The sequence below is a fragment of the Gordonia tangerina genome (assembly GCF_021556435.1).
In the GTDB taxonomy this organism is placed as follows: Bacteria; Actinomycetota; Actinomycetes; order Mycobacteriales; family Mycobacteriaceae; genus Gordonia; species Gordonia tangerina.
This window is the reverse complement of sequence record NZ_JAKGCU010000011.1, coordinates 1-56751: the sequence shown is the minus strand read 5'-3', so window position 1 is coordinate 56751 and position 56751 is coordinate 1. Positions and strand designations below refer to the sequence as shown.

Below are 56751 nucleotides of genomic sequence, written 5' to 3'. Positions count from 1 at the left end.
CCAACTACACCTGGTGAACCTGGGCGACAGCTTCTCCGCCGCGGCCGGCGTGCAACCCCTGGTCGCCGACTCCCCGGTGATGTGCCTGCGATCCTCGCGCAACTTCGCGCACGTGCTCGCCGCCGACGCGGGCTACCGACTGACCGACGTCAGCTGTAGCGGCGCCGACACGGCGGATTTCGAGTCGGCCCAATACGACGGTGTGCCACCGCAACTGGATGCGCTCACCGACGACGCCGACATCGTTACCGTGATGATCGGCGGCAACGACAGCGACCTCTACAGCACCGCGATCCGCGAGTGCGCCGACCTCGCCGCCCGCGATCTGTCCGGATCACCGTGCGCGGACACCCGAGGCTCCGAGTACGTCGACATCGTCGAGAACCAGACCGCGCCGGCCCTACTCGAAGCGTTGCAAGCGGTACGCGACAGAGCGCCGAGCGCCGAGATCCTGGCGGTTGGGTATCCGTGGATCCTGCCGCCCGCCGACGGCTGCTATCCCGCGATGCCGGTCGCGACCAGCGATCTCACGTATCTGCGTGAGCTGCAATCGGTTCTGAACGCCGCTCTACAGCGTGCAGCCGAGCAGACCGGAGCGCGGTTCGTCGACATGGCGCCGGCGTCGGAAGGCCACGACGCGTGCGCGCCGGTGGGGCAGCGGTGGATCGAACCGCGCAACGGTGCGTCGGGGGCGGCGCCGGTCCACCCGAATGCGGCCGGGCAGCAGGCCATCGCCGACGCAGTGGCTACGGCGCTGGAGTAGTCGTATGCAGCCGCGGTCTCAGGGGGTGGGGCCGACAATAATTGTCGGCGGCCACCCCTGCTGCCGCAGCTGTATTCGGCGTCGGTAGTCCACAGGTCGGGTGCGGGTCCACAGAACCACACACCGCTATGCGCGGAACCCGATTACGGCCGGTTTCGTCGGCATGCTCGACCTCATGATGGAGATCGATGATCACTACGGCGTAGTGTCCTGGTCCGAATTGCATTCGCGTGCTGTGACTCTCGCACACCTGCGGCGTGCGATGAGGGAGGAGAACCTGCGCAGGCTGCGACGTGGCTGGTATGCGACGCCGACTGCGGATGCGATGGTGGTCGAGGCGGTGACTGCCGGGGGAGTGTTGAGTTGTCTGTCGGCGCTGAAGCTCCATGGTGTCTGGGTGCCCACGCACCCCAAGAAGGTCCACGTCCGGGCTCGGGAGTCAGCGCACCGACAAGGGCGCAGTGGCCGGTTCTGCCTGGGCTACGGGTCGCCCGAACCGGAGGTGTCCGCCGTCGACGACATCCGAACCGCTTTTCGCCACGCACTCAAATGCCTCGACGACGAAGGCATCGTCGTGGTGTGCGACTCCATCCTCAACAAGGCCCTGCTCGAACGCTGCGACCTGGAATCGCTCATGGCGTCGGCCCCGCGGCGGATTCGCCGACTACTTGACCGGTGCGATGGCAAGGCGGAATCCGGCACGGAGACGATGGTGCGGCTGCGGTTGCAGCTCAAAGGCGTGACGGTGCGCTCACAAGTGCAGATCGCGGGGGTCGGTCGTGTCGATCTGCTGATCGGCACCCGACTCATCATCGAGATCGACAGCGAGGAATTCCACGACCGCAGCGCCGAACAGCGCGAGAGGGACCGCCGACGCGACGAGGAGGCGACCCGAAAGGGCTACATCACCGTGCGGTTGAGTTATCAGCGCGTGGTCGAGGAGTGGGCGGAAGCAGAAAGGACCATCCTCGATCTGGTTCGCCGACGTGAGCACCGCAAGAAGCTACCGACCGGTCGGCGCCGACGTCGTCGGGCGTCTCCACCTGCAGGCTGAGCAGGTTGCCGCGACAACTATCGTCGCCGACGTCCTATGTCGCCGCAGGCGGATACGGCCGCAGCAACCGTCACCGACATCACACTCTCCCTGAGAACCGGCTGAACGATTTTGGCCCTCACGAGGCCATTTGGAACACTGGTCCCCGTGACCCGATCCGCTGAAGTAGCCGCGAACTCTGCCGCGCTGTTCCGACGCGCCACCCAGGTCATCCCCGGCGGGGTCAACTCCCCGGTCCGGGCGTTCTCCGCCGTCGGTGGCGATCCGCGCTTCATCGCCTCGGCGCAGGGTTGCCGACTCACCGACGTCGACGGCAACGAGTACATCGACCTCGTGTGCTCCTGGGGTCCGATGATCCTCGGCCACGCGCACCCCGCCGTCGTGTCCGCCGTGCAGCAGGCTGCGGCCGGCGGACTCTCCTTCGGTGCGCCCACCTCGTCGGAGATCGAACTCGCCGAGGAGATCATCGACCGGGTCGACCCCGTCGAGCAGGTCCGGCTCGTCAACTCCGGGACCGAGGCCACCATGTCGGCCATCCGGCTCGCCCGCGGCTACACCGGGCGCAGCAAGGTCATCAAGTTCGCCGGCTGCTACCACGGCCACGTCGACGCCCTGCTCGCCGACGCCGGGTCCGGCGTGGCCACCCTCGGCCTGCCCACCTCGCCGGGCGTGACGGGAGCCTCCGCCCACGACACACTCGTGCTGCCGTACAACGACCTCAAGGCCGTCGCGAAGGCGTTCGAGGAATTCGGCGACGACATCGCCGCGGTCATCACCGAGGCCGCCGCCGGCAACATGGGCGCGGTCGCCCCGCACGACGGGTTCAACGCCGGCCTGCGCGAACTCACCCGACGCCACGGCGCGTTGCTGATCATGGACGAGGTGATGACCGGCTTCCGCGTCAGCCCGTCCGGTTGGTACGGACTCGAAGGGGTAGGCGGCGACCTCTACACCTTCGGCAAGGTGATGAGCGGCGGGCTGCCCGCCGCTGCGTTCGGCGGACGTGCCGACGTGATGGAACGACTCGCACCGACCGGTCCGGTCTATCAGGCGGGCACACTGTCGGGGAATCCGGTGGCCGTCGCCGCCGGTCTGGCCACTCTGCGCACCGCCGACGCCGACACCTACCGCGCACTCGACGACAACGCCGACCGCCTCGCCACGCTGCTGACCGACGCCCTCGACGCCGCCGGTGTGGCCCACCGGGTGCAGCGCGCGGGCAGCATGCTCAGCGTCTTCTTCACCGACTCTGGCGACCCGATCGTCGACTACCCGGGCGTCAAGGCCACTGAGACCTGGCGTTTTGCTCCGTTCTTCCATGCACTGCTCGAACGTGGTGTCTACCCGCCGCCGAGTGCGTTCGAGGCCTGGTTTGTGTCCGCGGCGTTGGACGACGATGCTTTCTCACGTATCGCCGATGCACTGCCGGCAGCCGCGCAGGCCGCTGCCGCAGCGGTCCAGAGCTGACCCGGGGGAGACACGATGACCAACACGATCGTCCACATGATGCGCCATGGGGAAGTGCACAACCCCGAAGGCATTCTCTACGGCCGGCTGCCCGGCTTCCGACTGTCCGACACCGGACGCGCCCAGGCCAACAAGGTGGCCGGCGCTCTCGCCGACCACGACGTGACTGCCGTCTTCGCCTCGCCGTTGCAGCGGGCGCAGGAGACGGCCACCCCGATCGCCGGCGCGCACGGACTCGAGATCATCACCAACGACGAACTGATCGAGGCCGACAACGTCTTCGAAGGACTGAAGGTGTCCGTCGGCGACGGCGCGCTGAGCAAACCGCGGCACTGGCCCAAGATGCGTGATCCGTTCACCCCGTCGTGGGGCGAGCCCTACATCCAACTGGCCCATCGCATGCTGGCCGCAGCCAACAAGGCCCGCGACGCCGCTCGTGGCCACGAAGCCGTCTGCGTCAGCCACCAACTGCCCGTCTACACACTGCGCCGCTTCCTGGAAGGGCAGCGGCTGTGGCACGACCCTCGCCGGCGGCAGTGTTCGCTGGCGTCCCTGACCAGCCTGATCTACGAGGGCGATGCGCTCGTCGACATCATCTACTCCGAGCCCGTGGGGGCCTCGGACCCGTTGGCCACCGGGGCGTGACCGGCCCGGTGGGATAGGACGAACGTGCGAAAGTTTTCCTTGCTGCTGGCGGCGCTGGCAGTCGTGATCGGTGTGGTCAGCGGCTGCGGTACCGGCGACGACGCGGTCGCGCAGGGAGACACCTTCGAGTTCATCTCGCCCGGCGGCCAGGTGGTCATCACCTACCCGCCGGAGCAGCGTAAACCGGTCGCAGAGGTATCAGGACCTGACCTGATCACCGATGAACCGCTCGCGCTCGGGGACGAGCGCTTCGCCGACAAGGTCGTCGTCATCAACGTGTGGGGCTCGTGGTGCGGCCCGTGTCGCGGCGAGGCCGACGACCTCGAGACCGTCTACGAGAACACCAAAGACCTCGGTGTCGAATTCCTCGGCATCGACTTGCGTGACGACCGGCAGAATGCCAAGGATTTCGTCGCCGACCGCAACGTCGGCTTCCCGTCCATCTACGACTTCGACGGCATCACCCTGGCCGCGCTGACCACCCCGACCTCGGTGGTCCCCACCACCGTCGTACTCGACCGGGAGCACCGGCCGGCCGCGGTGTTCCTCAAGGCCATCACCGCCGAAGAACTCGAGGCGACTGTGCGCCGGGTCGCCGCCGAAGCCCCCGCAGCGACCCCACCGGCCGACACGCCCGCGTCGTCGGCACCGGGCGCGCCATGATCGCGCTCGCCCCGCAGGCCGCCATCGGCGAGACCTTCGCCACCACCGTCTCGTCGGGCCCGCTGCTGCTGGCCCTGGCCGCCTGCGTCGTCGCCGGGCTGGTCTCCTTTGCCTCCCCATGTGTGGTGCCGCTGGTGCCCGGCTACCTGTCGTATCTGGCCGGGCTCGTCGGCGCCGAGGCGCCCGCGGTGACCGTCGGCGAATCCGCCAAAAGCGGCCGGTCGCGGGTGGCACTCGCCGCGGCGTTGTTCGTCCTCGGCTTCACCGTCATCTTCGTTGCCGCCACCGCCACCGTGCTCGGCATCACCAGTACCTTCATCGTCAATCGTGAACTGCTGCAACGCATCGGCGGGGTGGTGACCATCCTGATGGGCCTGGTGTTCATCGGCCTGGTGCCCGCGATGCAACACGAGTTCCGATTCGCGCCGCGACGGATGTCCAACATCGTCGGCGCCCCACTGCTCGGCGCCGTCTTCGCGCTCGGCTGGACCCCGTGCCTGGGTCCGACGCTGGCCGCGGTCATCGCCACCGCCAGCGGCACCGAAGGGGCCACCGCCGCCAAAGGTGTGGCGCTGATCGTCGCCTACTGCGCCGGACTCGGCATCCCGTTCGTCATCCTCGCGTTCTCGTCGGCGTGGGCGCTGCGCAGCCTCGGCTGGCTGCGCAACCACGCCCGCGCCATCCAGGTCTTCGGCGGCATCATGCTGATCGCCGTCGGCATCGCCCTGGTGACCGGCGCGTGGGACCAGTTCATCGTTTGGGTGCGCGATGCCTTCATCACCGACACGGAGCTGCCCGTATGACCGAGGTGACCACCGACCGCCGCGACACCGCCGACGTCCCGCCGCCGCGCCGTCCGCACTGGTTCCGCCGCCGTGTGTTGTGGCCGGCACGCAACATGTGGCGCTCGCTGACCTCGATGCGCACTGCGCTGATCCTGCTGTTCCTCCTGGCCTTGGCGGCCATCCCCGGTGCGTTGCTGCCGCAACGGTCGCTCAACGAACAGAAGACGCTCACCTACATCGCCGACCACGGGTGGGTCGGCGAGACGATGGACCGGCTGCAGCTGTTCGACGTCTTCTCCAGCGCTTGGTTCACCGCGATCTATGTACTGCTGTTCGTGTCCCTGGTGGGCTGCCTGACGCCGCGGATGATCGAACACTTCCACAATCTGCGGGCCAAGCCGGTGGCCGCGCCACGCAACCTCAAGCGACTGCCGCGGCACGTCACGATCGAGGTCGACGGGGAACCCGAGGAAATCGCCGAGCGGGTGTCGCGGAATCTGCGCGGGTGGCGACGGGTGATCTCGATACGCCCCTCCGCAAGCTCCGGGGCTACTCGATCAGCGGGGGAGCGCTCGTCGGCAGGTTCCGGGGTCACTCGATCAGCGGGGGATACGGGGGGCGGGGCCGCGGGACAATCCGTCGTCGAGGTCTCCGCCGAGAAGGGCTATCTGCGCGAGTTCGGCAACCTGGTGTTCCATTTCGCGCTGCTCGCGCTGCTGGTGTCCATCGCGCTGGGCAAACTGTACGGCTACGAGGGCACCCGCAGCCTGGTCGCCGACGGTGAGCAGGGCCTGTGCAACACGTCGACCGCCGTGTACGACTCGTTCCGGGCCGGCAACCTGGTCGACGGCACCGACCTGCAGCCGTTCTGTATCCGCGTCGACAGCTTCGATGCGACGTTCCTGCCGAACGGTCAACCCGACATGTACAGCTCCGAGGTCCGCTACACCGAGGGGACACCCAGCACCGACGCCTCGACCTGGCCGACCGCCCGCATCCGAGTCAACGAGCCGCTGCGTGTCGCCGGTGACCGTGTGTACGTACTCGGCAACGGCTTCGCCCCGACGTTCACCGTCACCTTCCCGAACGGCGAACAGCGCACCCAGACGGTGCCGTTCGTTCCCGACGAACTTCAGACGATGATGTCGTCGGGAGCCATCCGCTTCGACACCCCGGCCGGGCTGTACCCGAACCCCGACGAACGACGCAACCATCAGATCGCGGTCGAGGGTCTGTTCGCGCCGACCGCCAACTTCCACGGCACCCTACTGACCTCGGCATCGCCGGAGCCGAACGACCCGTACGTGGCCATCCGCATCTACGAGGGTGACACCGGCCTGGACACCGGCCTGCCGCAGAACGCGTACTCCCTGGACCAGTCGCTCATCGATCAGGGACGCCTGCAGCAGCGCGCCCAGGTCAACCTCGGTCAGGGCGATTCGCACACGCTGGCCGACGGCACCGTGGTGCGCTTCGACGGCTATCAACGATGGGTGTCGATGCAGGTGTCGCACGACCCGGCCCAGATCTGGGTGCTGGCGTCGTCGATCGTGATGCTCGGCGGACTGCTGGTGTCGTTGCTCATCCGGCGGCGCCGCATCTGGGTGCGTCTGGTGCCGGTGACCACGTCGGATTCCGGCGAGGAGACCAAACGACGTACGGTAGTAGAGATCGCCGGCCTGGCACGCACCGATCAGGCGGGCTGGGGCGAGGGATTCGATGAGCAGGCGCGCCGCCTGGTGATCGACCCCGACGACCCGGGAGCCGCACGCGCCGCACGGCGTTTGTAGCGGTCGGCCACCAGCGCAGTCAGCAACGAGAGGACGGTGCCATGAACACGGGCTCCATTCAGGTCGACGAGACGCTCGCGCGTTACTCCGACCTTCTGTTCGGCACCGCCATCACGGTGTACGTGCTGGCCATGTTCCTGTTTCTGGCCGCGCTCGCCGGGGCGCGGGCACGCAAACTCGCCCCGGCCGCCGAAATGGTGACCGCCGGCGGCGCGACAGTCGCGGTCGACGACCGCGCCCCCGGCCGCATCGACGGTCCCGCGCCGCGTCGCAGCAAGGGCTCGCGGCTGGCGGCGATGGCCTACCCGGTCGTCTTCGTCGGGCTGATCGCGCACATCGCCTCGATCGTGCTGCGCGGTGTCGCCACCGACCGGGCGCCGTGGGGCAACATGTACGAGTTCATCTCGCTGACGTGTGCCGCGTGCGTGGTCGCCGGGCTGGTGGTGCTGCGCAAGCCGGAGCATCGTCCATTGCTGTCGTTCGTGCTGCTGCCGGTGTCGTTGCTGATGTTCATCGGCGGGCGTTGGCTCTACACGCAGGCTGCGCCGGTGGTGCCGGCACTCAAGTCGTACTGGCTGGCCGTGCACGTCTCGATCATCTCGATCTCGTCGGGTGTGCTGTTGGTCTCGGGCGTCGCGAGCATCCTCTACCTGGTCAAGATGCGCTGGGGGGCCAATGCGTCCGACGCCGACGACTCCGCGGATCCGCTGACCGGCAAGGGATTCGTGGCCGGCGTGCGCCGCATCGTGGCGCACATCCCCAACGCCGATGCGCTCGACCGGCTGGCCTACAAGTGCGTCGTCTTCGGGTTCCCGCTGTTCGGGCTCGGCGTGATCTGCGGCGCCATCTGGGCCGAGGCGGCCTGGGGCCGGTTCTGGGGCTGGGACCCCAAGGAGACGGTGTCGTTCATCGCATGGGTGATCTACGCGGCCTACCTGCACGCCCGGGCCACGGCCGGGTGGCGCAACAACGCGGCGGCCTGGATCAACATCGCCGGTTTCGTCGCGCTGCTGTTCAACCTGTTCATCATCAATCTGGTGGTGTCCGGGCTGCACTCGTATGCCGGACTCTGATCACGCCGGACTCAAACCGCGGCGGACTCTGATCACTGTGGATTCTGTCCGGTCGGACTCGGCGCTTCTCCGGGCGGCGGCAAGGTGTCGCCCTGCGCCTGCGCCTGGGCCTTGACCACCTTGAGCAGATCGATCAGCACGTCGATGGTGTCGGGGCAGATCCGCCCCACATCGATACCCGACAGATGGGTGCCGGTGGTCGCCAGCATCTCGACATAGTCGCGCTGCTGACGCACCCGCTCGAGGTCTTCGTCGGGATTGGCCAAAAAATAGGTGACGCTGACCTCGAACGCACGGGCGATGGCTTCCACCGTCCGGAACGACGGCGTGCGCGCCTTACCGGTCCGCAACTGCGAGATGTAGGCGTCCGAGAGCGAGTAGCCGAGCTCATTGGCGCGCTCGGCGATCTTCTTCCCGGTGTAGGGCGCGCCGTTCTCGTCGCGCGAATGCTCGAACAGATAGCCCAGCTTCTCGGCGAAACTGGCATCGTCCTCATGCGCCGGCGTTCGGCGCGCATCACCGGCAGTCACCCTCGTGTATCCCCCGCGTCAACGTCGATCGTTGTGCCTTCACCACCGGTACGGTTGACCGCTCCCGCTGTCGTCCGAACTACGTAGTGAAACGAGATTACCCTACCTCGGGGTAGGGTACGTGGCCGTAACTTCGGCGCCTGGTCAGGCGTCGTCGCCATCGGACCCGTTGGTGCCACGGGTCCGACGATCGAGGTCACGAAGGAAATCAGGGTCGTCGTCGGGGCCGACGGGACCCGACGGTTTGGCCGGTCGACGAGGTGCGTGTTCGTCGCGCTCGTCCGACTCTCCGAGTTGGGGGCCGAAGGCACGCCACAACAGGAAAGCAATAGCTGCAATGCCGATCAAGGCAAACAGAAACGTCATGGCAACCTCCCGTAAACCAGCGTACGTGAGGTTGCGACGGAGCGGGGCAGAGCCTGCTCAGTGGGTGCGGCGGTTCAGCAGTTCGACGACGTCGGACTCACGGAACCGACGGTGTCCGCCGGGCGTGCGGATGGACCCGAGCAGACCGGAACTGGCCCAGCGGGCGACGGTCTTCGGGTTCACGTTGAACATGGCTGCCACCTGACCGGGCGTCAGGGTGTGCTGACTCGCGAGGCCGGGGGTGATGAGGCCGGGGACTCCGGCTGCGTCGGTGATCGTCACGATGTTCCTCTCTCCGCCTGCAACGATGGCGATCTGGGATCACCTCATGGATACACGCCGGAGTGCCGGGTGTTCGAACAGTCAGGAAACGGTAAAGAGAGTGCAAAACCGGCATTCCCGGCCGCATCTGTCGTCCGAGGGGGCGCCCGGATGGCTGGATAACCCCAGTACCCTGGTGTGCAGAGATCGGAAAGAAGGCGTATTCGTGACAGATCAGAACGCATCCGGGTCCGCCCCGGCACCCAACACCCCGGCGGCCGACACCCAGGGGGCTGACACCCACGCATCGGCCGGCAGTGTCGCGCTGGCGGTGGCGATGTACACCGTGGCCCGCCTGGCGCTGGTCGTCGTGGTTGCGGCGCTCATCCTCGGGATCGGTGCCCTCGTCGGGGTCGAGGTGCCGTTGCTGGTGGCTGCCGTGTTCGGCGTGCTCATCGCACTGCCGTTGGGGCTGGTCCTGTTCAAGAAGCTGCGATTGCGGGTCAACAGTCAGATCGCCGCCGTCGACAATGCGCGCCGAGCCCGGCACGACGACCTGCAGTCGCGGCTGCGCGGCACGTCGGACTGACCCTGTGCAGCCGACCAGGATCGTCGACCACCGTCGCAACCGGACATGGTCGGAGAACGCGGTTCGCCTGATCGAGGCCGACGGCCGTCGCAGTGCCGACACCCATCTGCACCGGCTTGCGCTACCCGACTGGTCACGATGGACCGACGACGCCGGCCGTGACACCGGCATCGAGCTCTACTTGAAGGACGAGAGCACCCATCCCACCGGTTCGCTCAAGCACCGGCTGGCGCGATCGTTGTTTCTCTATGCGATCTGCAACGGGTGGGTCACCGAGGGCACCACGGTGATCGAGGCGTCGTCGGGTTCGACGGCGGTCAGTGAGGCCTACTTCGCCAAGCTCATCGGGGTTCCGTTCATCGCGGTGATGGCCTCGAGTACCTCGCCGGCCAAGACCGCGCTGATCGAGCGGGAAGGCGGACGCTGCCACTTCGTCGACCGGCCCGGCGACGTCTACGCCGAGGCGTTGCGGCTCGAGGCGGAACTCGGCGGTCACTTCATCGACCAGTTCACGATGGCCGAGCGCGCCACCGACTGGCGCGGCAATAACAACATCGCCGAGTCGATCTTCGCCCAGATGGCCGAAGAGGATCATCCGATCCCGACCTGGATCGTGGTGGGTGCCGGCACCGGCGGGACGTCGGCGACGCTGGGCCGTTACGTACGGTATCGGCGCCACCCCACCTGGCTGGCGGTGGTGGACCCGCAGAACTCGGTGTTCCTACCGGCCTACGACACCGGCGACGGTGCCCTGCGCTCGGAGCTCGGCTCCCGGATCGAGGGGATCGGGCGGCCGCGGGTGGAGCCGTCGTTCGTCTCCCAGGTGATCGACCGGATGATCGGCGTTCCCGACAACGCATCCATCGCCACCGCCCGACTGTTCAGCGACCGACTCGGCCGTCGCGTCGGCGGCTCCACCGGCACCAACCTGTGGGGTGCGCTGCAGATCGTCGCCGAGATGGCCGCGCAGCGTCAGCCGGGCAGCGTGGTCACCCTGCTGTGTGATTCGGGCGATCGGTACGCCAACACCTACTTCGACGACGACTGGCTGAGCCGGCAGGGATTCGACCTGACCGAGCCGACGGCCGTCCTCGACGAATTCCTGGCCTCCGGCCACTGGACCGGCGCCACCGCCTGACCGGCGGGTGCACACTCAACGGAGAACAGCGCACACTCAACGGAAAACAGCGCCCACTCAACGGCAGCTTCGTCGAGTGGGTGCCGTTTCTCGTCGAGTGGGTGCCGTTTCCTGTTCACTGGGCGCCGTTTTCCGTCGAGCGGGCACTCGATCCGACTAAGGGCACCCTCACCGTCGTCCGATACCATGACCCGCGTGAGCTCTCTCGCGGATGAACCCCTGGTCAAGGCCGTCGATCTGGTGCGCGAGTACCAGATGGGCGATCAGCGGGTACGGGCCCTCGATGGGCTCGACCTGACCCTCGACGGCGGCCAGTTCGCGTCGATCGTCGGCCCGTCGGGTGCCGGGAAGAGCACGCTGTTGCATGTGCTCGGCGCACTCGACACCCCAACCTCGGGCACCATCACGGTCGACGGCACCGACCTCGGCTCGCTCGACGACGACGACGCGTCGGCCTTTCGCCGCCATCGCGTCGGCTTCGTGTTCCAGTTCTTCAACCTGGTGCCGACGATGTCGGCGTGGGAGAACGTTGCGTTGCCGCGCCTGCTCGACAGTCAGTCGCTACGCAAGGCCAAACCGCGTGCCGTCGAGTTGCTCGAACGCGTCGGCTTGGGGGCGCGCGTCAATCACCGTCCGTCGGAACTGTCCGGCGGGCAGATGCAGCGCGTCGCCATCGCCCGATCGTTGATCATGGACCCGACCATCCTGCTGGCCGACGAACCCACCGGCAACCTGGACTCCAAGACCGGTGACTCGGTGCTCGAACTGCTCTCCGAGGTGGCCCACGACACCCCGAACCGGCTGGTGGTGATGGTGACCCACGACGCGCACGCCGCCGACGTCGCTGACACCACCATAACGGTGCGGGACGGGAAGATCGCGTGAGTCGATCGTCGACCCGCACGCTGCGTCCGGTGCGGTCGGTGGCGTCCGGGCTGTCGCGGATCCGGGTGCTCAACCTGCGCGAGATCCGCACCCATCGACTGCGGATGGTGACCTCCCTGCTCGTGGTGGTCGTCGCGTCGGCGCTGCTGATCTCGGTACTCGGGCTGTACGGCTCGCTGACCGAATCGGTGCGCCAGGTCAACGCGGCCATCAGCGGTTCCGCTCAGGTGGAGGTCGCGGCCATCGCCGACTCCGGCATCGACGACGAACTCCCTGCCGAGATCCGCCGCGACGTCCCGGACGCGAAATCGGTGGTACCGCTGATCCGCGACTCGGTGGTGATCGACGACCGCAACATCGCCTTGCTCGGGTCGGATTTCCGCGTCACCGCGCTGTCCGGTGATCTGCAACAAGCCGTCTCTCAACAACAATCGCAGGGCATCGACGAGGGCGAGCTCGACAACGGGATCGTCGCCGGGTCGGCCACCGGACTCACCGAAGGCCAGCGCCTGTCCATCAATGGTGCTGATGTACAGGTCATCTCGGTGATCGGCGGCGATCAGGCCGACGTCCTCAACCGCGGCAACTTCATCTTCGCCTACCTCGGGCTCGCGCAGCGGCTGGCGGCCCAGGAGGGCAAGGTCGACTCCATCCTGATCGTGGCGCAACCGGGCGCCGACATCGCCACCGTGAAGTCGTCGGTGGCCGACGTCGTGGACGGTCGGGCCGTGGTGGTGGACCCCGACTTCCGCGCCGCGCAGGCCGAGACGGCGAGTTCGGTGACACGTGATGCGACGCTGCTGGTCTCGCTGATCTCGTTGGTGATCGCCGGCTTCCTGGTGTTCAACACGATGAACATGGCGGTCGCCTCGCGTCGGCAGTCGTTGGCGATGATGCGTGCGCTGGGTGCGCGCCGCGGTCACCTCGTCGGTGACCTGCTGGGTGAGTCGGCGTTGTTCGGTCTGGTCGGTGGTGCGCTGGGCGTGCCGGTTGGCGTTCTCGCCGGACGTTGGGCAATCGGTCGGATCCCGGAGGCCAACACCGATCAGATGGCGACGGCGGTGAGCTATCACCTGCCGTGGTACGCGCCGGTGATCGCCATCCTCGCGTGCATATTCGCCTGTGTCGCAGCGACGACGCTGGCGGCCCGATCGGTGTTCGCGGTGTCCCCGGTGGAAGCGATGGTCGCCGGCGAGGTCGCCGACGGCACCGGCAAGAACGGTCGCGGCGTGTGGATCTCCGGGATCGCCGGTGTGGTGCTGCTGGTGGCGTCGTGGTTCGTGGCCGTCGGCGTTCCCGGTCGCCCGGCCATCCTGGCCGGTGCGGTGTTCGCCGTCGGCGGGCTCTTGCTGTGCTACGCGCTCACCGTGCCGTTGGTGGCGCTGGTGGTGGGACTGTCGCGCCGCTTCGGTGGTCCCGGTCAGCTTGCCGCCGTCAACACCGAACGTGCGCCGCGTCGGGCCTGGGCGACGCTGATGACGGTGGCGGTCGCCGTGGCGGTCGGGATGGGCACCTCGGGTGCACTCGACAACCTGGTCAGCTCGATCTCCGGCTCGCTCGACGGCTTGGCCGACCCGGACTTCTACGTGTCCTCGGCCGACAGTGGTGGCCTGCCGGTGGGTCCCGCATTGCCGGCCGAGATCGCCCCGGCGGTGGCGCAAGTCCCCGGGGTGACGCAGGTGGTCGGCGCGCAGTGGGCGTCGATCAACGTCGACGAGGCCAAGATCTACGTGCAGGGACTGGAACCGAACTCGTTGGCGCCCTTCGTGAAGAAGGCCGATCCCGAAGCCCTGCAGCAGGTACTCGCCGGGAACGGCATGCTGATGTCCACCGTACTGGCCCGCACCCTCGACGTGGCCGAGGGCGACACGCTGCGGATGGCCACCCCGACCGGCTATCGCGATGTGGTGGTGCGTGATCTGGTCAACTACATCTCCATGGGTTCGGGTACGGCCGCGATGAGCAACGAACAGCTGTCGGAGTGGTTCGACCGTCCGGGCGACACCTACCTCCAGGTGTCCACCGACCCGGCGGTCGACCAGGACCGGATTCGCGCCGACCTCGAGGCGGTCGCCGCCGAGTACCCGTTGCCGGGCAACCGGATCGCCGATGTGCATTCCGGGACCGAGGCGCTCGAATCCGCGCAGGCCGAGGCCGAGCAGGCCGGCGCCTTCACCGTCGCCATCCAATGGATCGTCGCGCTCGCCGCCGCCGTGGCGCTGCTGAACACCCTGCTGCTGTCGGTGATCGAACGTCGCCGTGAACTCGGCGTGCTGCGCGCGATGGGTGCCTCGCGGAAGTTCGTGTCCCGGATGGTGGTTGCCGAGGCCGCCGGCGTCGCGCTCATCGGATCGCTGACCGGCGTCATACTCGGTGGGGCTCTGCACTTCTTGTCCGACAAGATCCTGTCGGCCACCACCTCGATCGACATCGCGTACTCACCGCGCCCGTCGACGTTGATCTTCGTCGCGGTCGCCTGTGGCTTGTGCATCGTGGGCGCACTGGTCCCGGCAATGCGGGCCTCCCGGATGAACATCAGCGAATCCATCCTCGACGAATAGCCCCGCCCACCTCGCGGTGGCGGCGTTCTGTCGGTGGTCGTCGGACAGGTCCGAGCCGCCCCAGTGTTGGCGCCGCTTGTCGGTGGTCGAGTGGGTTCGGCCGGTTGCTGGGGTGGTCGCCGTCTGTCGGTGGTCGGACAGGTCCGAGCCGCCCCTGTGTTGGCGCCGTTTGTCGGTGGTCGGACAGGTCCGAGTCGCCCCGGTGTTGGTGCCGTTTTGTCGGTGGTCGAGTAGGTCCGAGCCGCTAGGCGAGGGCCGTATCGAGACCACTCCCGCCCAACCACTCAGCCCCGCACCACATCCAGTCCGGCATGCGCCAGGAAACGCTCGAACAGCACGTCGCAATCGTCGGCAGCGGCGTCGGTTCGCGCCGCGATCGACGCGGCCAGCGCCTCGAGATCCACCCCGTCCTCCGACATATCCGATCGCGTCCCGGAGAAGCCGTCGCGCCAAGCGACAAAGCACTCCGGGTCGATCTCGGGGTGGAACTGCACACCCAGATGCGGTCCGCTCACGAACGCCTGCACGCCCGCCTCGTTGCGGGCGATGACCTCCACGTCGTCGGGCACGGTGATCGTGTCGTAGTGGTATTGCATCCACGGCCCTTCGGCCACCAACTCGGGCCGCGTCGAGGTCACGGGAACGAAACCGTGTTCGGGTCGGCTGCTCACGGCGACCGTGCCACCCAACGCGCTGGCCAGGATCTGCCCGCCGAAACAGATGCCGTAGATCGGTACGCCAGCGCCGATGGCCGTACGCAGGTACTCGCGCTCCCGGCCGATCCACGACAGCGATTCGTCGTGCACCGAATCGGTGGAGCCCGTCACCACCACCAGATCCACCTCGCCCGGCGCGGGCAACGGCTCGTCCTCGTCGGCGGCCACGATGTCCACGGCGATGCCGCGACGCTCCATCGCCGGCAACAGCGACCCGACGATGGCCCGCCGGTACTCCGGCAGCACATTGTGTACCAGCGTCAATGCTCGCAATCCCATCTCGCGGAGCCTACCGGCCCACGGTCGCCGCGGCCCGACAACCATGCCGGCGCCGAAACCGGAGGAACCGTTGCCCCCGCTGGTGCGTCCAAATGACCGACGACACGTTTCGTCGCTCATGTTCTCGCCGGCTTGGTAAGGAGCCCCCGATGCCACTCCCGTCCCCCGATGTACTCCGCGTGATGCCCGCCGAGATCGCCGCGGGCGTCGGCACCTGGCGGGCCGAGGCGAGGCGTATCTCGACGCTCGAACTGATTGCCCGACAGGATGATGCGGTGCCACCCGTTGCGCAGGGGCGGACCATGCGGGCGCTGCTCGACGCCGACGATGCCCTCCGGAGCACGGCCGAGTCGCTTTGCGGGCGACTCCAGGAGATGAGCGTCGTGCTCGCCGGGTTGGCGGCCGCGGTGACCGACACTGACGATACGTCGGCCAGCCGTCTGCGGATCGAGCGTTGATGCGGCCGACGATCCCAGAGCTCCGTCAGTGGCGACCCGCGGCGATTTCCGCAGCCGGCGCCGCAGCCCAGGCTGCGTCCGACCTCGTCGACGCCGCGACGCGCAGGATCGTTCGAGCAGTCGATGCAACCACCTGGTCGGGTGTGACCGCCGTCGCCGCAGAGCGATTCGTCGACGACACCGACGTGCGGGCCCGACAGATACGTCGCATGTTGGTCGAGATCGCCGAGGAGGCCGCCCGAGCCGGCGCCGATCTCGCCCGGGCGCGTGCGGTGGTGCTCGGTGAGGTCGACGGCGTGATCGCCGACGGCTATGCCGTGACCGATGACGGCCACGTCACCGGTCGGGACGGACCCGACGAACGCTCGAGAACGGCCGAAGTGCGAATCCGCAATGGAATGAACGTCATTGATGCCGTCGACGAGCACTGTGGCGCGCGGATCGACGAACTGGTGGCGGCCATTCCGGGCGCGGCGATCCCGGCGGGCGGTGCCGCCGAGGTCACGCTGCCCGACGGCAGCACCGCCGACGCCGACCGCGTGGTGACCGCGCTGACTCGGATGACGCCGTCGACGCGCCGCGAGTTCCTGTCCCGGCTGGCCGAGGAGGGTCGGCTCCGGATCGCCGCAGCCGATCCGGGTGTGGTCGGCAACCTCGATGGCATCGATTTCGAGTTACGCTCTGCCGCGAACGATCTCGCCATCCGTGCCGCGCTGGAGATCGAACGGCTCGCGGGTCGGGCCGACGGCGTGCGGGCACGCCGACTCGAGGATCTGCTCCGACCGCTCGCCGACGGCCGTCGACGCCGGTTCATCGCCTTCGACAACGCCCGGGGCCACGTCATCGAGATGGTCGGGGAGGTGTGTGCGGACACCCGCAATGCGGCGGTGCTGGTGCCCGGCACCGGCTCGGGTCTCGATACCATCGATCAGAGCTTCGCCGCGGCAACAGAACTCGCGCACGCCACCGGTGGTCCCGTATTCGTCTACCTCGACGGTGATCTGCCGCAGACGATGGGCTACGAGGGTCTCGACGATGCGCTCGGCGCGGGCGCGCTGGCGGGTTCGCTGGCCGGTCCACTGGGGCACGCGCTGGGTGCCGCCGCCGCGGTGGCGGAATCCCTCGACGGCTCGGCGGCCGATCCGCGGTTCGCGCGTGAGATGGCGCCCGGCCTCGTCGGGTTCGCCGCGGAGCTCGACGCCGAGATCGCCGAACGCGCGCCCGGGGCGGCAGTGACCGTGATCGGGCATTCCTACGGCGGGTCGGTGGTCGGTTCGGCCGAGCAGCTCGGGCTGCGCGCCGACCGGGTGGTGTATGCGTCGTCGGCGGGCACCGGCGCGTTCGACGGCCCGTGGCGCAACGCGAACCCCGCCGTCGAGCGCTACTCGCTGACCGCGCCGGGCGATCCGATCCAGTGGGTGCAGGCACTGTCGGGAAATCCGCACGGCGACGACCCGGACTCCGCGCCCGGGGTGTTCCGGATGGACACCGGCTTTCACGCACCCGGCGCCGACGGCTCGCGCTCACCGGTCGCGGGTGTCGACGGACACGGCGACTACTGGCGTGACCCGGACTCCGACGCCTTCCGCAACATCGTGCGGGTCGTCGTCGGGGAGCGTCCCACCGGTTACATCGAGCGACAACCCGATATCGGGCTGCGCCTGCCCTGGTGAAGCGGCGGCCGCCACCCGTATCTGTCGTCGTTCGACAGGTCTCACGCGGGTCGGGTCGGCGACCGCGGGCCGACCGGGAGGACGCGGCCCGTCGACGAGTCGCGCGAGCCGAACCGACCTGCGCGAGCCGATCGGACCCGCGGGAGCAGCACGTGTCAATAATTCTTGACAGCCAGGATTTGTCAACTTAACCTGACACCATGCACGACGAACAGAACCCGGCCGATACGGCCGATCGCGACACCTCCGGACTCGCCGGTGCTGCCGCGAGCGACGACCCGGCACGGGGGCTGGCCGCCGTCCGCGCGTTGCGCACCCTGGCCGACCGACTCGAGGACGTACAGGTGGCCAACGCCCGCGCCCACGGCTGGAGCTGGCAGTCGATCGCAGAGGTTCTGCAGATCAGCCGCCAGGCCGTGCATCAGAAACATGCACACCGCGAGGTCCGCGACAGCGGGCCGAAAGGAGACACGAACAATGTTTGAGCGATTCACACGCGACGACAGAATGCTCATGGCTTTCGCCATGCAAGAAGCCGGCGACCTCGGTCATCGGCACCTCGGTAACGACCACCTCATCCTGGGCATGCTCTGCAATGCCCGCAGCCCACTGTTCGCGCTGCTCGCCGAGCAGGGGCTCACCCTGTCGACGGCACGTGACGCGGCGCGGGGCTATCACGCCGAGCACGACGACGAGACCGACGCGACAGCGTCGGACTCCGATGAGGAATCGGCGCAACAGCGCTACGACGAGGATCGAGAGGCCCTGCGCAGCATCGGCATCGACCTCGACAAGGTTCGCGAGGCGGTCCGAGGCCGGTTCGGTGAGGACCTGTCCGACGGCTGGGCTCGACGCCCCGAGCGTGGCCCCGGCGGTCGGCGCGGTCGCGGGCGTGGACGTGGACCCGGTCACCGACACGGCCACGGACCTCACCGCGGGTGCGGTTCCGACGGCGGACGTCCCGACGACTGGGGTCCCGAGATGCGCGGACCCGAGGGCTGGGGTCCGGGCGGCTTTGGCCCCGGTGGCCCCCGCGGCCCATTCGGCGCCGGCGGCCCCTTCGCCGACGACGGACCGTGGGAGCCCGGTCGTGGACGGCGCGGGCCCCGGGGCCGGGGCAGCCGTCCGCGCTTTGCCGGTCCCACGCGCTCGGCGCTGGCGCGCGCGCTGGAGATCGCCCGCGAGCGTGGCGATCGTCGGCTGCGCCCGGAGTACCTGCTGCTGGCGATCATCGACACCGCCGACGACGCGTCGCGCGCGGTGATCGAGTCGGCCACCACACCCGAAGGCCTGAAGGCGGCCGTCTGGGCGAGTCTGCCTGATGTCGAGGTGGAGATCTGACCGGAGCGTCAAGGCGCCCTGCGAGTGAGGCCAACGTGTCGCCCAACGGCACGTTGGCCTCACTACGCTGCGCGGTTGAGCCCATACCCACACTCGAACTAATGTTCGAGTGTGGGTATGCAGTGGATCGGCGGCGACAGCGGCCAGCCACGACGGCCGGTGTTCTTCCCCGTCGGTCACAAGGCGGTGCTCATCGACCTCAACGCGCTGTATCCACAGACGCCACACCACACCGGTGAGTATTTCCCCGACGGTCTGCAGATCCGGTCGGTCCACCTCGGGGTGCTCACCGCCTGGGCACGCTCGGAGTGGGGTGAGTGGTACGGCAAGGTCACCTACACCATCACCGCACGCGATCGTCAGGAGAAGGTGACGCACTGGGTACCGGGCTGGGCGCTGCGGCCGGCCGACCCCGGACGCCGGCCCGCGTCGTGAGTGGTCACGATTTTGTTTTCGAATGCAAACAAATCGCATTCCCCGTAATTTGTGAAAACGGTCGTCGAATGCGCATGTCGTGCGAAGGAATGAAACAAAACGGGGACTTCTCTGCGCTTGTGTCGGAGCCATAAGCGATGATGGTGGACATGACCGAACCGCCGCCCAGGGTATGGCGAATCGGAGTCGTGGACGACCATGAGCAGATTGTCCGCGGTTTGCGGGCCACCCTCGACGAACAGTCGGATATGGAGCTCGTTGCCGGCGCGGGAACCGTGAATACGTTGCTCGCCATGGCCACCGAGCTCGACCTGGTGCTGCTGGACCTTCGTCTCGGCGACGGGACGTCGCCGATCGCCAACATCGAGGCGTTGCGTGCGGCGGGTATCCCCGTCCTCGTCTACACCTCGGGTGACGAGATGTTCATGGTGCGCCAGGCCGCTAGCGCCGGAGTGATGGGCGTGGTCCGCAAGAATGCCCGCGAAGCGGAATTGCTCGATGCCATGCGGCGCGCGTTGTCCGGTGACACTGTCCCCAGTATCGATTGGGCGGCGGCCATCGATTCCGATCCCGGATTCGTGGATCTGTCGCCGCAATTGCGTCGAGTTCTCGAGTTGTACGCGGCCGGGGAATCGTCGGCGCGGGTGGCCAGAGAATTGAACATCTCCACCGAGACCGTCACCGACTACGTCAACCGCATCCGCGGGCGCTACAACACCGCCGGCCGGCCCGCGCCCACCAAGACAGATCTCTACAAGCGCGCGATCGAGGACGGATGGCTGCCGATACCCCGGCGCTTCCGTCGGTGACCGACGCGCGCGACGAACGCGACGAGCAGGCCGGCCGCCGCATCCTGCGGCTGATGTCGGGCTTCGTCGCCGTCGGCTACCTCGCCTACGCGTTGATGACCTCGTCGTTGGTGATCGACTCGACCGCGGTGATGCAACCCTGGTGGACCGTGCTCGCGGTGATCCTCACCTTCGGCACGGGGTTGGCATTGGGGCCGGCGGGCCGCTGGGCCGATGTCCGTGGCATCCGACTCGTCGCCGCGGTGGCGGCGTGCGGGTACGCGCTGTCGCTGGCCCTGTGGTGGTTCGCGTGGTCGGGAGCCGAACTCAACGTGGTCGGTGGGATCTGGATGTCGCAGTTCCCGGGGCTCGCGGCGATCGCCGCCGCCCTCGCGTTCCGACCGATGATCGCCTTCGGCTACCTGGTCGTCGTCAACGCGGCGGTCATCGTCGTCAGTCACGTCCTGCGGCCGGCCGATCTGAACGGACCGTTGTTCGTCGACATCGCCTGGGGATGTTCCTATTCACTGATCTTCGTGTCCGCTGCGGTGATGGCCATCCGCACAGCGGGCATTCTCGACCGCACGCGGTCGGAGGCATACCGAGCCACCGCGGCCGCAGCTGCCGCGGATGCGCGGTCGACCGAACGCAGCCGGTTCGATGCGCTGACCCACGACAATGTGATGTCAACGCTGCTGACGGCGTCGCGTCGCGGCGGATCGCCCGAACTCGCCCAGGACGCGCGGGCGGCACTGGCCGCCGTGGAGCGTGCCGCGGCCGGCGACAGCGCAGACGCTGTGGGCGGAAATGACGCGATCAGCCAGGTGCGGGCTGCGGTGGGACTGGTGGATCCCACGCTGACCGTGGCCGTAGACGCCGACGATGCGCTGCCCAGCTACCCCGGCGAGGCGGTGTCGGCGATCGCGTCGGCCACCGCCGAGGCCGTGCGCAACAGTCGTCGGCATGCCGGTGCGGGCGCGACCACGACGGTGACGGTGACGGCATCAGCGTCGTCGCTGCGCGCAGAGATCCGCGACGACGGTCGCGGCTTCGATCCGACGCACATCTCGGCCTCCCGGCTCGGGATCGCGGTCAGCATCCGCGGCCGGATCCGGCGGATCGAGGGCGGTGACGCCGCCGTCATGTCACGCCCCGGCGGCGGCACCCGGGTCGTCGTGGAGTGGTCGGCATGATCACCCACGACGTGCGCGACCTCATCGGCATGCGACAACCTGGCGCGTGGCTGGTGGCCGGCGCGTTCCTGTTGTCCACCTGGTCCACCATCGGCTACATCGTCGTCCGGCAGCCGGGGGAGTGGTCGCCGGTCCTGGCAGGTGTCATCCTGACCGCGGCGGTCATCGCGATCCTGCAGGTTCCCGGCGATCCGCTGCCGCTGCCGACGACCATCGCGCTGGCCGCGGCCGGGCCCACCGCCTGTGCGCTCGCGCTGTGGGGTTCTTCGGGCCTCGACGCCGGGTGGACGTCCTCGCTGATGGTGATGTGGGCGCACAGCGGGATCACCGCGGTCTACTGCTTCATGTGTGTCCGGGGGCGGTTGCTCGCGCCGTGGATCGGTCTCATCGCGGCCTCTGTCATCTACGCGGTCTGGGCCGAGAGTCTCGGACGGTCGCCGGTGGGTGCGTTGACGATGGTCGCGGTCAATTTCGCGCCGCTCGTCATGGGCACGCTGTTCTCCCGCACCCTGCGGCCGACCGCGCGTGCGGTGTTCGCCCTGCGCGCCCAGACCATCACGCAGGTGGCACGGCTGTCGGCCGACGCTGCCGCCGGCGAGGAACGGTCCGCTCAGGTCGCCGTGCTCGACAATCTGGCGCGGCCGATGCTCGAACGCATCGCTTCCGGTGCGGCACTGACCGCCGACGAGCGCATCGAGTGCGCGTTGCTCGAGGCGCACCTGCGGGACCGGCTGCGGGCTCCGCTGATGTCGGCGCTCGACCTCGACGAGCCGGCCTACGAGGCCCGCGCGAAAGGGGTGGAAGTGGTGTTCATCGACGATTCGGACGCACGCGTCGACGGCCAAGATTCCGATCCGATCGACTCGCGGGTCGCCTCGGCGGTCAGCGATCTGGCCGGCACGGTGCTCGCCGAGGCGCGAGAAGGGCAGGTGTTCGTGCGGGTGGCGCCCCCGCACGGCTCCATCGCGGCTTCGGTGCTGCATCGTCGACGCGACGGCAGCAGTGTGCGCTCCGAGATCGACAAGACCGGCGGCATTCGTTCGTTCAGCTGACCCCTGGCCTGGGGGCACGAAAACATGTGTCTGTTCCTGTATGTGACGGGCGCCTAGTTTGATCTGCAGGAGCTCTGCGCGTGTGAGGAATGTAATGATGACGAACGCAATTGTCCGGGAACACCGTTCATCCCCGGTGCTGAGCGACCGTGAGGTCGATGTGCTGGTCCGGTGGGTCGCCGACCGGCCCATGCGCGAGATCGCCCGGGAACTGTTCATCACCGACGCCACCGTGCGTACCCATCTGGTCCGTATCCGCGGCAAATACCGCGCCGCCGGACGTCCGGCCACCACCAAGATCGCGTTGCTCGTGCGCGCGATCGAGGACGGCTACACCTCGATCAACGAGATCGCGGCAAGCGTCGGCCGGGCCAACGCGCCGACGGTCACGCGCTGTGACGCCGCCGTGCGGCCCGGTCGCCTCGCCGGCTGATCGGGGGCCGGTGTCATCCGGCCGAACGAACCGCGGTGTCACGGTTCGCACATTTCGATAACAGAACCGCGCCGAGATCCGCGCGGCGGGCGATTGCGGGCGTGGTTTCTGTCACCATGAGACACCGATCCCGAACCCCCGAACGAGGGCCCGATGACGATGTCTCGTGCCGACACCGACGCGCCCGCCGACGGTGACCCCGCGCGGCGCCCGACGCTGCGCATCGCACTCGCCATGCGCGGCGGGGTGAGCATGGCGGTGTGGATCGGGGGTGCGGTCGCCGAACTCGACGTGCTGCGGCGCGCCCTGCTCGAACCCGACACCGATCCGGTGTGTCCAGACGACGCCTGCCCGGCCGACGCCCGAGCCGCATGCCCACGCCGGATCGCTCGCGCTCACCGCGCCCAGATCTACCGACAGATGGTGCATGCGGCCGGCCACGACCATGTCGAGTTCGACATCCTCGCCGGCGCGAGCGCGGGCGGCCTGAATGCGATCCTGTTCGCGCTGGCCCAGTCCTACGGCGTGGCCACTGACGACATCGTGCTGCGCATGTGGAAGGACCGCGGCGGACTGTGGGATCTGTTGCGACGTCCGGGAGTGGGTCGGGTGCCGTCGATCCTGCGTGGCGACGATCAGTTCCTCACCAACGCTGCCGACACCCTTGCCGAGATCGCCACCGCCGGCGGCGCCGATGGCACGGCGCAGACCGCGGTGGACCGACTGACCGTGGAGCTCGCGGCCACCGTGTTGCCTGATCCGCAGGAACCGAACCTCAGCAACCAGGCCGGGTTCACGTTCATGCGGCGACCTGGGGGCCTGGCGACCCGCTTCTCCACCATCCCGGGCCTATCCGACGGCCTACTGTCGGACGAGCGGCGTGCACCCGTTCTAGGCCGGATGGCGTTGGCCGCGCGCGCCACGTCGTCGTTCCCCGGCGCGTTCGAACCGGCGTCGGTGCATTCGATCACCGAGGACCCCCACAACGACGACGGCATGCCCGGCGATCACGTGTGGAACATGGCGCCGGTCTTCCCGTACGCGCGGTCGGCCACGCTCGCCGACGATGTGCGCCGAGGACTCGGGCGCGACCGCGACCGCTTCGACGTCGTCGACGGCGGGGTGTTCGACAACATCCCGATCGACCGGGCGTTGCGGGCCATTCAGCGCGCCACCGCCACCGAGGAATCACGTCGACACCTGATCTATCTGGACCCGCAGCCCCCGGCGGCGACATATCCGACCATGTTGCCCGACGACGTCCGCTTCGATCCGGTCGGCGTCGACTGGGTACAGGTCATCCGGGCATCGATGGCGTTGCGCACCCGCACCGAGACCGCCGACGACGAGATCATGGCGGTACAGCAGTACAACGAGCGCTGCGCGTCGGTGGCGCATCGGCTGACGTCGCTGGCCGAGGTGCTCGATCCGGCGGTCCCGACCGACCCCGACTCCTGGCTCCCCGCCTACCTCGACGCCCGGATCGGCCGGGACATCCCGGCCATCGCCGAACTGCTGCGCAATCCTCGAGAACACTTCTGCGTGCCGCCGTTCGGCGGCGCCGACCTCCCCGACGAGCTGCCGGATCCGGACGCGGTACCGGCGGCGGTCACCGAGGTCTACGACGGATTCCGCAGCGACACCGGCAGCGTCGCCCGCGACACTTTCATCTCCGGTGACGTCGACGGCCTTGCCGACACCGCGGTCCTGCTGATCGCCTGGATTCAGGCTCTCGGTCAGCAAGCATCGGCAGACCTGTTGCGCAGCAAGAACATTCTCTATCGGTGCCTGGCCATGCTGCTGTATGTGCGGCACGAGACCACCTACCGCAGCATACTGCTGCGCGAGGACGCCACGGTGTTGCTGGCATGTCGGCTCGAGGCTGCCCTGGAAAGTCAGGGTGGTTGGCGGATCGACGACGAGCTCGCGGCGGCGATCACCACGGCCCCGTCCGGCGAAACGGCAAGTGACGGCGAGTTCTACGGACTGCTGGCGCAGATGGGTGCGCGCCGAACCGACGGCGGGACACCACTGTTGCCGACGATCCGCACGGTCCTCGACTCAGAACTGCGATGTATCCGCGCCGCGACGAGTAGCCTGCCAGACCGAGCCGGGCTCGGTATCTACGGGGTACTCGCCGACGTCGCCGATCCCAGCGCGTTTCACCTCGTGCGCCTGTGTCTGCCCGCCGGGATTCCGACGACGACGGCGTCGGGGGTGACGTTCTCCACGATCACTGGTGACACAGCGGGAACCGAGGTGCATGGGATCGACCTCATGCCGCTGCGAAAGTCCGCCGCGCGCAAGCAGGTTCAGCAGTGGGTGCGCAAGAAGGTCGATCCGGCAGAGTTCAATGCGACGATCATCGATGACCTGGTGACGCAGACCAGGACACTGTCGCGCGCCGACATGAAACTCGCCGGAACCGAGCTGAATCGCTTCGGTGGTTTCCTGTCGAAGCGGTGGCGCGAGAACGATTGGTACTGGGGTCGGTTGGATGCCGCCACCGGCATCCTGAAGCTGCTCGGCGACCTGGGCGTGCCTGCGCCACAGCCGAAAGACGATCCGCGGCGGCTCATCCTGGCCGAAGGCGACGAAACATGTCGCACCGGAACCGATCCTGGGGACGAGTCGTTAAAGCGTCGACTGGCCACGGTGGGCGGGGAGACGTTGTCGGATCTACCCGCGCTGTACCGGTTCGCGCTGGTGTCGCGGATCCTGCCGCTGGTGGTCCGCGGCCTGCAGCCGTCGTCGCGGTCGGGTGGATTGGTGAGTCGGGCGCTGCGCCTGGTGGCGTTGATCCTGGTGCGCCCGTTGGTGGTGGTGGTCTGTCTGTTCGCCGACCCGCTGCGCCTCATCGGCGCACTGGCCGTCACCTGCACCGCGGCGGCACTGTTGGGTGCGGCGGTGACCGGCATGGCGGGGCAGCGGGTCTTTCTGACGGTGATCATCGTGATCGGTGGGTTGTCGATGGTGCTCGGGCGTGGTGTGCGGCGCCGATGGCGGGTCGTCGCACAGCATTTCGACGCCGCTCGGCCCCAGCGCCTCGACTCGGCAATCCGCGAGAAGCGTTTCGATGTGTGGCCGCAGGTGATCGCCGACTCCCGACGACGCGCGGCCCGACGCTACTGGGCGAACATGGTGGTGGGTCTGGTGTTCGTGGCCGGCGGGGCCTGGATGTTCCTGCGGCCGCCGTGGTGGCTGGCCGTCGGCTCGGAACTGATGGTGCTGGTGGTGGCTGCGTGTGGTCTGGTGACCTGGTGGTTGTATCGCCAGTCGGTGACCGCCTGGGCGTCGGCCCGCCCGTCCGCGGGACGGATCGCGGCGATCGTGGCCACCGGCGTCCTCTACGTGATCGCCGCGATGGCGGCGACGCTGCTCGCCTGGTATCCGTGCACGAGCACCCGCGCACTCGAACGCTGTGCCCAACCCCTCGAGGTCGTTGACGCACTCCCGCAGGGAGGATGGGTCCAGTCGTTCCTGGAGTGGGGTGGGGCGCAAAACGGTCACGCCGACCGGCTGGTGCTGGCGACGATCGTGACGGTGGTGGTGTCGGCGACGGTCCTCGCGCTGATCAGCGTGTGGGGCTGGACGCCCTGGTACTGGATGACCGGTGAGGCCGTGATCGTCGCCACGTTTGCGCTGCTCGGACTGGTGATCGTCGCAGCTATTGATGGGCTGGCCAACCCGCTGACGGACCTGGCGCCGGTCGCGGTCTGGCTGATCGGCATGGGGGTGCTGCATCAGCTGACCAAACCCATCCACGCCCGGCTGCTGTCGGCGTCGGGACTCGACCTCGTCCGCGAACGCCGACGGCTGTTGGCGGAGATGATCGAGGACTGGCGCACATCACCGCAGCCAACGAGATGAGCACCGCGTGCGGCAGGGAGTTCAAGCCGGCGCACGCGGTGCTCGGTGTTCTCGTCATCCGGCTCACCCGGTTGTGAAAGGGGGGGAATCCACACCCGAGTGAATTGCGGATAAAGCCCCGACAAGAACGTTCACCATGCTAACAAACCTCCGAGTATGGGGCCACTCGGCGCGGCCGGAAACGAGCTATGCGTTGCAGCCCAGCAGCGTGGCCTTCATCAACCCGCCGTATTGATAGGCGTATGTGTACGCCCAACTCTCCGGTGACCGCGCGTAGCTGCGCGGTACACCGCGCATGATGACCTGGCGGTCGGAGCACTGGCCGAAGATGTAGCGTGCCCGTACCAGGTGATAGCGCCAGCTCACCACGATCACCGATCGCCATCCGCGGGCGGTGGCCATCTGCTGGGTGAACATTGCCTCGCCGCGCGTGGTGGACGGTTGCGGAGCAAAGCAGATCACCTCGATCGTGTCGGTGCTCGCATCGCAGACCCGGTCCATCAGTTCGCGTTCGGACGGTTTGTACGGCCGGTATGGATCGGAGATCAGCACGGTGTCGGCGTAGCCCTGCGCCGCCAACTCGAGCCCATAGTCCTCGCGACCGTCGTGCTCGCCGCCGAGCACCACGATGGCATCGGCGGGACGCAGCGGGTCGGAGTGGTCGCGGGTGAACAGCTGATACCCCAGCATCCCGACGACCAGCGTGGCGACGAGCACCATGCACACGGCCGCGGCCAACAACGCCTGCCGGCGCCGTCTGCGCCGATTCGGTCCGCGCACCAGGACAGTGGTAGCGCGCATGGGCCAAGGATATTGGCGCCCCGGTCGACACGCCGAACCGAGATGACTAACCGATGACCAATCCCACAGCCGTCAGCACTGCCCACACCAGCATCGCCTGCCCAGTGATACCCAGCGACGGGATGAGCCGCGGACCCGTGGCGCCGCGACGCACCGGCAGATACGCCGCCCAGATCAGGGGCGCGGCCAGCAGGCCGAGCAGCGCCCACGGGGTGGCCCCGATCAACGCCACGCTCACCACCGGCGGTACCGCCAGCAGGACCGCGAACAGCACGCGAGTCCGCTTGTCGCCGAGCCGAACCGCGAGAGTGACCTTGCCCGACTCGGTGTCGCTGGGGATGTCACGCAGATTGTTGACCACCAGCACCGCCGACGAGATCGAACCGACCGCGATCGCACACAGCAGGCCGACCCAGTCGATCGAGCCGCTCACCACGAACTGGGTGCCGAGGACGGCGACGAGCCCGAAGAACACGAACACGGCGACCTCACCGAGGCCGATGTAGCCATAAGGTTTGCGGCCGCCGGTGTAGAACCAGGCGCCGGCGATGCAGATCGCGCCGATCGCCACCAGCCACCACGCCGTGGTGACCGCCAGCACGAGCCCGCACAGTGCGCCGACGGCGAAGCAGGCGAATGCGGCTCGTTTGACCGCGCCGGCCGACGCCGCCCGCGAGCCGACCAGGCGCATCGGGCCGACCCGGTCATCGTCGGTGCCACGTACCCCGTCTGAGTAGTCGTTGGCGAAGTTCACGCCGACGATGAACGCCACCGCGACGATCAGCGCGAGCCCCGCCTTCCACCACGCCACCTCGCCGAGGTCGCCGACCGCTCCGACGCCCACGATCACCGGTGCGATCGCGTTGGGCAGGGTGCGGGGTCGAGCGCCCTGAATCCACTCCTTCGGGGTAGCCATGCTGTGGATCTTTCCATGAGGGCGCGCACGCGACCGCCGGCGCCACCCTTGTGAGACCGACCACCTCGGACCACAAGTCGGTTCGATAGCTGATAGGTTCCGGTGTGGGATAGCAAAGGCATTCCAGCACAAGCATGTTCACGTACGTCTCGTGTTCACGAAATCTTCGGGGAGATTGAATGAAGAAGACAGTTGTGTCAGGCATCGCCGTACTCACGCTGGTGGGAACAGCGGGTGCGGCCGGGCTGGCTACGGCGCCCGCGTACGCGGCACCGACCGCGTCGGTGACGGCCGGCTCCACACCGACGTTCATCGGGCTGGCACCGACCGCCGCCGAGAAGCAGGCCATCAAGGATTCGGTGCTCGCGGCGCTGCAGTCGTCGCCGGTCGCCGAGGAGACCGAGACCGAGAGCGACAGCGCCGCAGACAACAGTGCTACGACGGACGAGTCCGCCGACACCGGGACCGGTTCGGCGGGATCGTCGAGCGGCTCCTCGTCGGGTTCGGCCGACCTCGCTCCGCTGCTTGACGACTTCCTCGACAACTTCAACTGGGCGATCGTCACCGTGCCGTTGATCTCGGCGTTCCTGCAGGCGCAGGGCCTGCCGGCGGTGGTGGCCACACCGCTGGCCCAGCTCATCTGGGGAGCCATCGAGTCCATTCTCCCGGCGCGGGCCGCGTAGAAGGCGACTCTCACCGTCCGGATCGGCTCCGACGCATCGCACCGACCGCGATCGTCGGAGCCGATCTGTGTGTTGGTGGCAGTGTGCTCAACGTCGGCGGTGTCGTCCCCCGGAACGCGCCCGCCAGAGCGTGATCGCCGCGATGATCACGCCGATCACCGACAGCAGGTCCGATTCGGTGACGCCATGGGCGCGGCTGTAGCTCCACAGCACGCGCCCTTCGATGGGGCCGTTGCCCACCACCCACATGCCCGACACCACGACCAGGGCGATCGCCGCCTGCACCGATGGCCGCGCCAGACACCACGCGCCGGTCACGAACAGCAGGTTCAGGATGACCAGCGCGTGGAACGACGCGGACGCGCTCATCGGCCCGAGACCCCGGAGCCGGCTACTGCGCTTCGGGCAGCCCGTACGCCGCCAGCACCGTCTTGGTCCACAACTGCTGGCCGTCAGCGTTCGGGTTCACACCGTCGCGCAGCAGCGCCGACAACTGAGTGTTGTCGGTGGGGAACGCTGAGTTCACGTCGATCACCTGGATGCCCTCGGCGTCCATTGCGGCGGCGAAACCCTCGAGTTGCGCGTCTGCGTTCGCGCCCTGGGCGGGACTCTGTTTGATGGCCACCAGGTCGGCGTCGGGGTATTGCGTGCGCAGTTCGTCGATCAGCGGCTGCAGCTGGGGCGCCAGCGGCTGCGTGGTGTCTTGAGTGTGCCCGAAGTTGAGCATGATCAGGTCCGGCGTCACGTCCGGGGCGATCATGGTGTCCAGATTCTCGAGCGTGTAGTCGGCGTCCTTGCCGGATGCGCTGGCATTCCAGTAACCGACCGGGCCGTTCGGGCCGTCGCCGAGACCCACCATCTCGCCGTAGCTGTTGGTGGCGGTGTTCCAGTACTTGGTGGCCACCGGGCGTTCGAGTGTCTGGCTGATGGACTCGCCGAGTGCCGGAGCCCAACCGTTCTTGTCGGCGCCCGTCGAGTCACCCAGCAGCACGAGCGTTTTCGGGGTCTCCGGGTTGGCTCGCGCATCGTCGACGAACGCCACGGTGGCCGGGGTCTGCATGGCGGTGCTCGTGGTGGGCAGCGACTGCGCGGCCGGCGACGTCGGCGCGGTGCGATTCGACGACACGATCAGTCCGACGACCAGGATGATGACGCACACGCCCATGACGATCCACGCCCACAGGGGCGCCGAATCCCAGATCCGCTTCACAACTTTCGGCATCCCCGCACACTCCAGACTCCGGAATCGACCACAAACCCACAATTCGCCGGTCTGCAGCGCCGGTTTGCTTCAGCGCCGCCCCCGACCGTGTCACTGTAGCGGGCAATCGGCCCGATGTTCTCGGTGAGTCGGCGCCGGTGAGCTCAGCAGTCGCTCGGCACGACCTGCCCGGCGAGGCGGTCGCTCATCCATTTCGCCATCATCGAGCCTGGATCCAGCGAATGTCCCTGTCCTTCACGGCGTACGCGCAGCACCCGGTCGTCGACGTCGCAGGCACGCGTAAGTGTGAGTTGCATTACATCGGGCGGGATGATGTCGTCGCGGCTGCCGTAGAACGCGACGATCGGCACCTCGGTGTGCTCGCGTGGCAGCGCGTAGGACTGCACCGTATCCATCAACTCGTCGGCGGCCGCCGACGTGACGGCGGTGAAGGCCTCGGCATCCGGTGGGGCGGGTTGGGTGGCCAGGGCGGTGCCCGTCGACGAGCACGACAGTGCCGGTGTGACACCCGCTCCGAGATGGTCTGCCGGCGTCACCTGCTCGGCCCCCTGCGCCACTCCCTGGACCAGCAGGGGATAGAGGTAGCGTTGCGCCACCGTCAGCGTCTCGTCCTGAGCGTTGCGCACCAGGTAGGTCGCATCCAGCAACGGTGCCACCGCGACCACCCCGAGCAGTTCGCCGGTGTCGTCGCCGTAGTCCGCGTACTGTTCGGCCGTCGCCCACGCCGCCGAGCCGCCCTGGGATCGTCCCACCGCGAACCACTGCGACCCGATCGACGGCTCCACGGAACGCGCCGCGCGGACCGCGTCGATCACGTTGTAGGCGGCCGTGTGTGGTTCCAGATACGGGTGTGCGGCGCTCTCACCGGTGCGGATACCGAGCCCCTGATAGTCGGTGGTCACCACGGCATAACCGCGACGCAGGAAGTCGTCGACGGCACCGAGGTCGCCGAACATGTCCGGGCGATCCGACGGCGCGCAGTCGCGGCTGATACCGGTGGTGCCGTGCGCATAGGCGATCAGTGGCCACCCGTCGTCCGGTCGCCGTTCATCCGAAGGTATGAAAACGGCGCCGCTGACCGCGGTGGCCGCTCCGTCCACACCCGACGTCGAGCGGTAGACGATCCGGGTGATGTCGGTGCCGTCGGGCAGGGTGGCGGCCCACGTGTCCAGGCCGGGGTCGGTGCGCATCACATCACCGCGTCCGGTGCGGGCATCGGCGCTGATCGCGACCCCCGACGATGTGCTCGCCGGTACCTCGGTGGTGTCGGTGGACGCGCAGGCAGCGGTCATCGGCAATGCGGCCACCATGCAGGCCATCACCGCTGACTTCCACCGCTTTTGCACACGAGAAAGGTAGCCGCTCCGCCGCAATGGGCAACCTCGACCACCGGCAATGCACGCCCGAGGGTATTTCCGCGGTTTGCGTAGACGGGCGGGGTCACCGATTCTGATCGGGTGGAGTTGACGATCGGGGGGCGCGACTCGGCGATCGACGCAATCGCCGACGCCGATACCGAGCCGATCTCCGTCGCTCAACGGCCGTTGAGTCGCCGCAAGTCCGAAGCGCCTGCGCCGGAATATGATCCGCAGGCGGTGGCGCCGCCCGACGACGACGAGGTCTACGACTATCTGGGCCCGCAGATGCGCTGGATCCAGTTGTTCCTGATCGCGGCTTTCGTGCTGGTCGGGTGGTCGATGATTCTTTTCGCCACCGGTCGCCCCTATTTGTGGCCGGTATTGATTGTTCTGGCCGCAAATGTGATCGGAACCACATTGTCGACATTGACCGGTACATACCGGCGCCGGGTGACGTGGCAATCGCATCAGCGCACGATCACCGAATGGCAGACCCACGACGGCTGGCATCCGTCGGTCGACGTCTTCCTGCCGACGTGCGGTGAGAGCCTCGACATCCTGCGCACCACCTACCGGCACGTCCGGGCGTTGCAATGGGCGAGCCCGTTGACCGTCTACGTGCTCGACGACGCCGACCGCGACGAGGTGCGTGCGCTTGCCGCCGACCACGGCTTCCGCTACATCGTCCGACCCGACCGTGGGCATCTGCGCAAGGCCGGCAACCTGCGGCACGCGTACTCGGTCAGCGCCGGCGAGTTGATCGTCATCTTCGACGCCGACTTCTGCCCGCGGCCCGACTTTCTGCAGCACCTGGTGCCCTACCTCGACGACCCGCAGGTGGCCATCGCGCAGAGTCCGCAGGCCTTCGCCACCACCGAGGCGATGAACTGGATTCAGCGCACCGCCGGGGCGACCCAGGAGTTCTTCTACCGCTGGGTGTTGCCGTCGCGCGATCGGATCGACGCGGCCAATTGCGTCGGGACGTCGGCGGTCTACCGCCGCAGCGCGCTCGACGAGGTCGGCGGGTTCGCCGCCATCGAACACTCCGAGGATCTGCACACCGGGCGGCATCTGCAGCAGGCGGGTTACCAGATCCGCTACGTGCCGGTGGTGCTGTCGCGCGGGCTGTGTCCGTCGGATCTGGCCGGCTTCCTCAACCAGCAGTACCGCTGGTGTCAGGGGTCGCTGTCGCGGCTGCGCAACGACCACATCGAGGCGCCGCGACGGATGCGGATACGGCAGTGGTTCGCCCACTGGGCGGGCATCTTCTACTACCTCACCACCGCGATGAACGTCTTTTTGTTGTTCCTGCCCGGCATCGTCATGGCCGCGGTGTATCCCGACGATGTGCGACCCGAACAGCTCGTCCCGTTCCTGCTGGGTCTGTGGGTGTATGTGGTGCTGTTCCCGCTGGTGTCGCGCTCGCGGTGGCGGCTGGAGGTGCTACGCGTGCAGATCGCCTACAGCTTCGCCCACACCATCGCCATCTGGCACAAACTGATCGGGCGCGAGATCGACTGGGTGCCGACCGGGGCGATCGGCAAGAGTAACGCGCTGGCGCGGTCGATCTCCTGGCTGGGAACTGTCTCACTCGGCGGTTCGCTGCTCGCGTTCTGGGGGTTCATCCTGCGCGACATCGTGGTCTATGGGCTCGTCGACTTCTGGATGATGTTCGGCTTCGTTCTCGCCTACACCTACTTGGCCGGCCCCCTGCTCCTCGAGTTCCTCCGAGTTCTCTTTCCCCGCCTGACGCCGGCCTCCGAGCAACGGGGTGCCCCGTTGGCGGAGGCGCCTGTTTCGGAGCCTGCCGACGGCTCACGAACAGCGGTCCAACCGCTCCCGACCCGCACCGACCACCGCCCCCGCTCCACCAACTGGAACCGCATCACCGCGTGGGAGGTGATCGGCTACACCAGCGCGATCGTGTTCATCGGTGCGCTGGCGTTGGGCTGGTTCGACATCATGCTGCCGTGGGCGGGCGCGTGACGACAGTCGACGACGAGGCGCCCACTGAACCGATCCGCTCGGTGAGCGACACCCGGTCCCCGGCCGCGAAGACATTCTTCGACGACATCGCCGGCCTGCGTGGCATCGCCGTACTGCTGGTGGTGCTGTTCCACGCGCATGTCCCGTTCGTGACCGGCGGATTCGTCGGCGTCGACATCTTCTTCGTCATCTCCGGGTTCCTCATCACGCGGCTGCTGATCCGCGAATACGAACGCACCGGGTCGTTGTCGTTCAAGGGATTCTACGCGCGGCGGGCGCGGCGGATCATTCCGGCGGCGGCGTTGGTGATCGTGGTGTCGACCATCGGTGCCGCGCTGACCATGCCGCTGCTGAAGGTCTTCAAACAGGCCATCGATCTGCTCGCTGCCGCAGCGCAAGTTGCCAATTGGCATTTCCTCTCGCAGAACGCCGACTACCTGGCCGGCGCCATCGACGGCAGTCTGGCAACTCATTTCTGGTCGTTGTCGATCGAGGAGCAGCTGTACTTCGTGTGGCCACTGGCGGTGTTCGGCGCCGCCGCCATCGCCTCACGTACCGCCCTGCGCCGCCACGTGTCGATGCGGGTCGCCGTGGGAGTGGTGGTGGGCGCGGTGACGCTCGCCTCGCTGATCGCCGCCATCCGGATCACCCCGACCGATCCAGCCACCGCCTACATGGCCACCTACACCCGCGCGTGGCAGTTCGGTGTGGGCGGGCTGATCGCGGTGGTGACACCGTTGTTCGCGTTGCGGTGGAAGTCGCCCCGAATCACTGCGGCCGTCGCGATCCTGGTGGGATGGCTCGGCTTCGCCGGCATCATCGTGGCCGCGACGATGATCGACGCCCACACCCCCTACCCCGGCACGGCCGCCCTGTTACCCACCATGGGTGCTGCCCTGGTCATCGTCTCCGGCCAGCTGTTCCCAGCCTCCGCCCGAGCCCCTTTCGCGCCGCTGCGCCCTTCCGCTGGTCGAGTAGCTTCCGAGCCGCTGCGCCCTTCCGCTGGTCGAGTAGCTTCCGAGCCGCTAGGCGAGGAGGCGTATCGAGACCAGTCCCACCGCCCAACCCTCACCGTCGCCCGCCTCCTCGCCACCCCACCCCTGACATTCCTCGGCCGAGTCTCCTACGCCTGGTACCTGTGGCACTGGCCGGCGATCGTTCTCTTCGAAACCGTCACCGGCGCATCGTCGTGGCCAGTTCTGCTGCTGGTCTCGCTGGTCGCGCTGGGTATCGCGACCCTGTCGACGCTGTTCTTCGAAGAACCGATCATCAACAACCGCGAGCTGCGACGCAACGCCTCGGCATCGATCTCGGTCGGCGTCACCGGGGTTGTCGTCGGGCTCACCGTCACGATGATCGCCGGCATCCTCACCGTGCAGATCGCCAGCCGCGACACCGTCGCCAATGCCGCGCTCAGCTACCAGTCGGTGTTCGGGAACGAGCGTGGTGAGATGGCGGGACCAGTGGTGCCCAACCCATTCCAGGCCTACGACGACCGACCCGAGCCGCACGACTGTCTGATCCCGGTCGGCGAGAGCACCGCCGGCCACGACTGCACTTTCGGTCCCGACCATGGCACCCCGGTCGTGGTGTTCGGCGACAGTCACGCCGACCAGTGGTCCGAAGCGATCCGCAGCATCGGCGCCAGCCATGGCTGGCGGATTCATCAGTTCACCAAAGCGGCCTGTCCTGCACAGAATCTGGCGCCGCGTCGCGGAGTCGGCGACCCCTACACCCAGCCGGAGTGCCTCCGATGGCGCGACGGAGCGCTCGCCGACATCCAGGCGGTGGCGCCCCGCATCATCTTCGTGTCATCGTTGTCGACCTACGTGCCCGACCGCGACGACGTGGAGCAGGCCTGGGACGACACGCTGACGGCCCTGCGCGCGACCGGCGCGAAGATCGTCTACATCGCCGACACCCCGTACCCGGGTTTCCAGATCGCCGACTGCATGTCCGGGGCGATGGACAACTGGCACAAGTGCGATTTCGAGCTCGACGGCTTCACTCGCATCGAACCGATCCTCGACGAGCAGGCGCGCGGGCAGAGCACCGATATCCTTACCATCGGCGTCAATGACCTGCTGTGCGACGGCAACCTGTGCTTCCCGGCACGCAACAAGATCCTCTTCTACCGTGACGACTCGCACCTGACCGCGACCGCCGCCGAGGTGCTTGAGCCAGCGCTGGTACGCCAGCTCGACGCCGCGAGGTTCGACTACGGCGGGCGCTGAACAGCCGGTGGAGTTTCACGCCCGCCCAGCGATCAACCGCGCGCACAGTTTCACGCGCGAGTGATCAACGCACGCGCGAGGACTCTGGTGACGACGGCCGACGATCCGCCCGTGCGTCAATCGGCGATGAATTGCACCTGACCGAACAGACCACCGGTGCCGCGTTCGCGTTGGCGACGAATCACATAGCGGCCCGGTGCGATTCCGGTGGCGCCATGTTCGGGGTGGATGAGGTAGGCGACGACGTCGTTCTCCAGGATGCCCAGGGCGAGTAGGGCCTCGTCGCGGACCGGCGACGACCACCTGCACCTGCCCCCGTCGGCCACCAGCGTGTGCGGATTACCGCCCGCGGCGCTGCGCAGGAGTTCCACCCCGGACAGTGGTACGTCCACCCGCTGGGTGTGGTTCACCGATCGTACGTCGCCGGCGACGAGGTGATAGGGGATCACCAGCAGGTCGCCTTGCGCCTGCATGCCGTCGATCACCGGGATCGAGATCGATTGGTCGAGATAGTCGAAGACGCTCAGGCCGCTGCGGTGGGTGAGGTCGGACAGGGTCATGTTCATGTGATCACCGTGGAGGTTGTTGTGGGTGGGAATCGGGAGCTCGGATCAGGTACGTCGGAGGAGGCCCGCGTAGTCGGCCCCGCGGAGGCCGTAGGTCCATCCGGCCGCGTCGACCGCGGTAGAGATCCAGCCGGGGATCTGCAGACCATAGCGGCGACGGTGACCGTCGCGTTCGCGAGATCCGTTGACGGCGAGCAGGATCTTCTCGTTCGTGCGCCATTCCGGCGGTGTCGAGTAGAGCTGCAGAGCGCCTCCAGGGTTGCCGGGATCGGGGGACTGATCCACCAATCTCAGGCCGGCAGCATCAATGTAGGTGTCCCAACCGATCCGCTCGATCGCCGTTCGACGGACCTCGACATTGCGTTCCCGCGCGATCTTTTCCGGTGAAGGATCGTCGATGACCCAGTCCGGAACCACGGTCCCGTGCACGACGTGTACCCCCGTACCGTCGACGAATTCCACTGCGCGGCGGTCCGGGTGATGCAGGCGCCGCTCGCCGTGTAGACCGGCCGGCGTTGGTTCGGTGTGGATCGCGATCGGTCGTTCGGCGAGAACGCACACGTCGTCGAACGGCCACCACCAGCCGGTGGATGTGGCGAGAGTCGCCTGTATGTCAACTGTCGCGTGGTCGGACGCGGACGCTCGGGCAACGCCGCAGCGCCACAGTGCGTCGCAGATCGCGACCCGGTGTGCCTCGTGTTGCCCATACCAGGCGACGACACCGTTCAGTGGCCTCATCTTGGTCCGGATCGTCGCCGCGATACCGTCGAACAGGCTGGTGCGCAACGAGTTCTGCACGGCTGTGCGAATCATCGCGCGTGGGCCGATCCCGGCGTCGAGCGATTCTTGGATGGTCATCTCGGCAGCCGCGTACGGCGCCACCCGAAGCTCCCGTGCGGCGCGTAGGCCAAGGAACGGGAACCGCTGCCCAGGTCGCTCTCCGGTCACACGCTCACGAGCTCGACTGATTCGGTCGGCGATACGGCGCGAGGCGCTATCGCGTGACAGCGACACGGAGGCTGCCAGGCCCTCGGACGCGATAAAGTCGGTCGCTGCGGGCGGTGAAGTGGTCCAGACGAATTCGGGTTCCGGGTAGCCGCACCATCGATACAGTTGTGCGACAGCGGATTCGGCGGTATCTCGGTCGGCCGGCAGGGTGCACAGACCGTGTTCGAGCCACGTCGCACGCGCCTCGGTGATCTCTGCTGCCAGATCTGTGGATGAATGACGCTGAATGACTCGGTGACGAGTCGGCGGGGTGATCACGGCGCTCACGCGATGGTGGCGGTGTCCGCCTTTCCGGTAGTCATAGCAATCAAGAGTGGCACGGGATCGTCTCTCGCGCAATACCCGGTTGCCTAACCTGGCGACCGGCCAAGGTTCTCGCGCGCCCAGCGATCACCCGCGCGTGCAGTTTCACGCGCGGGTGATCGGCGGGCGCGCGAGGACCACGCGAGCTACCGCACCCGGGCCAGCAATCGTCGTCGGGCTTGGTGACTTGTTCGACGCAGCTTGCGCTTTCGTCGTCGAGTACGTGCGGCGAGTCGTGCCGGCGAGATCGGCTTGCGCCGAACCGCCGCGTCCGCAGCCGGTGGTTTGGTTTCGGCGGGTTGTGGGTCCTCGCTGATCGTGCCGCCGCGGAGGTAGTGTTCGAAGAGTTCGCCGACCTCGTGGATCCGGTTGACCTGGGGTGGTCCGGGTGGGCTGCCGTCGTGTGGGTTCAGTGACCATCCGGCTCGGCCGGCGTCGCGGCCGTGGCGGATGATGCGGGTGCTCCATTGTCCGGGGTTGGGGCCGACCATCCGGTTGTGTGGTGGGCAGGCTGGTGCGGTGGTGTCGATGTCGGTGGTGCCGCCGTCGGCCCAGTCCTTGTCGGCGTGATGGATTTCGACGATCGCGCTCGGATGTGAGCAGCCGGGTTTGGAGCATCCGCTGCCGCCGTCTTGGGCGAAGTGCATCAACCGTTGCGCCTGGTTGGCGAAGCGTTTGGCGGTGCCCAGATACAGCGGTTGGGCGGTGTGGTCTTTGAACACGGCGAGGTGGAATTGCGCCTCGGCGGCCATCTCGATGATGTCGGCGATGGGCAGTTGGGTGCCGGTCGCGGTGTGCCCGAACCCGGCACGATCCCGCAGGTCGGTTTCGTTGACCTTGACGATGATGTGTGGCGGCAGACCGCGGTGGCTCTTGCCGAGTACCCCACCGTCGAGGACCAGCTTGAACAGGGCTTGCAGGGCGTCGTGGTTGCGTTGGCCGGTGGATCGATTGTCGCGCCCGGCTGCCTCTTTCAGTTTCTCGATGTCGGCGTTGAGAGTCGCGCCGCGTGGGGAGTCCTTGTCGTCGGGATTGTTCATCCCGGGGGCGGCCATTTTCGCCAGGATCACGTCGAGCATGGCGCGGGTGGTGGGTGTGAGGGCACCGTCGATCTCGCTCATCGATTGGTCGTCTTGATCACCGATGAGTACCGAACGACGCCGGGCGCGGTCGCGTTCATCGGCCAGGGTGCCGTCGGGGTCGATGCGGCTCAACAGTTCGGCGCCGGCCTTCAGGATCTGTTTCGGTGTGAGGGTGCGGGCGAACTCGGCCAACATCGCCTCGGCCTTCTCGGCGACGTCGAGTGGCACCGAGCGGGGAATCTTCTTCACCACTTTCAACACGGCATCGACGTGGGCGGGGGTGGCGGCGCCGTCGGCGACTGCTGCTGCCAGTCCCGCATAGCGTGGTGGGGTGAGTTCGCCCTGCAGGGACCGGAATTGCGCCAGGGCCCGCATGTGTCGCATGCGGCGGCGGTGATCGGGGATGCGGAGATGGTGGGCCATCATCTCGCCGATGTGGCGGTAGCCGAGTTGGCCGGGCACGCCGCGGTCGTTGCAGTCCATCATGCGGCGATGCCCGATCAGACTCATCCGACGATGGGCACGTTCGTGTTGTTCGGCCACATCCAACACCGCGTCATCCATGGCGGAGGTGGTGTCGACGGCATCGATACGATCCAACAGGTCATGCAACTGCGCATACAGCTGCTGCACCTCACTGACCTGATCTGTGCCCGACACTGTGTAGCCCCCCGACCGTCGTTCGAACGTACATTCGAGAGTAACCCCGATCTTCGATGTTCGCAACCTCTTGATCAGAATCACACAAGACCGGGGACGAAATGCCCTGACCTGGAACGTCGCAGCGGTGTGAACTAGAAGTGCTAGAACGAAACGGACACCCCGGGAGAAGGAGATGACTGATGACTGTGGGCGACGGCTCGATGGTCGTGGCGGTTGACGGCTCGGACAATGGCCTGGTCGCCACGCGGTGGGCGGCAGCCGCGGCCGAACGCGAGAAGCTCCCTTTGGACGTGGTCACTGCCTTCGAGATCCCGCCGATCGTGCCGACGCAGGCGTTTCTCGACGGGCTGCGCGCCGAGGCTCACCAGGGTGTCGACGAGGCGGCCGCGCTCGCCGGGAAGGTGGCGCCTGGGCTGCAGGTGACGGCATCTGTCGTCGAAGGGCGCCCGGCTCTGTTGTTGCAGGAGTTGTCGTCGCGGGCGAAGTGCCTGGTGGTGGGTAGTCGCGGACGCGGGGGAGTCGCGGGATTGTTGCTCGGATCGGTGAGCACCTATGTGGTGGCACACGGCGATTGCCCGGTCGTGGTGGTGCCGTCCGTAGAGGCGTCGAGGCCGTCGACGGGACCTGTCGTTGTTGGCCTGGACGGTTCGCAGGTCGCGCATGAGGCGGCGGTGGAGGCGTTTCGGCAGGCGCAGGCCCTGAACACCTCGGTGGTTGCAGTGCACACCTACAGCGCGTTGTCGGGTGAGGTCATCGGCGGTCGGCACCTGCCGCCGCGGGAACAACTCCACGATGAGGCGGTGGAACTGGTGGCAACCCAGCTTCGTGACGTACGCGAGCAGTACCCCGACGTCGACGTGAAAACCGTGCTGAGCGTGGACAAGCCGGCGCAGAGCATCCTCGATCATGCGAAGGACGCCCCGCTCGTGGTGCTCGGCAATCGTGGACGAGGTGGCTTCCGCGGACTGCTGCTGGGTTCGACATGCCAGTCGGTCTTGCACGTCGCGCAGTGCCCGGTCATGGTGGTGCACACGCAATAGGCTTCTGCGCCGGCAGGGTTCAGCGATCGCCGATGGTCGCCAATCCCTGCCGGAACGCTGCCGTGCTCACCGGGGTCGTGTTGAATCGCCAGTCGCGTTCCTTGTCGGTCTGAAACCACAGGAACGCCTCGAGGCGAGGCTCGGCGTCGACGATCGTGAAGAAGTCAGCAATCCAGTCCGCCTTCGCCTCCGGTGACGGGCCGTCGGCGCATCCGACCTCCGTGATCAGCAGCGGCTGGTTGCCGCCGACCTCCCGCAGCCGACTGAGGCTGGGCGGGAATAGGTCTCGCGCAGACTGCCAATGATGCCCAGGCGCGTCGCCCCAGTTGTAGCCGTCGGCGGCCAGATAGTCGACGACGCCATGTCCCGGATACGCATCGGCGAAATCCGTGGTCGCGGCCGTCAGCGCGTTGGGTGCCCAGACGAAGCGCACGTTGTCGGCACCGACGTCGTCGAAGATGCGCCACATGCGGTTCCACGCCGCCCGATACCCAGCGGCTGTGTTTCCGCCGATGCCGATCGCCCACGGATACCAGGTTCCGTTCATCTCCTGTGCGAACCGCAGCAGGATCGGCTTGCCCCAATCCACGAGCTGCGTCGCCCAGCGTCGGAAGTCATCGTCGAAGTCGCCGGATGCGATGCGTGACAACGCATACCGCGGTTGCTCGATCCCGCCGTCGGGTTGCCACGGCTCGAGACTGAGCAAAGGTCCGGCCCCGGCTTCGACGATCGCGTCGAGGTCGGCGATCGGTGCGTTGTCGCCGATCGCGGCGAATCGGTGCAGGTAGCCGGGAGCCGCGCCCGCCAATGCAGCGAGCTGATCGATAGGCGACGGCGACGACGCACTCGCCGGTAGGACGCTCGGGATGTAGGCGCCCCAGCGACGGTCCGGGGTGGGCTCGTTGCCGGCTGTCGGCGACGAACAGGCTGCCAACGGCAACGTCGCCGACCCGGCGAGCAACAGCGTGCGCAAGACCTCGCGGCGCGACCAGCCACGCGTCAGCGTGCGATCGGTCGGTGCGGTGGTCATGAGTCCATCTTGGCGGGTCGGTGCCGGCAGCGCCGTGGAGGGGATGCCGCCGCCGCAGTTGCTGAGGCGAGAACGTCGTGCATCGCAGCCGAGAACCTGCACGCCGACACGCGACGGCTTTCCCGTGTCTGTAGCCTTCGGAGCGCGGTGGTATTCACGTCAGCCGCCGGTAGCGGGGTGCGCGGACACCAAGGACTTGGCCGAGACAAGGAGCCTGCACATGACCACCTCGACCGCGAAGCCTGCCGCGACCGGCCGCTCCTCTTGGTTGCCGATGATCGGGTTGTTCCTCGCCCAGGTCATGATGTCCTTCAACGTCGCGGCCGGTGTCCTTGGGCGGCATGGTCGAGGACTTCGACGTCGCGCCGACCGTCGCGAGTACCACCATCGTCGTCTATGGTCTCGTCGTCGCAGCCCTGGTGATGTTGGGGGCCAAACTCGGTCAACGTATCGGTTGGCTGCTGATTTTCCGGATCGTCGTCGGTGTGTTCGCCTGCTCGGCGATCCTGATGATCGTCTCGCCCGCCGTCGGTTGGGCCATCGCGGGTCAGGCGTTGGCCGGTGCGGCAGCCGCGATCATCGTGCCATCGTTGGTCGCCTTGATCGCCGCGAACTATCACGGGGACCAGCAGGCGACGGCGATCGGCTCTCTCGGGTCGGCTCGTGCGGTGTCGGGGGTGAGTGCCTTCTTCCTCGGTGGTGCGCTGGGCACGCTGGTCGGATGGCGCCCCGTCTTCGGAATCGTGCTGGCACTTGCGGTTCTCATCCTGATCTTCAGCTTCACGCTCACCTCGGTGCCCGGTGACCCGGACATCACGATCGACGTCTTCGCCGCAATCCTGATCGGCGTCGGCATCATGTCGCTCACGCTGGGTTTCAACAACCTCAACAACTGGGGGGCGTTCTACGCCGATCCCGCAGCACCTTTCGACATCGCCGGGGTCTCCCCGGCGGCCATGCTGATCGTCGCGGGCGTGGTCTTGGTGCAGGCGTTCTTCATGTGGACGCGACGGCAGATGGCGGCCGGCAAGGTTCCGCTGGTCGACCTGTCGGTGCTGCGCAGTTCGCGCGAGCGCTCGGCGGTCTACGCCATGTTCATCGTCGTGGCGATGGAAGCAGCATTGAATTTCACGGTGCCGCTCTACGTGCAGATCGTGCAGGGACGTACCCCCTTCGACACCGCGCTCGCGATGATGCCCTTCAATCTCACGGTGTTCATCACCGCCACGCTTGTTGTGCGCGTGTACAAGCGATACACGCCGCGGGTGATCGGGGTGTTCTCGTTCGTTCTCACGACTGCTGCGCTGATCTGGCTGGCGTACGTTGTGTCGAACAATTGGGAGACGCTGCCGACTATTTTCGGTCTCATCGTCTTCGGTGTCGGGCAAGGTGCGCTGGTGACGCTGGTGTTCAACGTGCTGGTCACGTCGGCGCCCAAGAAGCTGGCCGGTGACGTGGGCTCGGTCCGCGGTACCACGCAGAATCTTGCGTCGGCCGTCGGTACCGCGGTCATGGGCGCGCTGTTGGTCACTCTGTTGAGCATCGGTGTCGGACAAGCAGTCGTCGACAACCCGCGCCTGCCCGATTCGCTGGTGTCGCAGGTGGACCTGGACAACGTGAACTTCGTCAGCAACGACGAGTTGCGCGAGGTGCTCGACGCCACCACCGCGACACCCGAGCAGATCGATGAGGCGGTCCGGGTGAACGAAGACACTCGACTCGCGACGTTGAAGTACGGGCTGTTGCTGCTCGCCGCCTTGAGCGCGACCGCAATCGTGCCCGCCGGCCGCCTGCCGAACTACCGGCCCGGCGAGATTCCCGAAGACACCTACGGCGACGACCGCTGAGGATCGCTGCTGCCTGTTCAAGCCCGAGGCGGTCCGGGTGGTCAGAGCTACGGCAAGTCGCAACTGCCTCCGGTGGTGGGGGTGACGTGGTCGCCGTGACGGGCCGTGGTCGACGCCGTTCCCGCGGGCCGATTCGGATCCCGCAGGTGAGGTCGGGGAACGCGGCCCGTCGACGACCCGCGCGACCCGAGCCGACCCGCGCGACGGCGACTCGACCCGGCCGCCGCCTCGTGGACCCGCGTCGGGGATACTGCAGTAGTTCCCGACGACGACCCCCCGCCGCCCGAAGCGTGGGCTCTGGAGGAGCCTGATGACCGACGCGCCTGCGCACCGCAACCTGGTGATCTGCCTCGACGGCACCACCAACGAACCCGAGACCGGCTTTACCAACGTGGCACGGATGTTCGACGCCTGTGTCAAGGACTCCGGCCAGCTGGTCTACTACGACCCGGGCGTCGGCACGATGGGGTCGCGCGCCGCGGTCACCCAGACCGGCCGAGCCGTCACCCGATTCGCGGGCATGGTGGCCGGATTCGGCATCCGCGACAACATCGAAGAGGCCTACACCTGGCTGTGTCAGCGGTATCGGCCCGGCGACGAGATCTACGTGTTCGGTTTCTCCCGCGGCGCCTACACGGCCCGCGCATTGACCGGGATGCTGCGCACCGTCGGGCTGTTACACGCCGACGCCGTCAATTTGGTGCCCTACGCGCTGAAGCTGTACACGCGGTCGGGGCCGAACGGGGAGTCTGCCGACGGGTCTGCGGATCGTGGTGCGGAGAAGGAATTCTGGAAGTTGCGCAACGACTTCCGGACCAAGTTCGGCAACCCCGACTTTCCCGGCCCGTTCCGCAACACCAAGCAGGTCCGGTTCCTCGGCGTCTGGGACACGGTCAAATCAGTTGGCTGGCTCAATCTTCGCGCCCGCTTCGAGGTGGCGCGCTGGCCGTTCACCGCCAACATCGACAACGTGCAGACCGCACGCCACGCGCTGGCCATCGACGAACGCCGACGACCCTTCGCCGAATACCGATTCGCCGCCGAGGCCACCGCCGATAGAGACGTGCAAGAGGTGTGGTTCGCGGGCGTGCACGGCGACATCGGCGGCCAGTGCCGCGAAGACAGCCGTCTACCCGATATCGCGCTCGCATGGATGATCGACGAGGCGCACGCTGCCGGTATATGCGTCGACGAGAAGGCATACCGGCGAATACTCGGTGTGAAGTTCGGTCAGCCCCTCGACGGCGACCTGGCGTTGGGTGAGATCGTCCCGAACGCGAGTCCGTGGCGCCTCGCGGGTGGCTGGCGGACGCGGCGGCCGCGAGCCGACGATGTGGTGCACCCCAGCGTCACGCATCGCGTTGCCGCGACGCGTCATGACCGGCAGCCGTATCGGTCACCTCTCGACGGCTGACGCAGCCAGCTGCGTTGGCTTGCCGCGGGCCGCTTCCGATCCCGCAGGTGCTGTTGGAGAACGCGGCCCGTCGACGACCCGCGCGACCCAAGCCGACCCGCGGCACGCTCACTCCCGCATCCGCTCGCGCGCCAGCGCGACTCGCAAACCGGCGACCCATTCAGGGTTCAACCGGTCGATCCCGTACTCCAACACCAGCAGGGCACCGGTGAGCCTGGCTCCCAGCAGCCGCATGAGCGCAGCGACCTGATCGCGATCGGGCACGGTTTCGATGACCCGGCAGTGGCGACGCTCTGCTCGACCAGTTGCTGCCACGATCGTGCGTTCATGTGATCAGGCTACGAACGCACTCCGACACAATCGGGTCGGCGGGAATGCAGCCTAGTCAGCAGCAGCAGCAGCCGCCACCGCCTGCTTGCGCCGATACAGCACACCCGCCGCACCCACAGCGGCGCCGGCCAGCGCGAGCACGCCCACACGTTCACCTTCGAGTCGATGCCCGAGCAGCCCGTCCACCGAGTACCGGCCGGGACCGGTCAATGCGAGTGCCGCGGACGCGACACCCAGCACCGCGGGGAACTCGAGGCCGCCGTTCTGCGAGAAGAATCCATTGGGCCGGTGCACGTCGGCGGCGGCCAGCATCGCCGCCGCGCCCGCTGCCGACGCAACCCGTGTACCCGCACCCAGTGCGACCAGTCCGCCCGCGGCCTCACTCACGCCGGCGGTGACCGCCGACAATTTGGCCGGCTTGAATCCCATCGCGTCCATCCCGGCTGCGGTGCCGTCGATGCCCGGGCCGTTGAACCAGCCCGCCAGCTTCTGCGTGCCGTGCGCGAACAGCGTGGCGCCCACGGCGGTGCGCAGCGTCAGAAGTCCCAGGTCGAGTGCCTTCGTGCGTGACTTGTCAGCAGACATGACAAAGCTCCTTGGTCGTTAGCGGTGCAAACCTAAAACGGAACTGTAGTCCGCTTAGCTGAGAGACTCCTGGCCGCCCCTCTGCCCCGGCGCCTCAGGTTTCACGCTCGTGTCCCGTGGTAACCCGACAGCCATGACCGATCAGAACGATGCACCGGACCTCGACGACGTGATGACTCCCACCGAGGACGTCACTCCCGATCATCGCGAGCACGCCAAGGAGCCCAAGCACCTCGACGACGACGCGCTCGCGCAGCGCGCCGAGCACGAGCAGCAGCTGGTCGACGACGCACGTGACGACTGATTGTGGCCACTGAGCAGCGAGGAGGCGACACCGTGACCGACCAACCGCCCGAAGAACTCTCGACCGTCCAACTCGTCGAGCGACTGCAGCATCAGACCACGACGCTGGTCAAAACCGAGATCCGCGACGCCCTTGACGAGGTGAAGACCAAGAGCAGCCGTTTCGGCGTCGGCGTCGGAGTGTCCGGCGCCGGTGCGCTGCTGCTGTTCTTCGGCCTCGCCACGATGGTGGCGGCGGCCGTCATCGGGTTGGCCAATGCCGTCGACCCGTGGCTGTCGGCGGTGATCGTCGGTGCCGTGCTGCTGGTGATCGGAGCCGTGGTCGCGGGGATCGGGGCCCAACGCGCCAAGGCTGCCGTACCGCCGGCACCGCAACACACCGCCGCCAGCGTTCAGCGCGACGTCGACACCGTGAAGGAGCACCTACGATGACCACCCCCGAGGACCCGCCCGTCGAGCAGCAGCGCGAAGAGCTCGCCCAGACCGTCGACGCGCTCACCGACAAACTGGATGTGCGTGCGCGCGCCCACGACGCCGCCGAGCACACGGTGCAAGCGGCGTCCGCGACCGCCCGCGACAACCGGCAGCTCCTGATCGGTGTCGCTGCAGCGGTCCTCGCGGTCGGCGCGGTTGTGGTGATCCGCCGCAGGATTCGATAGGAATGGTCACATGAGCAACGTCTCCAAGACTCTGTACAAACCACTCGCGCTCGGCATCAGCATCCTCGGCGGTATGGCCGCCGGTGCGGTGTTCAACAAGGTGTGGGCGCAGTTCTCCGACGAACCCGACGCGCCGAACCCGAAAGACCTGCAGCGCAGCACCAGGGAGGTCCTGGCGGCGGCTGCGCTGCAGGGATTGATCTACGGAGTGGTGAAGGCGGCGATCGACCGCGCGGGCGCCCAGGGCTACAAGGCCGTCACCCACGAAACACCGGAGTAGCTCTTACCGAGAGCTTGGCTTCGCACTCTGGCGTGCGCGGACCGTGCCGCCCACGCCAGAGTGCGAAACCTTGTCGCACAACCGGTTACCGAGTCACCGCGTCATCACTGGGCGTGGGCCTCGATTTGCTCGGGTCTGCCCTTCGCCTCCACCTCGATCTTTCGCGGTTTGGCCCGCTCGGCCAGCGGGATCGTCAGTGTCAGAACGCCATTGTCGTAGTCGGCGGTGATACGCGAGGTGTCGATGCCCTCGCCCAACGACAGCTGCCGCCGATACGTACCCGCGAAGCGTTCGCTGCTCAGCCACTGCACCCCCTCGTCCGACGGCGCGCTGCGCTGCGCGGACAGGGTCAGCGTGCCGTTGTCGACACTGATGTCGATGGAGCCGGGATCGGCGCCGGGCAGGTCGGCCACCAACATGTAGTGATCGTCGACCTTGTACAGATCCAGCGGCATGAACCGCGGGGTCCGCTGGGTGCCGGTCATCGAACCGGTCATCAGCCCCCGAGTAAGCGCATCAACATCGCTGAACGGATCAAAACGAAGCACAGCCACTCACCTCCTGAACCAAGGCTGCCCGCCACCCGTTGACGAGCACCCATTCGCTGTACGACTCCATAAATAGCACTGGATCGCCGATTGCGCTAGCACTCGGAAGCAAAGAGTGCTAAAAAATTCTTGTTCGTTTCGCGCCAGCGCTTCACCGCCGGAATGACAAGGAGGACACCATGACTGCGCGTGAATCAAGCTTGCAGCCACCGGTCGTCGAGTGGCCCGACCCCTCTCCCTTGGAGCGATGGTGGGCGTCGGTGATGACTTCGGGCCCCACATGGCGACAGTCGGCCCACGACGCACGACGAGCATCGGGGGCTACCTCCGCTCGGGACGTTCGATGAGCCTCGCGTTTGGATCGCGGAGTCCGAGGCGGCACCCTCCCGCCCCGTCCAATGGCGACAGGGGTCCAGTGGATGGGCTGTGCTCCGCAGTGCTCGCCACTCTGGGATTCGTCGCGACCTTCGCCCTCGTCTTTGTCGGCGCCTCGGTGGAGACGGTATTTCTGGCGGCGTTGATCGCAATCGCATCGTTGGGCGTCGAAATCCACTCGTTGAACCGGCTGCCCTGAGCGGCAAGACCCCTGGACTGGTGACGCCCGGAGGTCTCGGGCGCCGAACGGGGAGAAGCGCACTCGACGGTCAGCGAGGGATCCTTCCTCGGCACATAGCTTCATATTAAAAACGACTGTCATTATGGTTAAGGTAGCGCCTGCTCCTTTTCCATCGGTCGACGTCGTTAGGGGAACTCGCGGTGCCACATCTGCTCCTGGTGGAAAGCTGGGTGGGGTCCATGGGGACGCTCCTGCCGCGTGCGATCGAGCAGCTGGGCGTGGAGTTCACCTTCCTCACCCGCGCGCCCGAGCACTACGCGCGCCAACAGCCGCCCGAGGAGATGCACCCGCTACTCGCGGGACGCGCCGTGGTCACGGCAGACACCAATGATCTTGCCGACGGGTTGCGGGCGGCACGCGAGATCGACGCCGACCTGCGGATCGACGGTGTGCTCACCGCATGCGACTACTACCTGCCCCTCGCCGCACATATCTCGTCCGCACTGGGGCTGGCCGGCCCCAGCCCGGACTCGATCGCCGACGCCTGCGACAAGGCGCGCACCCGCGTAACTCTCGATCACGCGGGTCTCGTCGGGCCCCGTCACCGGACCGTGGGTCTGGACGACGAAGTTCTTCTGCGTGCGGCAGCCGACGAGATCGGTTACCCCCTGGTGGTCAAGCCGACTGACCTGTGCGCCGGAATGTTCGTGCGGCGAGCCGACTCCTGGACCGACGTCGCAGCAGCGGTGGCGCAGTTGCGCAGCTTCGACATCAATGCACGCGGCCAGAAACGAGAACCCGTCGTCCTGCTGGAGCAGTTCCTGGACGGACCGGAGTTCAGCGTGGAGAGCTGGGTACATCGAGGCCGGGTTCATTCGCTCGGAGTCACCGACAAGAGCCTCGGCGGAGACTCGGGGTTCGTGGAGACCGGGCACATGTTCCCGGCGCACCTGAGTCCCGAGGACCGCTCGGCTCTCATCGTGACAGCCGAGCAGGCCATCGCCGCGCTGGGCCTCGACGACGTGGTGGTGCACACCGAACTGCGGCTCACCGGCGACGGGCCCAGGATCATCGAGATCAATCCACGACCGGCCGGTAACCAGATCACCGAGCTGATTCGCTACGTCGACGGAATCGACTTACCCTCCGTAGCAGTCGAACTCGCACTCGGCCGCGACCCGTCGTCGACGGGCGGTTCGGTGTGTTCAGCACACCGTTCGAGTTCACGCAGCGCGGCGGTGAGCATGCTCGTGCCGCACCGGGCGGGCACGCTGACGTCGTTGCACGGGGCCGACGCCATCACCGACCATCCGGCGGTGGTGTCGGCGACCTTCAAAGAGCCCGGACATGTCACCGCATCGGGGGCGAACAACAACTCCTACCTCGGCAACATCATCGCTCTCGCCGACGAGTCGGGTGCGGCGCGTCGGGTGGCCGATGATCTCCTGGCCGGACTCGAAGTGACCATCGTGGACACACGCTCGTGATGCCGGCAGAGCTCGACTGCGTTGATGCGTTGATGGAGAAGTATTGCACCGAACCGGCTTCGGCTCCGCCGGCAGACCTGTCGGTAGCGGTCGCGTTCATCACCGATCAGGCCGCACAGCATGCCGGCCGGAACCAGCAGTACCGGAATCAGGTCCTCAGCGTCCGGGTGGGCACGGCGGTCGGCTCGTGCTCGATCGAACCCGGCAGCCTCGACCCCGGGACGGTCCTCGACTGCGCAGGAGCTTCGGTCCAGCGGCTCCTCCGTCACGAATCGCGCGCCGTCCGAATCGCAGTCCTCGACGCCTACCTCGCACACACGTGTCCGCACCGCGACGATTCTCGATGCGTAGCGTTACCTCTGCCGTCGGGCGATTCGCTGTTCCGATCGATGCGGCGCGCCCGCCACGTGACCGGACTCGTCCCGGTGGTTCCGGGCGAGCGGGTCCTGGTTGTCGGCGTGGTCAACTCGTTGCTCGCGTGCCTCCGAGAACGTGGTGTGCATTATGTCGCGTGCGATCTCAGAGGGGGACGCACGGGCTCGCATGAACATCGCCCGCTACGCGGGCGTCCGTCTGACGGTGGGTGTGGTGCAGACGGCGGCGGTGATGGGCTGTGTGTTCGTGGTCGCCTCCGCCTTGCCCGGCGACGCGGCCGTGGCCATTGCTGCCGACGATCCCGATCCCGAACGTATCGCCGCGCTGCGACAGAACCTCGGTCTCGACCGGCCCCTGCTCACCCAGCTCGGTGACTGGGCCGGTGGTCTCCTACAGGGGGATCTCGGAACCTCCGCGGGCTCTGGGCGCCCGGTGACCGCGATTCTCGCCGACGCCCTCGGGCCCACGGTGACGCTCGCGGTTCTCGCGATGGCGCTGACCGTCCCCGCGGCCATCGCGATCGGCGTGATGGCCGCCACGCATCGCGGCCGGCGGGTGGATCGCACCATCACGGGTACTACGGTGGCGTTGTACGCGGCACCGGAGTTCGCCGTGGCGATCGTGCTCATCTCGGTGTTCGCGGTGGGCCTGGGATGGTTTCCCCCTACCGCGGTCGGCGCCGGGGACTCGCTACTCGACCAACCCGAACTGCTCGTCCTGCCGGTCATCGTCCTGATGGTGCGTCCGGTGTGCTCACTGTCCCGGTTGGTGCGCGCATCGATGGCCACCACCCTGGACTCGGAGTACATCGAACATTCGCTGCGTCTGGGTATCTCGACGCGTCGGGTCATCTGGCGGCACGCACTGCCCGGGTCGCTGACTCCGGCGACCCAGCATGTCGCGCGGATCGCCGACTGGATGCTGGGCGGTGTGGTGATCGTCGAGGCCGTCTTCGCCATCGGCGGTCTCGGCGAGGTCCTGGTGGATGCCGTCAGCAGCCGCGATCTGCCATTGCTCATGGGGGTGGTGTGCCTGTTCGCGGTGATCACAGTGGTGGTGAACACCGTCGCCGACATCGTTGCCTATCTGCTGAATCCGGCGGCCGGAGATGCACTGTGAGTTCCTTGCGACGACATCCTCGACTTGCACTGATCCTCGGCGCCACGCTCGCAGGTATACCGCTGTTGGTGGCGCTCGCCGGTCCGCTGGTGGCCGAGCCCGGTGAGCGTGGCCCGGCCTTCACGCAGGGCGAGAACTGGCTGCTGGGCACCGACGTAGAGGGTCGCGATGTGCTGGCGCAGGTCCTGTTGGGTGGGCGCTCGCTGGTGGTGATTGCGGTGATCGCGGTGGTGTTGACCTACGCCGTCGCGGTGCCGTGGGCGATGAGCGCGGCCGCCAGCCGGCATCGGCTCATCGACGAGATGATGATGCGTCCGCTCGACGTGCTGCTGTCGTTGCCGTCGATCATGCTGCTGCTGATCGTGGTGGCCATGTCGGGAGCCAGCACTGTGGTGCTGACGGTCACCGTTGCCCTGTTGTTGTTTCCGGATGCGGCCCGACTGATCCGCGCATCTGCCCTGCGTGCAGTGCACACCCCTGCCATGGCTGCGCTGATACTGCAACGGGAGTCGTGGTGGCGCAGAATCATCGGCTATCTGGGTCGCACCCTGGTCCCGATCATCGCCGCCGACGCCGGACTCAGATTCGTCGGAGCCATCTACCTGGTCGCATCGGCCAGCTTCCTCGGTCTCACCGCTGATGCCGCGGGCACCGACTGGGCGGTCATGGTGGATCGCAACCGAAGCGGGATTGCACTGGTGCCGTGGGGAGTTCTGGTTCCCGCTGCACTCATCATCGCGATGGCGGTGGGCGTGAACCTGCTGTGCGACTCGTTGACCCGACAGCAGGGGCGCAATGGAACCCTCGCGGGGGTATCGGCATGACTCAGGTGACCGGACCAACTCCGGTGGCAGCGACTCTCGTCTCGATTCGCGGACTCACCGCGCGCACTGCGCAACGGGTGATCGTCGACGATATCGATCTCGACATCCCCGCAGACGGGGTCACCGCTCTGGTCGGCGCATCGGGGAGCGGCAAGACGACGACCGCGATGGCCCTGATGGGTGAGCATCGGCCGGGTGTGCAGCTCAGTTGGCGTGAAAGAAGCGCCGCGCAGCTGCGCTTCGGCTATGTGCCGCAACACCCGTCGGCAGTACTCAATCCGGCGCTGCGGATCGGAACCGTTCTGCGAGACGTCGAGCATGCGGCACGGCGTCGGGGCGCGGACGTGTCGGTGGGCGACGCACTGCGGCGATCCGGCTTCTCCGACGATCCGGCGATGCTACGTCGTCATCCGCATCAACTCTCCGGTGGCCAGCAGCAACGTCTGGTGATCGCGCTGGCTCTGCTCACCGCGCCGGACTGCCTTGTGATGGACGAACCGACCACCGGTCAGGATCCGGCGCGTCGCGATGCGGTACTCACCGAGATCGAACGCCTCGTCGGGCTCGGACTGCCCGTGTTGCTGCTCACCCACGATCATGACGCGGTGCGGCGGGTGGCATCACATGTCATCACCATGGAGCACGGACGGATCGTCGCGGTTGCGGACCGACAGCCAACGGGACGCGACGAGAACAGCGGTCGGCAACGTCACCGGATCGCCGCTTGCGACGTCGTTGAAAGAGGGGTTGCGCGGTTGGCGCTCGAGAGCATCAGCGCCGGGTATCGGCGTCATCCGGTCTTGCAGGATTTCTCCCTGCGCGTCGAACCCGGCGAGTGTGTGGCGCTGGTGGGCGCGAGCGGGTCGGGGAAGTCCACGGCCGCAAGAGTGTTGGCGGGATTGCAGGCGCCGTCGGCAGGGCGGGTGCTCCTCGACGGCCGGCCGTTGCCGGACGTGGTGAGCCGCCGATCCCGAACCGATGCTGCCGCGATCGGCTACGTCTTCCAGGACGCGAAGGCTGCGTTCGACCCGTATCGCTCGGTGTGGGATCAGATCGTGCGGTCGCCTGTGCGGCTGCGATCGGCCGGCCGGGCGCAGGCGCAAGCCGCGGCGTTGCGTGCCATCGAGCAGGTGGGGCTCAGTCGGGCTCTGGCCGACAGTCGCCCGGGCACGCTGTCCGGTGGTGAGGCGCAGCGGGCCGCGATCGCGCGTGCCCTGTCCGCCGACCCCTCGGTGCTGATCTGCGATGAGGTGACGACCGGTTTGGACCCCGAATCTCAGCGCCAAGTACTGCATGTGATGTCCCGACTCACCCGCGACGAGGGCCGGTCATTGTTGATTATTACGCACGACCAGAAGGCTGTCGCGCAGGTCGCCGACCGAGTCGTCGACCTCGACCACCCGGGGCAGCGCGCGTGACGACAGACCCTTCGCGGTGCGTTCCCGTTGACTGTGCGCCGTTTCCCGTCGACTGGGCGCCAGATTCCGTTGACTGGGCGCCGTTTCTCGTTGACTGGGCGTCGTTTTCGGTCGAGTGGGCGCTGTGCCTCGTGTCCGACCGACCGCCGGCGCCACCCGAGCGGGCAGACGCGGCCGCGTGACTTCGGTGCTACCGTGTCCACATGCTGAGTCTGCAGAAAGGCGCATGAGGCGCCCGCGTCGTTTGCTGGTGCGCGTCGTTGAGTCGTCCGTGGGCGACGGAGCGCTCGCACCTCCCCGGGTTGGAGCGGTCACCGATTTTCCGGTTGGCTTCGTCGAAGCCGGGTCGGCGTTTGTCAACCATCGTGTGCGTGACGCCGAGGTCATGACGGTGCGCGGCGTGCTCGAACTCGAGGACCGAGGGCCGTTCGAGCACCACGATCACGAATCCGCTGTGTCGTACTGGATGTGGCAAGGTCTACTGCGCGGCGACGGCTGGACCGCCACTTGGCATGGCACGCGACCGCTGACCGGACCCGTCGAGCTGACCGGCTACTTCACGTCGGCCTTGAACATCGACAACCCGGGACGCGTGCGCGGCCGCATCACCCGCGTGCGCATCATCTCCGAGGCCTATCGGCCCGTCGACGACTCGTGGGAGGTCATCGGCGGGGCACCGGCCCACTACCGAGACGTCCAGCGCGCCCCGCACTTTCATGGAGACGATGTCACTGCCACCGCTTCCGGCATGAGCTACCGGGACACCGCGATCCTGATCGACCTCGACCTCGATGACGTTGCACCGCCGCCCGTTCGCCCACGTGTCGTGCCCGGTCACGTCTCCGTTGCCGGCGATTTGACGGTGTGGGTCTCCGACACCGAGCTGCCGGTGGTCGCCCGCATCGACACCCGGGCCAACGACGCTGTCGAATACGTGCTTCCGGGACTGCCCGCCGACTTTCGCCGCGTATATGCCACTCCCACAGGCTGTTGGGCGACGGAGCCACCAGCGGTGTACCGCATCACCGCCGGGGAGGGAGCGTACCGAGTCGCCGACGTCGGTGCCGCCATTGCAGCGGTCAGCGGCGAGACGCTCCTCGCTCACCACGCGACCCGGGGGTGGACGCTCTACGCACCGGACCGACCACCGCTGCCCGTCGACCTTCCCGACTCGGAGACCATCGGCTTCCCGGGCGTTGACCGCCACACCGGCGACTTCGTGCTGCTGTCCCGGGCAGGCTCCACACAGTTGCGGCTGGTGCGGGTCAGCACCTCGGGGGAGGTGAGCGTCGGACCGGTCCTCGAGCAGTTGGGGCGGCATGCGTGGCCGGTCTTAGCCGGTACACCGCTACGCATCCTCTACGGCCGCGGGCAGGCGGCGATCGTCAACGACGACCTGACGCTCGGCCCGGCCGATCGCCTACCCAAAGAGCCCATCACGGGCGGCGGGGTCGATGACGACGTGTGGATCGAGACGTTTCGTGCACGACGAGACTCCGATGATCTGGCCACGCAATGGTGGCCGCTGCCGCCGCCGGACGACCTGAACACGACGCTGCCCAGAGAGCCGCGGTTGACCATCCTCGACGCCGCCACCCTGACGCCACACGTCAGCTGGTCCGTCGACAAGCCCCGGTCGGTCGCTGCGGATGGTCCGAATGTCTGGATCTGCGACCGCAAGCGGCTCTTTCGAGCTCATCGTCACTCGTCGGCGCAACCCACACCCATAGATGTGTCAGCGATGATCACCGAGTCGATCCCACCTGCGACAGGTGGTGCACGCGCCGATGAGTGAATCGGACACTACGTCGACAAGCCTGCGCCCTCAGAAAGGATGTTGCCTTCGAGTGGCGGTTCCGTCGTGGCAGCATCGGAGTCATGCACTCGATCAGGCGGTGGGCGTGGTGTTCGGTTCTCGCGCCCCTCCTGCTTTGCATCGTCGTGTTCGCGATCATGGCAGTGCTCAACGAGCACGCCAATCCGTCATCCGCGCTGGACGTGGCGGCCAACTGGATGTTGGTGATGATCTTCGGAACGATGTTCTACCTGCCGGCGATTCCGGTCACAGTGTTGGGAGTCTTGGCGGTGACCGAGCTACCCCGCCTCGGTCGGGTGGTCGCGACAGCCGGGCTGCTGTGGATGTCCGCAGTGTGGTCGTTCGCGATCGCCGGCGTCGGGCGGCCTACGTTCGACCCGCAACCGTACGACGACGTGAGCTGGGCGGCGACACTCACCGTGCCCGAACTGCTCGTCTTCGCTGTGCCCTACGTCGGGATGCTGGTGCTCAACGTCGTCACGCTTTGTGTGCTGTGGCGCCCATCGAGTTGGCGTTGTGAGACATTCGGTCATGGCGTCGCCGTAGATGCCGAAGTGCGATCGACGTCTGGCGATCACACCCTGTAGTAGCGACCGAGGCAAACGTACTTATGTGATCCCGCTAGGAGGCGCCACCGGCCATATCATAAGTGGCATGGCGAGGATGTCCCTGTATCTTCCGGACGACTTGAAACGAGCGATTGAGCTCGAGGCACGTCGCCGGGCGATTCCTGAGGCCGAAGTCGTGCGCCAAACGCTCCGCGATGCTCTCAGTCGCAACACCGTTCGTCCGCGTGGTGCGCTCTTCACCGGGAGTGAACCCGCCGCTGACCGAGTGGGTGAGCTTCTCGATGGGTTCGGTAAGTGATAGCAAACACCAGAACACAGTCGACACGGCACGGCTCGCGCGCTGAACGACTGGTGCTCGCTGAGCTGGCCTCGGGGGCGTGGGAGCTCGCCGCGATGCCACGCGATCGACTGGCGGCGGCGACTGCCGTTGTCGAGCGGTACTCCGACGTCCCGATCGGAATCGCCGATGCATCCAACATCGTGCTGGCCGACGTGTATCAGACCAGAACGATTGCAACACTTGACCATCGGCACTTCAGAGTACTCCGGCTCGGTGACGGATCGGCGCCGATCATCGTGCCCTGAACTGTCTGGTGCGTCGAGGTGGCGCATGCTCCGACCGGTCAGTTGAAACCGAAGATCGGGGGTAGGACCACCACCACCAGCGCCGCCCAGATCCCGAAGACCGGCAGATACCGCGTCTGCCAGCGTTCCAGCGCGCTGAATCCCACCCGGCCGCGGAGGAAGCCGACGAGCAGCCACGCAGACCAGACCAGGTTGACCAGCAGCACCGCATTCATGGCTCTTCCTGATTCAGAGTGCATCCAGGCGTTCGGCGAGCTGTCCGGAATGGATCAGGGACCGCAAGATGTAGTGGCCGAGGTTGCGGAATCCGAGGGCGATGCCGCGTAGATGCTCGAG

At 67.3% G+C, this 56751-nt stretch carries 57 protein-coding genes and 1 pseudogene (1 of these 58 only partly in view); 40 read left to right on the top strand and 18 right to left on the bottom strand.

Features of this window, described 5'->3' with window-relative positions:
- From L1892_RS13350 to ccsB, 8 genes are all read left to right on the top strand, one after another.
- Nucleotides 1–763 carry the 3' portion of an SGNH/GDSL hydrolase family protein gene (locus L1892_RS13350; RefSeq protein WP_235724090.1) on the top strand. Its footprint begins 140 nt before the window's first position, so 763 of the gene's 903 nt are visible here — the last part of the coding sequence; the start codon falls outside the window, past its left edge; it ends in the stop codon at nucleotides 761–763.
- Nucleotides 764–938: 175 nt separating this feature from the next.
- Nucleotides 939–1817, top strand: a complete 879-nt coding sequence (locus L1892_RS13345; RefSeq protein ID WP_235724089.1) for a DUF559 domain-containing protein — start codon at nucleotides 939–941, stop codon at nucleotides 1815–1817.
- Between the two features lie 147 nt (nucleotides 1818–1964).
- Nucleotides 1965–3284 carry a glutamate-1-semialdehyde 2,1-aminomutase gene (gene hemL / locus L1892_RS13340; protein WP_235724088.1) on the top strand — a complete coding sequence of 440 codons (1320 nt, stop codon included), beginning with the start codon at nucleotides 1965–1967 and terminating at the stop codon, nucleotides 3282–3284.
- Nucleotides 3285–3299: 15 nt separating this feature from the next.
- Nucleotides 3300–3929, top strand: a complete 630-nt coding sequence (locus L1892_RS13335) for a histidine phosphatase family protein (protein ID WP_235724087.1) — start codon at nucleotides 3300–3302, stop codon at nucleotides 3927–3929.
- A 24-nt stretch (nucleotides 3930–3953) separates the two neighbouring features.
- Entirely contained in the window at nucleotides 3954–4592 is a 639-nt protein-coding gene (locus tag L1892_RS13330) for a TlpA family protein disulfide reductase (RefSeq protein ID WP_235724086.1), read from the top strand.
- Complete coding sequence (locus L1892_RS13325; protein WP_235724085.1) at nucleotides 4589–5395, top strand: cytochrome c biogenesis CcdA family protein; 807 nt, start codon at nucleotides 4589–4591, stop codon at nucleotides 5393–5395. The genes L1892_RS13330 and L1892_RS13325 overlap by 4 nt, the downstream gene beginning before the upstream one ends.
- The gene (gene resB / locus L1892_RS13320) at nucleotides 5392–7167 is read left to right on the top strand and encodes a cytochrome c biogenesis protein ResB (protein WP_235724084.1); all 1776 of its coding nucleotides are present in this window, start codon (nucleotides 5392–5394) and stop codon (nucleotides 7165–7167) included. The genes L1892_RS13325 and resB overlap by 4 nt, the downstream gene beginning before the upstream one ends.
- A gap of 41 nt (nucleotides 7168–7208) precedes the next feature.
- The gene (gene ccsB, locus L1892_RS13315; protein WP_235724083.1) at nucleotides 7209–8240 is read left to right on the top strand and encodes a c-type cytochrome biogenesis protein CcsB; all 1032 of its coding nucleotides are present in this window, start codon (nucleotides 7209–7211) and stop codon (nucleotides 8238–8240) included.
- Between the two features lie 32 nt (nucleotides 8241–8272).
- On the opposite strand, the gene L1892_RS13310 is transcribed toward ccsB, so the two are convergent.
- The 3 genes from L1892_RS13310 to L1892_RS13300 form a co-directional block, all read right to left on the bottom strand.
- Nucleotides 8273–8770, bottom strand: a complete 498-nt coding sequence (locus tag L1892_RS13310; protein WP_235724082.1) for a helix-turn-helix domain-containing protein — start codon at nucleotides 8768–8770, stop codon at nucleotides 8273–8275.
- Between the two features lie 144 nt (nucleotides 8771–8914).
- On the bottom strand, nucleotides 8915–9136 hold the full coding sequence (locus L1892_RS13305) for a hypothetical protein (RefSeq protein ID WP_235724081.1): 222 nt from the start codon (nucleotides 9134–9136) through the stop codon (nucleotides 8915–8917).
- A gap of 57 nt (nucleotides 9137–9193) precedes the next feature.
- Nucleotides 9194–9418, bottom strand: a complete 225-nt coding sequence (locus tag L1892_RS13300; protein WP_235724080.1) for a BldC family transcriptional regulator — start codon at nucleotides 9416–9418, stop codon at nucleotides 9194–9196.
- Nucleotides 9419–9623: 205 nt separating this feature from the next.
- On the opposite strand from L1892_RS13300, the gene L1892_RS13295 reads away from it, so the two are divergent.
- The 4 genes from L1892_RS13295 to L1892_RS13280 all read left to right on the top strand — a co-directional run bounded on the left by L1892_RS13295 (nucleotide 9624) and on the right by L1892_RS13280 (nucleotide 14570).
- On the top strand, nucleotides 9624–9986 hold the full coding sequence (locus L1892_RS13295) for a DUF4229 domain-containing protein (RefSeq protein ID WP_235724079.1): 363 nt from the start codon (nucleotides 9624–9626) through the stop codon (nucleotides 9984–9986).
- 4 nt (nucleotides 9987–9990) lie between these two features.
- Entirely contained in the window at nucleotides 9991–11124 is a 1134-nt protein-coding gene (gene cds1 / locus L1892_RS13290) for an L-cysteine desulfhydrase Cds1 (RefSeq protein ID WP_235724078.1), read from the top strand.
- Between the two features lie 255 nt (nucleotides 11125–11379).
- Entirely contained in the window at nucleotides 11380–12009 is a 630-nt protein-coding gene (locus L1892_RS13285) for an ABC transporter ATP-binding protein (RefSeq protein WP_372475067.1), read from the top strand.
- Entirely contained in the window at nucleotides 12006–14570 is a 2565-nt protein-coding gene (locus tag L1892_RS13280) for an FtsX-like permease family protein (RefSeq protein WP_235724076.1), read from the top strand. The genes L1892_RS13285 and L1892_RS13280 overlap by 4 nt, the downstream gene beginning before the upstream one ends.
- Before the next feature lie 284 nt (nucleotides 14571–14854).
- Here L1892_RS13280 and L1892_RS13275 read toward each other — a convergent pair whose 3' ends face one another.
- Nucleotides 14855–15565 carry a type 1 glutamine amidotransferase gene (locus tag L1892_RS13275; RefSeq protein WP_235724075.1) on the bottom strand — a complete coding sequence of 237 codons (711 nt, stop codon included), beginning with the start codon at nucleotides 15563–15565 and terminating at the stop codon, nucleotides 14855–14857.
- Between the two features lie 149 nt (nucleotides 15566–15714).
- On the opposite strand from L1892_RS13275, the gene L1892_RS13270 reads away from it, so the two are divergent.
- From L1892_RS13270 to L1892_RS13225, 10 genes are all read left to right on the top strand, one after another.
- Nucleotides 15715–16023 carry a hypothetical protein gene (locus tag L1892_RS13270; protein WP_235724074.1) on the top strand — a complete coding sequence of 103 codons (309 nt, stop codon included), beginning with the start codon at nucleotides 15715–15717 and terminating at the stop codon, nucleotides 16021–16023.
- Nucleotides 16023–17696, top strand: coding sequence for an alpha/beta hydrolase (locus L1892_RS13265; RefSeq protein ID WP_235724073.1), 1674 nt, complete (start codon nucleotides 16023–16025; stop codon nucleotides 17694–17696). Before L1892_RS13270 ends, L1892_RS13265 begins: the two co-directional genes overlap by 1 nt.
- 200 nt (nucleotides 17697–17896) lie before the next feature.
- Entirely contained in the window at nucleotides 17897–18181 is a 285-nt protein-coding gene (locus L1892_RS13260) for a helix-turn-helix domain-containing protein (RefSeq protein ID WP_235724072.1), read from the top strand.
- Nucleotides 18174–19037, top strand: a complete 864-nt coding sequence (locus tag L1892_RS13255) for a Clp protease N-terminal domain-containing protein (RefSeq protein WP_235724071.1) — start codon at nucleotides 18174–18176, stop codon at nucleotides 19035–19037. The genes L1892_RS13260 and L1892_RS13255 overlap by 8 nt, the downstream gene beginning before the upstream one ends.
- A 117-nt stretch (nucleotides 19038–19154) precedes the next feature.
- Nucleotides 19155–19472: a hypothetical protein gene (locus tag L1892_RS13250; RefSeq protein ID WP_235724161.1), complete on the top strand. Its 318-nt coding sequence runs from the start codon at nucleotides 19155–19157 to the stop codon at nucleotides 19470–19472.
- 149 nt (nucleotides 19473–19621) lie between these two features.
- The gene (locus L1892_RS13245; protein ID WP_235724070.1) at nucleotides 19622–20281 is read left to right on the top strand and encodes a response regulator transcription factor; all 660 of its coding nucleotides are present in this window, start codon (nucleotides 19622–19624) and stop codon (nucleotides 20279–20281) included.
- Nucleotides 20248–21453: an ATP-binding protein gene (locus L1892_RS13240; protein WP_235724069.1), complete on the top strand. Its 1206-nt coding sequence runs from the start codon at nucleotides 20248–20250 to the stop codon at nucleotides 21451–21453. Before L1892_RS13245 ends, L1892_RS13240 begins: the two co-directional genes overlap by 34 nt.
- Nucleotides 21450–22505 carry a DUF8320 family protein gene (locus tag L1892_RS13235; RefSeq protein ID WP_235724068.1) on the top strand — a complete coding sequence of 352 codons (1056 nt, stop codon included), beginning with the start codon at nucleotides 21450–21452 and terminating at the stop codon, nucleotides 22503–22505. Before L1892_RS13240 ends, L1892_RS13235 begins: the two co-directional genes overlap by 4 nt.
- 136 nt (nucleotides 22506–22641) lie before the next feature.
- On the top strand, nucleotides 22642–22938 hold the full coding sequence (locus L1892_RS13230; RefSeq protein WP_235724067.1) for a response regulator transcription factor: 297 nt from the start codon (nucleotides 22642–22644) through the stop codon (nucleotides 22936–22938).
- Between the two features lie 153 nt (nucleotides 22939–23091).
- Nucleotides 23092–26808, top strand: a complete 3717-nt coding sequence (locus L1892_RS13225) for a DUF3376 domain-containing protein (protein ID WP_235724066.1) — start codon at nucleotides 23092–23094, stop codon at nucleotides 26806–26808.
- Between the two features lie 186 nt (nucleotides 26809–26994).
- Here L1892_RS13225 and L1892_RS13220 read toward each other — a convergent pair whose 3' ends face one another.
- Nucleotides 26995–27609: a YdcF family protein gene (locus tag L1892_RS13220; RefSeq protein ID WP_235724065.1), complete on the bottom strand. Its 615-nt coding sequence runs from the start codon at nucleotides 27607–27609 to the stop codon at nucleotides 26995–26997.
- 46 nt (nucleotides 27610–27655) lie between these two features.
- On the bottom strand, nucleotides 27656–28525 hold the full coding sequence (locus L1892_RS13215) for a 1,4-dihydroxy-2-naphthoate polyprenyltransferase (protein WP_235724064.1): 870 nt from the start codon (nucleotides 28523–28525) through the stop codon (nucleotides 27656–27658).
- Nucleotides 28526–28704: 179 nt separating this feature from the next.
- Between L1892_RS13215 and L1892_RS13210 the strand changes: the two genes are divergently transcribed.
- A complete protein-coding gene (locus tag L1892_RS13210; RefSeq protein WP_235724063.1) occupies nucleotides 28705–29208 on the top strand; it encodes a hypothetical protein in 504 nt (167 codons plus the stop codon).
- Between the two features lie 87 nt (nucleotides 29209–29295).
- On the opposite strand, the gene L1892_RS13205 is transcribed toward L1892_RS13210, so the two are convergent.
- The 3 genes from L1892_RS13205 to L1892_RS13195 form a co-directional block, all read right to left on the bottom strand.
- Nucleotides 29296–29577: a hypothetical protein gene (locus L1892_RS13205; RefSeq protein ID WP_235724062.1), complete on the bottom strand. Its 282-nt coding sequence runs from the start codon at nucleotides 29575–29577 to the stop codon at nucleotides 29296–29298.
- A gap of 22 nt (nucleotides 29578–29599) precedes the next feature.
- A complete protein-coding gene (locus L1892_RS13200; RefSeq protein WP_235724061.1) occupies nucleotides 29600–30430 on the bottom strand; it encodes an SGNH/GDSL hydrolase family protein in 831 nt (276 codons plus the stop codon).
- Nucleotides 30431–30573: 143 nt separating this feature from the next.
- Nucleotides 30574–31776 carry a lipase family protein gene (locus tag L1892_RS13195; RefSeq protein ID WP_235724060.1) on the bottom strand — a complete coding sequence of 401 codons (1203 nt, stop codon included), beginning with the start codon at nucleotides 31774–31776 and terminating at the stop codon, nucleotides 30574–30576.
- A gap of 111 nt (nucleotides 31777–31887) precedes the next feature.
- On the opposite strand from L1892_RS13195, the gene L1892_RS13190 reads away from it, so the two are divergent.
- Together L1892_RS13190 and L1892_RS13185 are read left to right on the top strand one after the other, a co-directional pair.
- Complete coding sequence (locus L1892_RS13190) at nucleotides 31888–33774, top strand: glycosyltransferase family 2 protein (protein ID WP_372475048.1); 1887 nt, start codon at nucleotides 31888–31890, stop codon at nucleotides 33772–33774.
- 41 nt (nucleotides 33775–33815) lie between these two features.
- Nucleotides 33816–36008, top strand: coding sequence for an acyltransferase family protein (locus L1892_RS13185; RefSeq protein ID WP_235724159.1), 2193 nt, complete (start codon nucleotides 33816–33818; stop codon nucleotides 36006–36008).
- Between the two features lie 116 nt (nucleotides 36009–36124).
- Here L1892_RS13185 and L1892_RS13180 read toward each other — a convergent pair whose 3' ends face one another.
- The 3 genes from L1892_RS13180 to L1892_RS13170 all read right to left on the bottom strand — a co-directional run bounded on the left by L1892_RS13180 (nucleotide 36125) and on the right by L1892_RS13170 (nucleotide 39627).
- Entirely contained in the window at nucleotides 36125–36574 is a 450-nt protein-coding gene (locus L1892_RS13180; RefSeq protein WP_235724059.1) for a DUF8820 family protein, read from the bottom strand.
- A 45-nt stretch (nucleotides 36575–36619) separates the two neighbouring features.
- The gene (locus L1892_RS13175; protein WP_235724058.1) at nucleotides 36620–37456 is read right to left on the bottom strand and encodes a DUF6745 domain-containing protein; all 837 of its coding nucleotides are present in this window, start codon (nucleotides 37454–37456) and stop codon (nucleotides 36620–36622) included.
- 575 nt (nucleotides 37457–38031) lie between these two features.
- Nucleotides 38032–39627 carry an HNH endonuclease signature motif containing protein gene (locus L1892_RS13170; RefSeq protein ID WP_235724057.1) on the bottom strand — a complete coding sequence of 532 codons (1596 nt, stop codon included), beginning with the start codon at nucleotides 39625–39627 and terminating at the stop codon, nucleotides 38032–38034.
- Nucleotides 39628–39809: 182 nt separating this feature from the next.
- Between L1892_RS13170 and L1892_RS13165 the strand changes: the two genes are divergently transcribed.
- Nucleotides 39810–40670, top strand: coding sequence for a universal stress protein (locus tag L1892_RS13165; RefSeq protein ID WP_235724056.1), 861 nt, complete (start codon nucleotides 39810–39812; stop codon nucleotides 40668–40670).
- A 19-nt stretch (nucleotides 40671–40689) separates the two neighbouring features.
- Here L1892_RS13165 and L1892_RS13160 read toward each other — a convergent pair whose 3' ends face one another.
- Together L1892_RS13160 and L1892_RS13155 are read right to left on the bottom strand one after the other, a co-directional pair.
- Complete coding sequence (locus L1892_RS13160) at nucleotides 40690–41700, bottom strand: glycoside hydrolase family 26 protein (protein ID WP_235724055.1); 1011 nt, start codon at nucleotides 41698–41700, stop codon at nucleotides 40690–40692.
- A gap of 159 nt (nucleotides 41701–41859) precedes the next feature.
- A complete protein-coding gene (locus tag L1892_RS13155; protein ID WP_235724054.1) occupies nucleotides 41860–42003 on the bottom strand; it encodes a hypothetical protein in 144 nt (47 codons plus the stop codon).
- 23 nt (nucleotides 42004–42026) lie between these two features.
- Here L1892_RS13155 and L1892_RS13150 point away from each other — a divergent pair, with 23 nt between their 5' ends.
- Both L1892_RS13150 and L1892_RS13145 read left to right on the top strand, forming a co-directional pair.
- The gene (locus tag L1892_RS13150; RefSeq protein WP_235724053.1) at nucleotides 42027–43547 is read left to right on the top strand and encodes an MFS transporter; all 1521 of its coding nucleotides are present in this window, start codon (nucleotides 42027–42029) and stop codon (nucleotides 43545–43547) included.
- Between the two features lie 310 nt (nucleotides 43548–43857).
- A complete protein-coding gene (locus L1892_RS13145; protein ID WP_235724052.1) occupies nucleotides 43858–44961 on the top strand; it encodes a T6SS phospholipase effector Tle1-like catalytic domain-containing protein in 1104 nt (367 codons plus the stop codon).
- A 108-nt stretch (nucleotides 44962–45069) separates the two neighbouring features.
- Here L1892_RS13145 and L1892_RS13140 read toward each other — a convergent pair whose 3' ends face one another.
- The gene (locus tag L1892_RS13140) at nucleotides 45070–45276 is read right to left on the bottom strand and encodes a hypothetical protein (RefSeq protein ID WP_235724051.1); all 207 of its coding nucleotides are present in this window, start codon (nucleotides 45274–45276) and stop codon (nucleotides 45070–45072) included.
- Between the two features lie 66 nt (nucleotides 45277–45342).
- Nucleotides 45343–45876 carry a DoxX family protein gene (locus tag L1892_RS13135; RefSeq protein WP_235724050.1) on the bottom strand — a complete coding sequence of 178 codons (534 nt, stop codon included), beginning with the start codon at nucleotides 45874–45876 and terminating at the stop codon, nucleotides 45343–45345.
- A gap of 133 nt (nucleotides 45877–46009) precedes the next feature.
- Between L1892_RS13135 and L1892_RS13130 the strand changes: the two genes are divergently transcribed.
- From L1892_RS13130 to L1892_RS13115, 4 genes are read left to right on the top strand one after another with little or no spacing between them, the layout of a single operon-like run.
- Nucleotides 46010–46180 carry a hypothetical protein gene (locus L1892_RS13130; RefSeq protein ID WP_235724049.1) on the top strand — a complete coding sequence of 57 codons (171 nt, stop codon included), beginning with the start codon at nucleotides 46010–46012 and terminating at the stop codon, nucleotides 46178–46180.
- A gap of 32 nt (nucleotides 46181–46212) precedes the next feature.
- Nucleotides 46213–46611 carry a phage holin family protein gene (locus tag L1892_RS13125; protein ID WP_235724048.1) on the top strand — a complete coding sequence of 133 codons (399 nt, stop codon included), beginning with the start codon at nucleotides 46213–46215 and terminating at the stop codon, nucleotides 46609–46611.
- Nucleotides 46608–46838 carry a DUF3618 domain-containing protein gene (locus L1892_RS13120; RefSeq protein ID WP_235724047.1) on the top strand — a complete coding sequence of 77 codons (231 nt, stop codon included), beginning with the start codon at nucleotides 46608–46610 and terminating at the stop codon, nucleotides 46836–46838. The genes L1892_RS13125 and L1892_RS13120 overlap by 4 nt, the downstream gene beginning before the upstream one ends.
- A 10-nt stretch (nucleotides 46839–46848) precedes the next feature.
- Nucleotides 46849–47118 carry a DUF4235 domain-containing protein gene (locus tag L1892_RS13115; RefSeq protein WP_235724046.1) on the top strand — a complete coding sequence of 90 codons (270 nt, stop codon included), beginning with the start codon at nucleotides 46849–46851 and terminating at the stop codon, nucleotides 47116–47118.
- Between the two features lie 104 nt (nucleotides 47119–47222).
- Here L1892_RS13115 and L1892_RS13110 read toward each other — a convergent pair whose 3' ends face one another.
- Entirely contained in the window at nucleotides 47223–47666 is a 444-nt protein-coding gene (locus L1892_RS13110) for an Hsp20/alpha crystallin family protein (protein WP_235724158.1), read from the bottom strand.
- 436 nt (nucleotides 47667–48102) lie between these two features.
- On the opposite strand from L1892_RS13110, the gene L1892_RS13105 reads away from it, so the two are divergent.
- From L1892_RS13105 to L1892_RS13070, 8 genes are all read left to right on the top strand, one after another.
- Nucleotides 48103–48240: a hypothetical protein gene (locus tag L1892_RS13105; RefSeq protein WP_235724045.1), complete on the top strand. Its 138-nt coding sequence runs from the start codon at nucleotides 48103–48105 to the stop codon at nucleotides 48238–48240.
- Nucleotides 48241–48461: 221 nt separating this feature from the next.
- Nucleotides 48462–49709: an ATP-grasp domain-containing protein gene (locus L1892_RS13100; RefSeq protein WP_235724044.1), complete on the top strand. Its 1248-nt coding sequence runs from the start codon at nucleotides 48462–48464 to the stop codon at nucleotides 49707–49709.
- A gap of 543 nt (nucleotides 49710–50252) precedes the next feature.
- Nucleotides 50253–51203, top strand: a complete 951-nt coding sequence (locus L1892_RS13095) for an ABC transporter permease (RefSeq protein WP_235724043.1) — start codon at nucleotides 50253–50255, stop codon at nucleotides 51201–51203.
- Complete coding sequence (locus L1892_RS13090; protein ID WP_235724042.1) at nucleotides 51200–52027, top strand: ABC transporter permease; 828 nt, start codon at nucleotides 51200–51202, stop codon at nucleotides 52025–52027. Before L1892_RS13095 ends, L1892_RS13090 begins: the two co-directional genes overlap by 4 nt.
- Complete coding sequence (locus L1892_RS13085; protein ID WP_235724041.1) at nucleotides 52024–53445, top strand: ABC transporter ATP-binding protein; 1422 nt, start codon at nucleotides 52024–52026, stop codon at nucleotides 53443–53445. The genes L1892_RS13090 and L1892_RS13085 overlap by 4 nt, the downstream gene beginning before the upstream one ends.
- 271 nt (nucleotides 53446–53716) lie before the next feature.
- Nucleotides 53717–55240, top strand: coding sequence for a hypothetical protein (locus L1892_RS13080; protein ID WP_235724040.1), 1524 nt, complete (start codon nucleotides 53717–53719; stop codon nucleotides 55238–55240).
- Nucleotides 55241–55323: 83 nt separating this feature from the next.
- Nucleotides 55324–55848 (top strand): hypothetical protein, encoded by a 525-nt coding sequence (locus tag L1892_RS13075; protein ID WP_235724039.1) that lies wholly within the window; start codon nucleotides 55324–55326, stop codon nucleotides 55846–55848.
- A 333-nt stretch (nucleotides 55849–56181) separates the two neighbouring features.
- Nucleotides 56182–56415 (top strand): PIN domain-containing protein, encoded by a 234-nt coding sequence (locus tag L1892_RS13070; protein WP_235724038.1) that lies wholly within the window; start codon nucleotides 56182–56184, stop codon nucleotides 56413–56415.
- Nucleotides 56416–56453: 38 nt separating this feature from the next.
- Here L1892_RS13070 and L1892_RS13065 read toward each other — a convergent pair.
- Nucleotides 56454–56630: pseudogene (locus L1892_RS13065) on the bottom strand (hypothetical protein); the annotation flags it as partial.
- Between the last annotated feature and the right edge of the window lie 121 nt (nucleotides 56631–56751).

What these genes read in the sequence shown, in the direction of transcription:
- L1892_RS13345 (WP_235724089.1), top strand. Translation starts at nt 939, where the DNA reads ATGATGGAGATCGATGATCACTACGGCGTAGTGTCCTGGTCCGAATTG.
- L1892_RS13335 (WP_235724087.1), top strand. Translation starts at nt 3,300, where the DNA reads ATGACCAACACGATCGTCCACATGATGCGCCATGGGGAAGTGCACAAC.
- L1892_RS13325 (WP_235724085.1), top strand. Translation starts at nt 4,589, where the DNA reads ATGATCGCGCTCGCCCCGCAGGCCGCCATCGGCGAGACCTTCGCCACC.
- resB (WP_235724084.1), top strand. Translation starts at nt 5,392, where the DNA reads ATGACCGAGGTGACCACCGACCGCCGCGACACCGCCGACGTCCCGCCG.
- ccsB (WP_235724083.1), top strand. Translation starts at nt 7,209, where the DNA reads ATGAACACGGGCTCCATTCAGGTCGACGAGACGCTCGCGCGTTACTCC.
- L1892_RS13305 (WP_235724081.1), bottom strand. Translation starts at nt 9,136, where the DNA reads ATGACGTTTCTGTTTGCCTTGATCGGCATTGCAGCTATTGCTTTCCTG.
- L1892_RS13285 (WP_372475067.1), top strand. Translation starts at nt 11,380, where the DNA reads ATGGGCGATCAGCGGGTACGGGCCCTCGATGGGCTCGACCTGACCCTC.
- L1892_RS13275 (WP_235724075.1), bottom strand. Translation starts at nt 15,565, where the DNA reads ATGGGATTGCGAGCATTGACGCTGGTACACAATGTGCTGCCGGAGTAC.
- L1892_RS13270 (WP_235724074.1), top strand. Translation starts at nt 15,715, where the DNA reads ATGCCACTCCCGTCCCCCGATGTACTCCGCGTGATGCCCGCCGAGATC.
- L1892_RS13265 (WP_235724073.1), top strand. Translation starts at nt 16,023, where the DNA reads ATGCGGCCGACGATCCCAGAGCTCCGTCAGTGGCGACCCGCGGCGATT.
- L1892_RS13260 (WP_235724072.1), top strand. Translation starts at nt 17,897, where the DNA reads ATGCACGACGAACAGAACCCGGCCGATACGGCCGATCGCGACACCTCC.
- L1892_RS13255 (WP_235724071.1), top strand. Translation starts at nt 18,174, where the DNA reads ATGTTTGAGCGATTCACACGCGACGACAGAATGCTCATGGCTTTCGCC.
- L1892_RS13250 (WP_235724161.1), top strand. Translation starts at nt 19,155, where the DNA reads ATGCAGTGGATCGGCGGCGACAGCGGCCAGCCACGACGGCCGGTGTTC.
- L1892_RS13245 (WP_235724070.1), top strand. Translation starts at nt 19,622, where the DNA reads ATGACCGAACCGCCGCCCAGGGTATGGCGAATCGGAGTCGTGGACGAC.
- L1892_RS13240 (WP_235724069.1), top strand. Translation starts at nt 20,248, where the DNA reads ATGGCTGCCGATACCCCGGCGCTTCCGTCGGTGACCGACGCGCGCGAC.
- L1892_RS13235 (WP_235724068.1), top strand. Translation starts at nt 21,450, where the DNA reads ATGATCACCCACGACGTGCGCGACCTCATCGGCATGCGACAACCTGGC.
- L1892_RS13225 (WP_235724066.1), top strand. Translation starts at nt 23,092, where the DNA reads ATGACGATGTCTCGTGCCGACACCGACGCGCCCGCCGACGGTGACCCC.
- L1892_RS13220 (WP_235724065.1), bottom strand. Translation starts at nt 27,609, where the DNA reads ATGCGCGCTACCACTGTCCTGGTGCGCGGACCGAATCGGCGCAGACGG.
- L1892_RS13215 (WP_235724064.1), bottom strand. Translation starts at nt 28,525, where the DNA reads ATGGCTACCCCGAAGGAGTGGATTCAGGGCGCTCGACCCCGCACCCTG.
- L1892_RS13210 (WP_235724063.1), top strand. Translation starts at nt 28,705, where the DNA reads ATGAAGAAGACAGTTGTGTCAGGCATCGCCGTACTCACGCTGGTGGGA.
- L1892_RS13205 (WP_235724062.1), bottom strand. Translation starts at nt 29,577, where the DNA reads ATGAGCGCGTCCGCGTCGTTCCACGCGCTGGTCATCCTGAACCTGCTG.
- L1892_RS13200 (WP_235724061.1), bottom strand. Translation starts at nt 30,430, where the DNA reads ATGCCGAAAGTTGTGAAGCGGATCTGGGATTCGGCGCCCCTGTGGGCG.
- L1892_RS13180 (WP_235724059.1), bottom strand. Translation starts at nt 36,574, where the DNA reads ATGAACATGACCCTGTCCGACCTCACCCACCGCAGCGGCCTGAGCGTC.
- L1892_RS13165 (WP_235724056.1), top strand. Translation starts at nt 39,810, where the DNA reads ATGACTGTGGGCGACGGCTCGATGGTCGTGGCGGTTGACGGCTCGGAC.
- L1892_RS13160 (WP_235724055.1), bottom strand. Translation starts at nt 41,700, where the DNA reads ATGACCACCGCACCGACCGATCGCACGCTGACGCGTGGCTGGTCGCGC.
- L1892_RS13155 (WP_235724054.1), bottom strand. Translation starts at nt 42,003, where the DNA reads ATGACCTGGGCGAGGAACAACCCGATCATCGGCAACCAAGAGGAGCGG.
- L1892_RS13145 (WP_235724052.1), top strand. Translation starts at nt 43,858, where the DNA reads ATGACCGACGCGCCTGCGCACCGCAACCTGGTGATCTGCCTCGACGGC.
- L1892_RS13135 (WP_235724050.1), bottom strand. Translation starts at nt 45,876, where the DNA reads ATGTCTGCTGACAAGTCACGCACGAAGGCACTCGACCTGGGACTTCTG.
- L1892_RS13130 (WP_235724049.1), top strand. Translation starts at nt 46,010, where the DNA reads ATGACCGATCAGAACGATGCACCGGACCTCGACGACGTGATGACTCCC.
- L1892_RS13120 (WP_235724047.1), top strand. Translation starts at nt 46,608, where the DNA reads ATGACCACCCCCGAGGACCCGCCCGTCGAGCAGCAGCGCGAAGAGCTC.
- L1892_RS13115 (WP_235724046.1), top strand. Translation starts at nt 46,849, where the DNA reads ATGAGCAACGTCTCCAAGACTCTGTACAAACCACTCGCGCTCGGCATC.
- L1892_RS13100 (WP_235724044.1), top strand. Translation starts at nt 48,462, where the DNA reads ATGGGGACGCTCCTGCCGCGTGCGATCGAGCAGCTGGGCGTGGAGTTC.
- L1892_RS13095 (WP_235724043.1), top strand. Translation starts at nt 50,253, where the DNA reads ATGAACATCGCCCGCTACGCGGGCGTCCGTCTGACGGTGGGTGTGGTG.
- L1892_RS13085 (WP_235724041.1), top strand. Translation starts at nt 52,024, where the DNA reads ATGACTCAGGTGACCGGACCAACTCCGGTGGCAGCGACTCTCGTCTCG.
- L1892_RS13075 (WP_235724039.1), top strand. Translation starts at nt 55,324, where the DNA reads ATGCACTCGATCAGGCGGTGGGCGTGGTGTTCGGTTCTCGCGCCCCTC.